Source organism: Actinoplanes sp. NPDC026619 (assembly GCF_040638295.1).
Lineage (GTDB): Bacteria > Actinomycetota > Actinomycetes > Mycobacteriales > Micromonosporaceae > Actinoplanes.
The window spans coordinates 620,481-674,877 of the sequence record NZ_JBEZYA010000002.1; the positions used below are offsets into that span (position 1 = coordinate 620,481).

Annotated in this window: 58 protein-coding genes and 2 pseudogenes (1 of these 60 running past the window's edge); 32 read left to right on the plus strand and 28 right to left on the minus strand. The window is 70.6% G+C overall.

The genetic code is table 11. The features are described 5' to 3' along the window. A protein-coding gene (locus tag AB0E90_RS08110) for an alpha/beta hydrolase (RefSeq protein ID WP_360401134.1) crosses the window boundary here: on the minus strand, positions 1-73 show its 5' end (the start). 755 nt of this gene lie to the left of the window's left edge; 73 of the gene's 828 nt are visible here — the first part of the coding sequence; it begins with the start codon at positions 71-73; its stop codon lies off the left edge, out of view. Positions 74-558: 485 nt separating this feature from the next. Continuing rightward, entirely contained in the window at positions 559-1,305 is a 747-nt protein-coding gene (locus AB0E90_RS08115; protein ID WP_360401137.1) for a hypothetical protein, read from the minus strand. A gap of 216 nt (positions 1,306-1,521) precedes the next feature. On the opposite strand from AB0E90_RS08115, the gene AB0E90_RS08120 reads away from it, so the two are divergent. Both AB0E90_RS08120 and AB0E90_RS08125 read left to right on the plus strand, forming a co-directional pair. Then, complete coding sequence (locus AB0E90_RS08120) at positions 1,522-2,058, plus strand: sigma-70 family RNA polymerase sigma factor (RefSeq protein ID WP_360401140.1); 537 nt, start codon at positions 1,522-1,524, stop codon at positions 2,056-2,058. After that, complete coding sequence (locus tag AB0E90_RS08125; RefSeq protein ID WP_360401143.1) at positions 2,055-2,771, plus strand: zf-HC2 domain-containing protein; 717 nt, start codon at positions 2,055-2,057, stop codon at positions 2,769-2,771. The genes AB0E90_RS08120 and AB0E90_RS08125 overlap by 4 nt, the downstream gene beginning before the upstream one ends. Before the next feature lie 5 nt (positions 2,772-2,776). Here AB0E90_RS08125 and AB0E90_RS08130 read toward each other — a convergent pair whose 3' ends face one another. Then, on the minus strand, positions 2,777-3,661 hold the full coding sequence (locus AB0E90_RS08130; protein ID WP_360401146.1) for an AraC family transcriptional regulator: 885 nt from the start codon (positions 3,659-3,661) through the stop codon (positions 2,777-2,779). 118 nt (positions 3,662-3,779) lie between these two features. Between AB0E90_RS08130 and AB0E90_RS08135 the strand changes: the two genes are divergently transcribed. The 3 genes from AB0E90_RS08135 (at position 3,780) to AB0E90_RS08145 (ending at position 5,282) form a co-directional block, all read left to right on the plus strand. Next, positions 3,780-4,082, plus strand: coding sequence for an antibiotic biosynthesis monooxygenase (locus tag AB0E90_RS08135; RefSeq protein WP_360401149.1), 303 nt, complete (start codon positions 3,780-3,782; stop codon positions 4,080-4,082). Further along, positions 4,079-4,618, plus strand: a complete 540-nt coding sequence (locus AB0E90_RS08140) for an alpha/beta hydrolase fold domain-containing protein (protein ID WP_360401362.1) — start codon at positions 4,079-4,081, stop codon at positions 4,616-4,618. The genes AB0E90_RS08135 and AB0E90_RS08140 overlap by 4 nt, the downstream gene beginning before the upstream one ends. Before the next feature lie 64 nt (positions 4,619-4,682). Continuing rightward, on the plus strand, positions 4,683-5,282 hold the full coding sequence (locus tag AB0E90_RS08145; protein WP_360401152.1) for a YbhB/YbcL family Raf kinase inhibitor-like protein: 600 nt from the start codon (positions 4,683-4,685) through the stop codon (positions 5,280-5,282). Here the strand turns inward: AB0E90_RS08145 and AB0E90_RS08150 are convergent. Next, the gene (locus AB0E90_RS08150) at positions 5,260-6,315 is read right to left on the minus strand and encodes an Lrp/AsnC family transcriptional regulator (RefSeq protein ID WP_360401155.1); all 1,056 of its coding nucleotides are present in this window, start codon (positions 6,313-6,315) and stop codon (positions 5,260-5,262) included. The genes AB0E90_RS08145 and AB0E90_RS08150 overlap by 23 nt on opposite strands. 57 nt (positions 6,316-6,372) lie before the next feature. On the opposite strand from AB0E90_RS08150, the gene AB0E90_RS08155 reads away from it, so the two are divergent. Continuing rightward, positions 6,373-7,074, plus strand: coding sequence for an SDR family NAD(P)-dependent oxidoreductase (locus AB0E90_RS08155; RefSeq protein WP_360401158.1), 702 nt, complete (start codon positions 6,373-6,375; stop codon positions 7,072-7,074). Between the two features lie 9 nt (positions 7,075-7,083). Here the strand turns inward: AB0E90_RS08155 and AB0E90_RS08160 are convergent, their stop codons facing one another. Continuing rightward, positions 7,084-7,698 (minus strand): NAD(P)-binding domain-containing protein, encoded by a 615-nt coding sequence (locus AB0E90_RS08160; protein WP_360401161.1) that lies wholly within the window; start codon positions 7,696-7,698, stop codon positions 7,084-7,086. 54 nt (positions 7,699-7,752) lie between these two features. Next, positions 7,753-9,051, minus strand: coding sequence for a polysaccharide lyase family 1 protein (locus AB0E90_RS08165; RefSeq protein WP_360401164.1), 1,299 nt, complete (start codon positions 9,049-9,051; stop codon positions 7,753-7,755). A gap of 215 nt (positions 9,052-9,266) precedes the next feature. On the opposite strand from AB0E90_RS08165, the gene AB0E90_RS08170 reads away from it, so the two are divergent. From AB0E90_RS08170 to AB0E90_RS08190, 5 genes are all read left to right on the plus strand, one after another. Beyond that, positions 9,267-9,917, plus strand: coding sequence for a hemerythrin domain-containing protein (locus AB0E90_RS08170; RefSeq protein ID WP_360401167.1), 651 nt, complete (start codon positions 9,267-9,269; stop codon positions 9,915-9,917). Continuing rightward, complete coding sequence (locus tag AB0E90_RS08175; protein ID WP_360401170.1) at positions 9,914-10,678, plus strand: AfsR/SARP family transcriptional regulator; 765 nt, start codon at positions 9,914-9,916, stop codon at positions 10,676-10,678. Before AB0E90_RS08170 ends, AB0E90_RS08175 begins: the two co-directional genes overlap by 4 nt. A 226-nt stretch (positions 10,679-10,904) precedes the next feature. Further along, complete coding sequence (locus AB0E90_RS08180; protein WP_360401173.1) at positions 10,905-13,682, plus strand: BTAD domain-containing putative transcriptional regulator; 2,778 nt, start codon at positions 10,905-10,907, stop codon at positions 13,680-13,682. Positions 13,683-13,716: 34 nt separating this feature from the next. Beyond that, positions 13,717-15,018 (plus strand): GH1 family beta-glucosidase, encoded by a 1,302-nt coding sequence (locus AB0E90_RS08185; RefSeq protein ID WP_360401176.1) that lies wholly within the window; start codon positions 13,717-13,719, stop codon positions 15,016-15,018. A gap of 11 nt (positions 15,019-15,029) precedes the next feature. Then, a complete protein-coding gene (locus AB0E90_RS08190) occupies positions 15,030-16,202 on the plus strand; it encodes an MFS transporter (protein ID WP_360401179.1) in 1,173 nt (390 codons plus the stop codon). Here AB0E90_RS08190 and AB0E90_RS08195 read toward each other — a convergent pair. The 9 genes from AB0E90_RS08195 to AB0E90_RS08235 form a co-directional block, all read right to left on the minus strand. Next, positions 16,199-19,396 carry a penicillin acylase family protein gene (locus tag AB0E90_RS08195; protein ID WP_360401182.1) on the minus strand — a complete coding sequence of 1,066 codons (3,198 nt, stop codon included), beginning with the start codon at positions 19,394-19,396 and terminating at the stop codon, positions 16,199-16,201. The two genes, AB0E90_RS08190 and AB0E90_RS08195, sit on opposite strands and share 4 nt — an antisense overlap. Before the next feature lie 99 nt (positions 19,397-19,495). Next, positions 19,496-20,458, minus strand: a complete 963-nt coding sequence (locus AB0E90_RS08200; RefSeq protein WP_360401185.1) for an alcohol dehydrogenase catalytic domain-containing protein — start codon at positions 20,456-20,458, stop codon at positions 19,496-19,498. Positions 20,459-20,506: 48 nt separating this feature from the next. Beyond that, positions 20,507-20,773 (minus strand): hypothetical protein, encoded by a 267-nt coding sequence (locus AB0E90_RS08205; protein ID WP_360401187.1) that lies wholly within the window; start codon positions 20,771-20,773, stop codon positions 20,507-20,509. 177 nt (positions 20,774-20,950) lie between these two features. Further along, positions 20,951-21,919: a tetratricopeptide repeat protein gene (locus tag AB0E90_RS08210; RefSeq protein WP_360401189.1), complete on the minus strand. Its 969-nt coding sequence runs from the start codon at positions 21,917-21,919 to the stop codon at positions 20,951-20,953. Between the two features lie 21 nt (positions 21,920-21,940). Beyond that, entirely contained in the window at positions 21,941-23,113 is a 1,173-nt protein-coding gene (locus tag AB0E90_RS08215; protein ID WP_360401192.1) for an NB-ARC domain-containing protein, read from the minus strand. Further along, positions 23,106-23,678, minus strand: a complete 573-nt coding sequence (locus AB0E90_RS08220; RefSeq protein ID WP_360401195.1) for a GNAT family protein — start codon at positions 23,676-23,678, stop codon at positions 23,106-23,108. Before AB0E90_RS08220 ends, AB0E90_RS08215 begins: the two co-directional genes overlap by 8 nt. A gap of 17 nt (positions 23,679-23,695) precedes the next feature. Next, positions 23,696-24,214 (minus strand): DUF6879 family protein, encoded by a 519-nt coding sequence (locus AB0E90_RS08225; RefSeq protein WP_360401198.1) that lies wholly within the window; start codon positions 24,212-24,214, stop codon positions 23,696-23,698. 1 nt (position 24,215) lies between these two features. Next, complete coding sequence (locus AB0E90_RS08230) at positions 24,216-24,419, minus strand: hypothetical protein (RefSeq protein ID WP_360401201.1); 204 nt, start codon at positions 24,417-24,419, stop codon at positions 24,216-24,218. An 808-nt stretch (positions 24,420-25,227) separates the two neighbouring features. Further along, positions 25,228-25,380, minus strand: coding sequence for a DUF6879 family protein (locus tag AB0E90_RS08235; RefSeq protein WP_360401204.1), 153 nt, complete (start codon positions 25,378-25,380; stop codon positions 25,228-25,230). 139 nt (positions 25,381-25,519) lie between these two features. Between AB0E90_RS08235 and AB0E90_RS08240 the strand changes: the two genes are divergently transcribed. Beyond that, positions 25,520-25,672 (plus strand): hypothetical protein, encoded by a 153-nt coding sequence (locus AB0E90_RS08240; protein WP_360401207.1) that lies wholly within the window; start codon positions 25,520-25,522, stop codon positions 25,670-25,672. Positions 25,673-25,724: 52 nt separating this feature from the next. On the opposite strand, the gene AB0E90_RS08245 is transcribed toward AB0E90_RS08240, so the two are convergent. Continuing rightward, positions 25,725-26,780 (minus strand): S1 family peptidase, encoded by a 1,056-nt coding sequence (locus AB0E90_RS08245; protein ID WP_360401210.1) that lies wholly within the window; start codon positions 26,778-26,780, stop codon positions 25,725-25,727. Positions 26,781-27,000: 220 nt separating this feature from the next. On the opposite strand from AB0E90_RS08245, the gene AB0E90_RS08250 reads away from it, so the two are divergent. Further along, on the plus strand, positions 27,001-27,660 hold the full coding sequence (locus tag AB0E90_RS08250; RefSeq protein WP_360401213.1) for an HAD-IA family hydrolase: 660 nt from the start codon (positions 27,001-27,003) through the stop codon (positions 27,658-27,660). Positions 27,661-27,675: 15 nt separating this feature from the next. Here AB0E90_RS08250 and AB0E90_RS08255 read toward each other — a convergent pair whose 3' ends face one another. The 3 genes and pseudogenes from AB0E90_RS08255 to AB0E90_RS08265 form a co-directional block, all read right to left on the minus strand. After that, positions 27,676-28,713: a DUF4232 domain-containing protein gene (locus AB0E90_RS08255; protein ID WP_360401216.1), complete on the minus strand. Its 1,038-nt coding sequence runs from the start codon at positions 28,711-28,713 to the stop codon at positions 27,676-27,678. Positions 28,714-28,729: 16 nt separating this feature from the next. Continuing rightward, the gene (locus tag AB0E90_RS08260) at positions 28,730-28,945 is read right to left on the minus strand and encodes a hypothetical protein (RefSeq protein WP_360401219.1); all 216 of its coding nucleotides are present in this window, start codon (positions 28,943-28,945) and stop codon (positions 28,730-28,732) included. 120 nt (positions 28,946-29,065) lie between these two features. After that, positions 29,066-29,443: pseudogene (locus tag AB0E90_RS08265) on the minus strand (MaoC family dehydratase); the annotation flags it as partial. A 219-nt stretch (positions 29,444-29,662) separates the two neighbouring features. Here AB0E90_RS08265 and AB0E90_RS08270 point away from each other — a divergent pair. Beyond that, entirely contained in the window at positions 29,663-29,968 is a 306-nt protein-coding gene (locus AB0E90_RS08270; RefSeq protein WP_360401222.1) for a hypothetical protein, read from the plus strand. Here the strand turns inward: AB0E90_RS08270 and AB0E90_RS08275 are convergent. Beyond that, on the minus strand, positions 29,946-30,773 hold the full coding sequence (locus AB0E90_RS08275; protein WP_360401225.1) for an IclR family transcriptional regulator: 828 nt from the start codon (positions 30,771-30,773) through the stop codon (positions 29,946-29,948). The two genes, AB0E90_RS08270 and AB0E90_RS08275, sit on opposite strands and share 23 nt — an antisense overlap. Before the next feature lie 313 nt (positions 30,774-31,086). Here AB0E90_RS08275 and AB0E90_RS08280 point away from each other — a divergent pair, with 313 nt between their 5' ends. From AB0E90_RS08280 to AB0E90_RS08300, 5 genes are all read left to right on the plus strand, one after another. Then, positions 31,087-31,989: an isocitrate lyase/PEP mutase family protein gene (locus AB0E90_RS08280; RefSeq protein ID WP_360401228.1), complete on the plus strand. Its 903-nt coding sequence runs from the start codon at positions 31,087-31,089 to the stop codon at positions 31,987-31,989. Positions 31,990-32,059: 70 nt separating this feature from the next. Further along, positions 32,060-33,451: an aldehyde dehydrogenase family protein gene (locus tag AB0E90_RS08285; RefSeq protein ID WP_360401231.1), complete on the plus strand. Its 1,392-nt coding sequence runs from the start codon at positions 32,060-32,062 to the stop codon at positions 33,449-33,451. A 176-nt stretch (positions 33,452-33,627) separates the two neighbouring features. Beyond that, positions 33,628-35,457, plus strand: coding sequence for a S8 family peptidase (locus AB0E90_RS08290; RefSeq protein ID WP_360401234.1), 1,830 nt, complete (start codon positions 33,628-33,630; stop codon positions 35,455-35,457). Between the two features lie 16 nt (positions 35,458-35,473). Beyond that, on the plus strand, positions 35,474-36,811 hold the full coding sequence (locus tag AB0E90_RS08295) for a hypothetical protein (RefSeq protein ID WP_360401237.1): 1,338 nt from the start codon (positions 35,474-35,476) through the stop codon (positions 36,809-36,811). Between the two features lie 91 nt (positions 36,812-36,902). After that, positions 36,903-37,883: a CARDB domain-containing protein gene (locus tag AB0E90_RS08300; protein WP_360401240.1), complete on the plus strand. Its 981-nt coding sequence runs from the start codon at positions 36,903-36,905 to the stop codon at positions 37,881-37,883. A gap of 43 nt (positions 37,884-37,926) precedes the next feature. Here AB0E90_RS08300 and AB0E90_RS08305 read toward each other — a convergent pair whose 3' ends face one another. The 3 genes and pseudogenes from AB0E90_RS08305 to AB0E90_RS08315 all read right to left on the minus strand — a co-directional run bounded on the left by AB0E90_RS08305 (position 37,927) and on the right by AB0E90_RS08315 (position 41,080). After that, positions 37,927-38,730, minus strand: a complete 804-nt coding sequence (locus AB0E90_RS08305) for a DUF4437 domain-containing protein (protein ID WP_360401365.1) — start codon at positions 38,728-38,730, stop codon at positions 37,927-37,929. Then, positions 38,663-40,120 (minus strand): annotated as a pseudogene (locus tag AB0E90_RS08310) (AMP-binding protein); the annotation flags it as partial. The pseudogene AB0E90_RS08310 and the gene AB0E90_RS08305, both read right to left, overlap by 68 nt. Positions 40,121-40,174: 54 nt before the next feature. Beyond that, positions 40,175-41,080, minus strand: a complete 906-nt coding sequence (locus tag AB0E90_RS08315) for a hydroxymethylglutaryl-CoA lyase (RefSeq protein WP_360401243.1) — start codon at positions 41,078-41,080, stop codon at positions 40,175-40,177. 80 nt (positions 41,081-41,160) lie between these two features. Here AB0E90_RS08315 and AB0E90_RS08320 point away from each other — a divergent pair, with 80 nt between their 5' ends. From AB0E90_RS08320 to AB0E90_RS08330, 3 genes are read left to right on the plus strand one after another with little or no spacing between them, the layout of a single operon-like run. Continuing rightward, the gene (locus AB0E90_RS08320) at positions 41,161-41,313 is read left to right on the plus strand and encodes a CoA transferase (RefSeq protein WP_360401246.1); all 153 of its coding nucleotides are present in this window, start codon (positions 41,161-41,163) and stop codon (positions 41,311-41,313) included. A 43-nt stretch (positions 41,314-41,356) separates the two neighbouring features. After that, on the plus strand, positions 41,357-41,494 hold the full coding sequence (locus tag AB0E90_RS08325) for a hypothetical protein (RefSeq protein ID WP_360401368.1): 138 nt from the start codon (positions 41,357-41,359) through the stop codon (positions 41,492-41,494). Positions 41,495-41,500: 6 nt separating this feature from the next. Next, entirely contained in the window at positions 41,501-42,127 is a 627-nt protein-coding gene (locus AB0E90_RS08330) for an isochorismatase family protein (RefSeq protein WP_360401249.1), read from the plus strand. 29 nt (positions 42,128-42,156) lie between these two features. Here AB0E90_RS08330 and AB0E90_RS08335 read toward each other — a convergent pair whose 3' ends face one another. Genes AB0E90_RS08335 through AB0E90_RS08345 form a run of 3 tightly spaced genes read right to left on the minus strand, consistent with a single transcriptional unit; the run spans position 42,157 to position 45,280 of the window. Continuing rightward, positions 42,157-42,663 carry a hypothetical protein gene (locus AB0E90_RS08335; protein WP_360401252.1) on the minus strand — a complete coding sequence of 169 codons (507 nt, stop codon included), beginning with the start codon at positions 42,661-42,663 and terminating at the stop codon, positions 42,157-42,159. Continuing rightward, positions 42,660-43,154, minus strand: a complete 495-nt coding sequence (locus tag AB0E90_RS08340) for a hypothetical protein (protein WP_360401255.1) — start codon at positions 43,152-43,154, stop codon at positions 42,660-42,662. The genes AB0E90_RS08335 and AB0E90_RS08340 overlap by 4 nt, the downstream gene beginning before the upstream one ends. Before the next feature lie 53 nt (positions 43,155-43,207). After that, positions 43,208-45,280 carry an MMPL family transporter gene (locus AB0E90_RS08345; RefSeq protein WP_360401258.1) on the minus strand — a complete coding sequence of 691 codons (2,073 nt, stop codon included), beginning with the start codon at positions 45,278-45,280 and terminating at the stop codon, positions 43,208-43,210. A 55-nt stretch (positions 45,281-45,335) separates the two neighbouring features. Here AB0E90_RS08345 and AB0E90_RS08350 point away from each other — a divergent pair, with 55 nt between their 5' ends. Further along, a complete protein-coding gene (locus AB0E90_RS08350) occupies positions 45,336-45,851 on the plus strand; it encodes a MarR family transcriptional regulator (RefSeq protein ID WP_360401261.1) in 516 nt (171 codons plus the stop codon). On the opposite strand, the gene AB0E90_RS08355 is transcribed toward AB0E90_RS08350, so the two are convergent. Further along, positions 45,814-46,251: a MarR family transcriptional regulator gene (locus AB0E90_RS08355; RefSeq protein WP_360401264.1), complete on the minus strand. Its 438-nt coding sequence runs from the start codon at positions 46,249-46,251 to the stop codon at positions 45,814-45,816. The genes AB0E90_RS08350 and AB0E90_RS08355 overlap by 38 nt on opposite strands. 46 nt (positions 46,252-46,297) lie before the next feature. On the opposite strand from AB0E90_RS08355, the gene AB0E90_RS08360 reads away from it, so the two are divergent. From AB0E90_RS08360 to AB0E90_RS08400, 9 genes are all read left to right on the plus strand, one after another. Beyond that, positions 46,298-47,047, plus strand: a complete 750-nt coding sequence (locus AB0E90_RS08360; RefSeq protein WP_360401267.1) for a siderophore-interacting protein — start codon at positions 46,298-46,300, stop codon at positions 47,045-47,047. A gap of 62 nt (positions 47,048-47,109) precedes the next feature. Beyond that, positions 47,110-48,351, plus strand: coding sequence for an MFS transporter (locus AB0E90_RS08365; protein ID WP_360401270.1), 1,242 nt, complete (start codon positions 47,110-47,112; stop codon positions 48,349-48,351). 63 nt (positions 48,352-48,414) lie between these two features. After that, the gene (locus tag AB0E90_RS08370) at positions 48,415-49,044 is read left to right on the plus strand and encodes a methyltransferase domain-containing protein (protein ID WP_360401273.1); all 630 of its coding nucleotides are present in this window, start codon (positions 48,415-48,417) and stop codon (positions 49,042-49,044) included. Beyond that, positions 49,020-49,175 (plus strand): hypothetical protein, encoded by a 156-nt coding sequence (locus AB0E90_RS08375; protein WP_360401276.1) that lies wholly within the window; start codon positions 49,020-49,022, stop codon positions 49,173-49,175. The genes AB0E90_RS08370 and AB0E90_RS08375 overlap by 25 nt, the downstream gene beginning before the upstream one ends. Positions 49,176-49,229: 54 nt before the next feature. Beyond that, positions 49,230-49,829, plus strand: a complete 600-nt coding sequence (locus AB0E90_RS08380) for a hypothetical protein (protein ID WP_360401279.1) — start codon at positions 49,230-49,232, stop codon at positions 49,827-49,829. A 59-nt stretch (positions 49,830-49,888) separates the two neighbouring features. Next, positions 49,889-50,845, plus strand: a complete 957-nt coding sequence (locus AB0E90_RS08385) for an RNA polymerase subunit sigma-70 (protein WP_360401282.1) — start codon at positions 49,889-49,891, stop codon at positions 50,843-50,845. Between the two features lie 29 nt (positions 50,846-50,874). After that, complete coding sequence (locus tag AB0E90_RS08390; RefSeq protein ID WP_360401285.1) at positions 50,875-52,281, plus strand: MFS transporter; 1,407 nt, start codon at positions 50,875-50,877, stop codon at positions 52,279-52,281. Then, entirely contained in the window at positions 52,278-52,961 is a 684-nt protein-coding gene (locus tag AB0E90_RS08395; RefSeq protein ID WP_360401288.1) for an SDR family oxidoreductase, read from the plus strand. The genes AB0E90_RS08390 and AB0E90_RS08395 overlap by 4 nt, the downstream gene beginning before the upstream one ends. Positions 52,962-53,018: 57 nt before the next feature. After that, positions 53,019-53,849, plus strand: a complete 831-nt coding sequence (locus AB0E90_RS08400; RefSeq protein WP_360401291.1) for a methyltransferase domain-containing protein — start codon at positions 53,019-53,021, stop codon at positions 53,847-53,849. Between the two features lie 14 nt (positions 53,850-53,863). Here the strand turns inward: AB0E90_RS08400 and AB0E90_RS08405 are convergent, their stop codons facing one another. Next, complete coding sequence (locus AB0E90_RS08405) at positions 53,864-54,319, minus strand: MarR family winged helix-turn-helix transcriptional regulator (RefSeq protein WP_360401293.1); 456 nt, start codon at positions 54,317-54,319, stop codon at positions 53,864-53,866. Positions 54,320-54,397: the final 78 nt, after the last annotated feature.

The following is a 54,397-nucleotide window of genomic DNA, read 5'->3' on the forward strand; positions in this document are numbered from 1 at the left end:
GGTCACCGTCGCCGTGGGAGTAGGTGTGCAGGTTCCGCCCGTCAGCGGTGCGAACGTCGCTCTCGATCACCACCGGAGCAGCCTACGTGAATCGACCCGGCCACACGCGCAGGCCGAAGGCGGCCGACCCAAGACCGCGCGGAACAAATCGGGCCCGCGGAACTGGGCACGGCCAGAACTCGGCACGGCCAGAACTCAGCACGGCCAGAACTCGGCACGGCCGGAACTCAGCACGGCCAGAACTCAGCACGGCCAGCACTCAGCACGGCCAGCACTCAGCACGGCCGGAACTCAGCACGGCCAGCACTCGGCACGGCCGGAACTCGGCACGGCCAGAACTGGGTGGGCACGTCGGGCCGTGGGAGGGGGTGGGGCGAGGCGGGCGGAGCCTGCGAGCCCGGAACGCCACCGGGGCCGGGCCGGTGGCGGGGTGATCGGGGTGACCAGGCGCCTGGCCGGCCGATTCGCACGGGCGCGGTGCTCGATCCCGTATCCATATGGGGTGAAAATGACCCGCCCGGCAGCAACTGAGCTGCCGGGCGGACCCCCGATGGGTGTTCAGTTCGTTGGTGTTGCCGAGGGGCTGGTCAGCGGGAAGCCGGGGATGGGCTTGGTCTTGCCGCCGGTGGGGGCGATGGCGAACCACTTGTCGTTGACGCCCTGGCCGTTGATGTCGCCGGCCTTGGCGTCTGCGATGAAGTAGTAGACCGGCCAGCCGTTGATCGTCACCTGGCAGTGGCCGTCGGCGCGCTCGACGTAGCCGATGAGCTGCGGGTCGATGCCGTCCGGGAAGATCTTGCCGGGGGATTTGATCAGCAGCGGTGGCCAGGCGGTGGCGCAGGAGCCGTTGCAGGTCGACTTCGGCGGCTTGGCGTTGTCGTTGTCGAAGCGGTAGAGCGTGCGGCCGGCGCCGTCGGTCACGTAGGTGCCGATCTGGGCGTTCTCGGTGGCGTTCAGCTCGACCGTGTTGCTGCCCTTGGCCTTGTCCGCGTTGGGCTTGATGTCCTTTTCGGACGGGCCGCTGAAGATCTTCACCCACTTCTGGGTCTTCGCTACCGTGGGCCTGTCCGCGCCGCCCTGACCGGAAGCCGAAGCCGACGGTGACGCCGATGCGGACGGCTCGTTGACACCGGCCAGTCCACCCGTCTCGGTGGTGGGGGACGGCGCGACCGACCTGGTCTCGGCTACCGGGAGCTGCTTGGCGATCACGCTGTCGGGTGACTCCGCCTTGCTGCCGCACGCTGCCAGGCAAGCCAGTCCGGCCAGCGCGACCACTACCTTCGTCGTCCTGCTCTGCGTCGTCATGGCTTCCTCCTCGTCGGTGGTGATATCCACACGACGAGTGCGCAAGAGCGGTTCACCCGGCCGTGCCACTTTGCCAAGATCTTTGATCCGAGTGGGCTACCTGCACGTATCTCAAGTAGCTGCGGCACAGTACGTTCGTCGATGTCGCCTTCGGCTCGGGCGACAGACCCGGACCGGAGCGGTTTTCCACGAATGCCGCGGACAAAGAGAGACGCGATGCCGTCGAACAGGAGCAGACCACGCCGGGAGGTGGCCGATGAGGCACTGGTCAGATCGTTGTTCCAGGAGCACGGACGGGCCATGCTGGCGTACGCGACGCAGCTGACCCGGGACCGTGCCGCCGCCGAGGACGTGGTGCAGGAAGCGCTCGTGCGTGCCTGGCGGCACCCGGACAGCCTGGACAGCGGCAAGGGATCGGTGCGCGGCTGGCTGCTCACGGTCGTCCGCAACATCGTGCTCGACCAGATCCGGGCGCGCAACCGCAGGCCGCCGGAGGTGCGTGAGTCGCCGCCGGACGCCGCGACGGTCGACGATCATGCCGATCGGGTGGTGAACTCGATGGTGGTGGTCGACGTGCTCAGCACTCTCTCCGACGAACATCGCGCCGTGCTCGAGCAGGTCTACCTGCGTGGCAGCACGGTCTCCGAGGCAGCCGAGGTGCTCGGCATCCCGCCGGGAACGGTGAAGTCCCGGTCCTACTACGCATTGCGGGCCCTTCGTGAGGCCGGCGGCAGAGAACGGTTGGCATCATGAGCACGCCCGAGAGCACGAACCCGACCAACGACCACGTCGACATGGCCGGCTACCTGATGGAGATGCTCACCCCCGAGGAACGCCGCCGGGCGGACGGGCATCTGACCGGCTGCGCCGCCTGCCGCGAGGAGATCGAGTCGCTGCAGGAGTGGTCGACGGCGCTGCGCGACATCCCTGACGAGATGCTGCTCGACGGCCCGCCCGAGGACGCCGATCTGCTGCTCCAGCGCACCCTGCGCCAGGTCCGCCAGGAGGCCAGCGGCGGACGCAATCGCCGATTCGCCCTGGTGGCGGCGGCCGCGGCGGCCATCGTCGTGGTTGCGGTCGGCGGCGGTGTCATTCTCGGCCGCGGCACCGCACCATCCGGTACGCCGCAGGCACAGGCCACCGCCTCCTCGGTTCCGGCCGGCACCAGGGTGCTCACCGCGATCGACCCGCAGACCGGCGCCCACCTCAACTCGACGGTGACACCGGCGGCCGGCTGGGTGCGGGTGAGCGCCACCGTCACCGGCATCCCGGCCGGCGAACGCTGCCGGCTCGAGGTGGTCGGCCGGGACGGCGAACCGGTGCTGGCCGGCAGCTGGCTGGTCTCCCCCGCCGGCGAGGCCAACGGCACGACGCTGAACGGGAGCGCCCTGATCGACCCGTCCCAGGTGGCCGCCGTGCGGGTGGTCAACATGGCCGGGAAGCAGTACGTCTCCGCCTCGGTCTGAGCCGGTTACAGCAGGGCCGGCTCCGGGGTGCGGAGCCGGCTCACGTCCTGGCTCGGTGGCACACCGAACTGGCGGCTGTACTCCCGGCTGAACTGCGACGGGCTGTCGTAACCGACACTGCGGCTGACGCCGGTCACATCCTTGGGCCGGGTGGCGAGCAGCAGCCGGGCCTGCTGGAGCCGGATCTGCTTCTGGAACTGCAGCGGGCTGGTCGCCGTGACGCCCTGGAAATTGCGGTAGAAGGCCGAGACGCTCATCCCGGCCAGCTGCGCGAGGTCCTCGACCCGGAACGGCTCGTTGTAGTGGTCGCGGATCCAGTGCACCACCCGGGCGATGTGGGTGAGGCTGCTGTCGGCAAGACCCAGCTGGCGTACGGGTGCGCCCTGCTCGCCGGTGAGGATGCGCCACAGGATCTCGCGCTTGATCAGCGGCGCGAGCACGGCCCGGTCGCGAGGCTGCTCGATCAGCCGGACCAGCCGGATCACCGCGTCGAGCAGCTCGGCGGGCGCGTCGCTGACGACCAGGCCGGACGGCGCCGCTTTCGGGTCTGGAGAGGCCGGCGCCTGCAGCATCAGCTCGGCGATCGCGGCCGGGCGCAGCAGCAGACCGAAGCCGAGCGCCGGCCGGTCCGCGCTGGCCTGCAGGAACTCACCGGTCACCGGCAGGTCGACCGAGGCGATCAGGTATTGGCCGGCGCCGTACTCGTAGACGCGGTCGCCCAGCGCTATCCGCTTCGCGCCCTGAGCGATGACGGCCAGCACCGCTCCGGACATCGACGGCGCGGGCGGGGTGGTGTGGCCGACCTTGGAGATGAGCACGTCGTCGATGGGCGTGCTCTGGTCGGGCCGGGCGTGGCGGTCGAGCAGAGTGCGTAACTCGTCGAGGCTCATGCGACCGATTCTCGCTCTGCGGGGAGGATCGGGCAAGACACCGCCTCGATCGGTCTAACCTCTGTGCTGCTGGCGCTGGTTGACTTTCCTCATCGAACTCCTCGGAAGGAAAGTCACCATGAGAATCAGCCAGGGTTTCCACGCCACCATGACGGCGCGGCCGGGCCTCGGCGACCGGGTGGTCGCGCTGCTGCTCGACGCGCCGTCGCTGTCGCACCCGGACTGCGCCGTCTTCCTCGTCGGCCGCTCGGCCGCCGACCCCGACGTCGTGCACGTCACCGAGGGCTGGACCACGCCCGAGGCGCACTCCGCGTTCTTCGCGACCGCGCCGGCGCAGGCCCTGGTCGCCGCGCTGCAGCCGTTGCTGGACGGCGAATCGCAGTACACCGATGAGGTTCCCGTCGGCGGAAGGGCGTTCTGAGATGCCGGCCCGGCCCGCCCTCGACGACGACCTGCAGACCCGGCTCGCCGGCATGCCCGCGATGCGCCGGCGGTGGCCTCGCCGCCGGGGTCACGCTCATGGCCCGCGACCGCGGCGCCCTGCCGATCGCCGCCCAGGTGCTGATCGGGCCGATGCTCGACCACCGCAACCACAGCGCCTCGAGCCGTCAGTTCGCCGGCGTGCCGGCCGTGTGGACCCGGGAGATGAACGAGTTCGGCTGGCGCAGCGTGCTGGCCGGCCTGGACGGGCCGGTTCCCGCATACGCCTCCCCCGCGCTGGCCGAGGATCTTTCCGGGCTGCCCGCCACCTACATCGACGCCGGCTCGGCCGAGGTCTTCCGGGACGAGGCCGTCGACTACGCGACCCGCATCTGGGCCGCGGGCGGCCACGCTGACCTGCACATCTGGGCCGGCGGGTGCCATGGCTTCGACGCTCTGTTCCCGACTGCCCCGCTCTCGGCCGGCGCGCGCCGGACCCGTACCGACTGGCTGGCCCGCCTGCTCGACCGTCGCTGAGGGGCAGCGGAAGGTCGCCGCGCGTAGCAGAATCTCGTCACTTGCTGATTCAAGGGGGCCGATCATGCATCGCATCAGTCGTCGTCTTGCCGTGGTGCTCGCCATGGTGCTCGTCTTCGTCGGAGCGGCCGCCGGCGGATCCGCGGCGGTCGCCCTGCACTTCGGATACAAGAAGGTCCGCACCGGGCTGCCGAGCGGCATCGGGCACTTCTCGCTCACCAGCACCGACGTGCGCGCCGGCCGGCCGATCCCGGCGCGGTTCTGGGGCTGCGAGGACAACGGCATCTCACCCCAGCTGACCTGGCGGGGCGCGCCGGCCGGCACGCAGAGCTTCGCGGTCACTCTGTTCGACCCGGACGCGCCCACCGGCAGCGGGTTCTGGCACTGGTCCGCCTGGGACATCCCGGCCACGACGACGTCGCTGCCGACGGCGGCCGTCCTCCCGGCGGGCGCGGTCAGCGGCCGCAACGACGGCGGCAGCACCGGCTACACCGGCCCGTGCCCGCCGACCGGCGACGTCACCCACCACTACGTGTTCACGGTCGTCGCACTGAGCATCCCGAGCCTGGAGCTGACCGCGGACACGCCGCTGGCCGTGGTCGGCTACGTGGTGGGCCACAACGCGCTGGCGTCGGCGACGCTCACCGCAACCGCCCAGCAATAGGGGCCGGTTTCACCAGGCGGTCGCCGGTAAGGAGGGTGCCGGCCTGTTTGACGTGCCGCAGGACCGGGGACACCTCCAGGCTCTGCAGGCCGGGCAGGGCGCCGATGCGGTCCGTCGTGAGGTCGAACAGGGCGTTCAGGTCCCGGCAGAGCGCCACGGCGTGGATGTTGTGCGGGCCGGAGATGGCGGCGGCGAAGGCGATCTCCGGCTCCTGGGCCAGCGCTCGCCCGATGCTCTTGACCGCGGACGGGTGCGCGCGGAGCCACAGGTTGGCGCGGGCGTGGAAGCCGAGCGCCGCCGGGACGATCTCGACGTCGATGTGCACCACGCGGCGCTGGATCAGGGTGTCGAGGCGGCGGGACGCCTGGCCGGGGGTCAGCGAAGCCGCAGCGGCCAGGTCGACCAGGCTCGCACGGCCGTCCGCGGCCAGCAGCTCCAGCATCTTCTCCTCAGGCCCGGTCAGCCGCACCGGGTCGGCGGCGACGGCCGGGGCCTCCGGGAACGGGACGCCGTCGCTGCCGAGCATCCGCTCCTGCTCGGCGGTGAGCGTGCCGTCCAGCGCCGCCCAGTAATGACCGCGGCCGCCGACGAACTGGCGCAGGATCGCGGCCGCGTTGATGTCGATCACCGCCGCGGTGCGCGGGAGCCGCCGGCCCAGCAGGTCGTCGCGCTGCTCCCGGCTCCGCGATCGGACCGCGCAGGTGATCTCGGAGCCGGCCGCGCCCAGTGCGACCCAGCTCACGTCTTCGCGCTCGGCCAGGGCATCGGCGATCGCGGCGACACTGCCGGGGCGGCAGCGCAGCCGCACCATCCAGCGGCTCTGCCCCAGCGCGCCCGGGTCGACCACACCGGCGACGCGGATGAGGCCGGCCGTGCGCAGCCGGCGGTACCGGCGGCTCACGGCGCTCTCGGTCAGGCCGAGCACCACCGCGATCAAGGCGAAGGACGCCCGCGGATCGATCTGGAGCGCGCGGATGATTCGCACATCGTCGGGCTGCAGATCGCCGGATTCGCCCATCCCCATCGCCTGCATCGGGGCAATCCTACGATATGGCCCGGTGCCGCGACGGGCGCGCGGAAAGCTGGACGCATGGACGACAACACACCTACCGCCTTTATCGCCGGGGCTTCGCGAGGCCTCGGGCAGGCCTTGGCCGCCGAGCTGTTCGGGCGTGGCTGGAACGTCATCGGCACGGTTCGCGACACGACCGCCCGCTCGCCACTGCACGACCTGGCCGAACGCTCCGGCGGGCGGGTGACCGTCGAGCATCTCGACATCAACCGGCCCGAGCACCTGCCGCCGTTGCACGACCGTCTCGCGTACCGGCGCATTGATCTGCTCTTCGTCAACGCCGGAACCACGAACAACGAGGACACGCCGATCGGCGCCGTGCCGACCGCCGACTTCGTCGAGGTGATGGTGACCAACGCGCTCAGCCCGATGCGGGTGATCGAGGCGCTCGAGGACCTCGTGCCGGCCGACGGCCTGATCGGGGCGATGTCCTCCGGGCAGGGCAGCATCACCAACAACACGGCCGGGTCGCGCGAGGTCTACCGGGCGAGCAAGGCCGCGCTGAACATGCTCATGCGCAGCTTCGCGGCCCGGCCGGCCCAGGCGAAGCGGGCGATGGTGCTGATGGCACCGGGCTGGATCCGCACCGCGCTCGGCGGATCGGGCGCGCCGTTCACGATCGAGGAAAACATCCCCCGGGTCGTGGACGTGCTGCTCTCGCGGCGAGGCAACGCCGGACTCGAATACCTGGACTACCGCGGCGAGACGGTGCCGTGGTGACCGGCCGGGCTACGCGTCGGCGCTCAGGGCGTGGGCCAGGATGTCCTTGGCGTCGATGACGTTGCACTCGGTCAGCTGGAGTGGGCCGCCGGTTTCGGTCAGGCGGGCTGCCTCGGCGTTGCCGGCGTAGTACGGGGCGAAGCCCAGTTCGCGGATCAGGCGGGCGGCGGTCAGGCGGGCCAGTGGCTTGTCGGTGCAGACGAACTCGGCCAGCAGTGGGTCGTGGCCGCGGCGGCGGGCGAGCACGCTGGTGGGCAGGGTGTTGAAGGCCTTGGCCCAGTGAGCCTCGGGGGCCCACTCCATCAGGGTCTCCAGGCCGCTGCGGCCGTCCGGGGTCGCCTCGGGCGGGTTTGTCGCGTCGATCACGACCTTGCCGGACAGGGCGCCCGCGGCCAGGTCGATCGCCTCGTGGGCGGACTCCCACGGGGGCGCGAAGAGGACGGCGTCCGCGTACGCCGCGGCGTCCGCCACCGGCATCGCGGTCACGTGGTCGCCGAGGCGGCCGGCCAGGGCGGCCAGCTGTTCCGGGTGGCGTGACGTGACCGCCACCTCGTGGCCGCTCTGGGCGCACCACCCGGCCAGGGTCGCGCCGAGCTGTCCTGCTCCGATCACGCCGATGTGCATGCTCTCAGCGTGCCAATTCGCCCACCCGGCGGGTGGGCGAACGGCGAACTTCCGTTAACTGCCCAGATGCCGGATTCCGGCGTTGGCGGCGACCACCGACGGAACCGAGGCGGTGGGGTCGACCTTGGTGCGCAGGGCCGGGGTCCAGCCGGCGTCGGGCGCCAGGTCGGGGTCGTAGGCCGCGTTGTAGGCGGCGACCAGGTCGACCGGGATGGCGCGGCGGCTTCCATACTGGACGAGCGTGCCGATCGCGGTGATCTTCGTGCCCTTCCAGTAGTGGATGATGTCGCCGGTCGGGACGTCGAAGCTCAGCTTGAAGTAGTTGTTCTCGGCGTAGATGGCCGACTCGATGCCGGCGCCCAGCGTGTACTGATAGAGCTCGTCGGTCGCCGTGTACAGGTTGTTGTAGACGTCGACCTGGCCGAAACGCACCCGCGGCGCCCGCTGCAGCACGTTGCCGAAACGGTTGTGGTGCACCGTGACCCGCAGCTTGCCGACATCGACGCCGGCCGTGTCGGTGGAGCCGATCAGCATCGTCTTGTCGTGGTCGTAGTAGTCGTTGTAGGACACCGTCACCAGGTCGGAGCCCTTGATGATGTCGGACGCGCCGTCGTGCACCTGGTAGGGCCGGCCGAAGTAGAGCGGCTGGTCCTCGTCGAGGTTGTTGCCGTCGGAGAACGTGTTGTGGTCGATCCACACATTCGTGGCGCCGGACAGCGAGACCAGGTCGTAGAGCGAGTTCCAGTTGCCGGTCGTGCCGTCGGTCGGGTCCCACGCCGGGAAGCAGTCGGCGGCGTCGACGATCTCGAGGTTGCGCACGATCACGTTGCTGACGCCGGTGAGCACGAGGCTGCCGTGGCTGATCCGGCCGTTGTTGATGCCGATGATCGTGGTGTTGCTGCCGACGATCGCCTTGATCTGGTCGCCCTGGGCCTTCGCCGAGCGGACCCGCGCCTCTTCCAGGGCGCCGGTCGGCTTGGCCGCAGTGCCCCAGACGGCCGGGTCATAAGCGGCAAGAAAACCATCGAGGGTGTACGCCGGGTCGGCGAAGTCCGTGCACGACTTCCCGGCGAGCATGTCGATCCGGCCACTGACGTACACAATCTTGGGTGCGTCCCCCGCGACGGCCGCGACCAGCTCGTCGCGATTGTGGACCACCGAGACGGTGGTGGCGGCCGCGCCGCCGGTCGTGCCGGCGCCGGACGCGGCCCAGCCGTCGTTGAGCGGAAGGGTCTGGTGGCCTAAAGCCAAGGCCCCGGCGGACACTGCGGAAGCGTCCGCCGGGGCGGCGCCAGCCACTCCTAGCGCGGCGACAGCGACGAGGACGACGGCGGCGGAAAAAGTCTTGGGCATGGCGGAAACTCCCTGGAACGGCCGGTGGAAGGCCAGGAAAGCGCTTGCCTGGCTACGGTCACATGGAGATCGCGGCGAGTCAATGGATGCAACAACGCAGATTTTTTGCAGTGAGCCCCCGGATGAGCCCCGGATGCAAGTCGCGATCAAGTGGGCTCCGTCAGACTCCCCGGCGTCCTGACACGACTGCGACCAGGGGGAGTCCTGTGCACGTCATGACCAAGCCGTACACACACGAGATGGTGATCATCCACCGCGTGTTCCGTCGCGAGGCCGCTCTGCTGCCGCGCCTGGCCGGTGGGGTCCGGCCCGGCGACATCCAGCGCGCCGGCCGGATCGCCGCGGCCATCCGCGAGTACGCCGGTGGCCTGCACCATCATCACGGCCTCGAGGACGAGCTGATCTGGCCGAAGCTGCACGCCCGCGCCCGCCTCTACGACGAGCTCGTGACCCGGATGCAGGAGCAGCACCACCGGCTGGACGCCACGCTGCGGCGCATCAACCAGATCGCGCCGCGCTGGGAGATCGCCGCCACCGACTACACCCGGGAAGCCCTCGTCGTCGCCCTGCAGGAGCACCTCGACGTCCTCACCGAGCACCTCGACGACGAGGAGGAGCACATCCTGCCGCTGATCGCCGAGCACCTCTCCGTCGCCGAGTGGGACGAGGTGGGCCGCCGCGGCCTGGAGACGATCCCGAAGAGCAAGGTGATGCTCGCCCTCGGCGCGATCCTGGAGGACGCCACCGAGGCCGAGCAGCGCTATTTCATGAGCAAGGTGCCGGCGCCCGGTCGTCTGCTGTGGCGTCTGGCCGGCCGCCGGCAGTACCAGCGCTTCACCGACGAGCTGCGCGGCGCCACCGTATGAGTGGCCTCGCCTTTTCCCTACTCGGGCCGGTGCGGGCCTGGTGGGACGGCACCGAGCTGCAACTGGGCAGCCCGCAGCAGCGCACCATCCTGGCCGTCCTGCTGCTGCGTGGCAGCCGGATCGCCACGACCGAGGACCTGGTCGACGCCCTCTGGCCGGACGCTCCCCCGGAGACCGCGATCGGCACGGTCCGCACGTACCTCTCCCGGTTGCGCCGGCTGTTCAGCGCCAGCGCGGAGATCGAGTGGATCGCCGGCGGCTACCAGTTCGACGTGCCGGCCGAGAGCGTCGACGTGTGGCGGTTCCGCCGGGACACCGCCGCGGCCGCCGAGGCGCTGCGGGCCGGCGATCGCCCGGTCGCGGCCGGCCTGCTCACTGACGCGCTCGCCCTGCACCGGGGCACGCCGCTGGCCGGCACGACCGGCTTCTACCTGGCCGGGCAGCGCGCCCGGCTGGCCGAGCTGTGCCGGGCCGCGACCGCCGACCTGGCCGCGGTGACGATCGAGCTGGGCCGGCCGGCCGAGGCGGTGGCCCGGCTGCGCGGCCTGATCGCCGAATCCCCGATCTCCGAGACCTACCACGGTCTGCTCATGACGGCCCTGTGCCGGGCCGGGCGCCCGGCCGACGCGCTCGCCCACTACGACCAGGTGCGCCGCGTCCTTGCCGACCAGCTCGGGGTGCGGCCGTCGGCCGAACTGCGTGAGCTGCACCGGCGGATCCTGACCGGCGAACGCATCCCCGAGCTCTGCGGCGCCGTCTGACCGACCGGCGCCGTCTGACCGACCGGCGCACCTCTGATCGACCGGCGTCGTCGGCTGCCCCCAAGCCCGGCGGCGCCGGTCCAAAGGCCTACTACGGCTCGGGCCGGGTGGGCGTTCACCGCATCCCGTGTCGGCTTTCCGCCTCGTCCGCGACGGGCAAAACCGCTGGTTAACCGGTTAACATCGGCCACTACTGACGGCTCGAACCGGTGTGGTGTCTCTCGCGATGATCGAGGTGTGCGTTCTCGGGCCCGTCGAGGTGCGGGCCGAGGAGGCCGGGACACCGGGCGGGTATCAACAACAGGCGGTGCTCGCCATGCTTGTCGCGGCGGGCGGCCGGGTGGTGCCCGCCGACCGGATCGTCGACCAGATCTGGGGCGGCGAACCACCGGCGAGTGCCACGGCCACGCTCCAGGCGTACATCAGCAGGCTTCGTCGTCTGCTGGAACCGGACCGCCGGCCGCGCACCGCGCCGCAGATCCTGGTCTCCGAGGCCGCCGGTTATGCGCTGCGGCTGCCGCCGGAGCAGGTCGACGCGTGGCGGTTCGAGCGGGACGTGACCGGCTCGCCCGACCTGCCGGCGGCCGAGGCGGTGGCGGTGCTCGGCGAGGCGCTGGCGCTGTGGCGCGGGGTGCCGTACGAGCAGTTCGCCGACGAGCCGTGGGCGCGCCCGGAGATCGCGCGGCTGTCCGAGCTGCGGTGCGCGGCCCAGGAGCGGGCGATCGCGGCGATGCTGCGGGTCGGCCGGATCGCCGAGGCGGTGCCGGCCGCGCAGGCGCTCGCCGACGCGGAACCGCTGCGAGGCGAGGCGTGGCGGCTGCTCGCGCTCGGCCTGTGGGCGGCGCACCGGTCGGCCGAGGCGCTCGAAGCCCTCCGCCGGCACCGGGAGCACCTCGCCGACGAGCTCGGCCTCGATCCGGAGCCGGCGCTCGCCCGGCTGGAGCAGGCGATCCTCTCGCAGCGCGGCGAGGTCCTGCACGAGGCGGTCGGCGCCCCGCACCTGCGGCCGGCACAACTCCCCCGGTCGGCGAGCGGGTTCTCGGCCCGGGTGGCCGAACTCGGCGCGCTGACCCGCCTGGCCGGCGAAAGCCTGGTGGTGATCAGTGGGGCCGGCGGCGTCGGCAAGACGACCCTCGCGGTGCGGTGGGCGCACGCGGTCGCCGGCCGTTACCCGGACGGCCAGCTCTACGCCGACCTGCGCGGGTTCGGCCCGGAGGAGACCCCGGCCGGCCCGGCCGACGTGCTGTTCGGGTTCCTGATCGCGCTCGGGCTGCCCGACCACCGCATCCCGCCGGCGCTGGACGAGCGGGTGTCGCTGTTCCGCAGCGTGCTCGCCGGCCGGCGGATGCTGCTGGTGCTCGACAACGCCGCCGATGCCGACCAGGTGCGGCCGCTGCTGCCCGGCGCGCGCGGCTGCGCGGTCGTGGTGACCAGCCGCAGCGTGCTCGGCGGGCTGGTGGTCGCGGAGGGCGCGCACACGCTGCGGCTGGACGCGTTCGACGACGAGGAGGCCCGCAACTACCTGCGCGGGCGGCTCGGCGCGGCCCGGGTCGACGCCGAGCCCGCGGCCCGGGACGAGATCGTCGCCCGGTGCGGAGGGCTGCCGCTCGCCCTCGCGGTGGTCTGCGCGCGGGCCGCCACCCGCAGCGCGTTCTCGTTGACCGCCATCGCCGCCGAGCTGACCGACGAGGAGGGGCTCGACGCGTTCACGGTGGCCGGGTTCAAGCACGATCTGCGGGCGGTGTTCTCCTGGTCGTACCGGCAGTTGCCGGCCGGCGCCGCCGCCCTCTTCCGGCACCTCGCCCTGCATCCGGGCACCGACGTCAGCCGGGCCGCAGCGATCAGCGTGGCCGGCGACGGGGCCCGCGCCCAGCTGCGGCTGCTGTGCGACGCGCACCTGCTCGACGAGCGCAGCCCCGGCCGGTACGTCTATCACGACCTGGTACGCAGTTACGCGCTGGAACTTCAGGAGCCGTCGCCGGATATCCAGCGACGGTTCGTCGAGCACTACCTGTTCACCGCGGCCAACGCCGACGAGGCCTGCTTTCCCTACCGGCAGCCGCGCCGGGTACCGCCGGTGCCCGACGGCATCCGGGCCGAGACGTTCGCCGACGAGAAGGAGGCGTACGCCTGGCAGGACGCCGAGTACGACACGCTCCTGGCGCTCACCGAGGTCTGCGGGGACGCGTACCTCAAGATCTTCTTCTGGGTGTTGTGCTGTTATCAGCAGGACGTGCGGTTCCATGTGCAGGACTCGATCGCGCTGGCCCGCCGGGCCCTCGCGGTCGCCGAGCGCGACGGCGACCGATGGTGGATCGGCTTCCTGCAGTACGCCATCGGCCGCGCCTACCTGCGCCTCAACCAGATCGAGCTGTCCGTGCCGCCGCTCGAGGCGGCCATCGCGGTCGGCCGCGAGACCAATGATCCGATCCGGCTCGCGCACGGCCTGCTCGCCCTCGCCACCGGCATCTGCGGCGTGCACGAGGTGCCCACCCGGGAACAGACGATCATGGCTTATCCGTACGCGGTGGAGGCGCTCGCCGCCTATCGCAAGATGGGTGGCACCTTCGGCCGGGTCGAGGAGGCGAACGCGCTGCACCCGATCGCCTGGTACCACTTCTACCGGCCGGACGGGCGCGAGCAGGCGCGGGCGCTGCTGCAGGAGAGCGTCGACATCCACGTGCGCTGCGCGAACGCCCACGGCGCGGCGGCCAGCTGGATGCATCTGGCCCGCTTCCACGCCGTCAGCGGCGATCCGGCGCGGGCGGTGACCGCCTTCGAGGAGGCCCTCGGGCTCTACGGCGACATGCAGGACCTGCGGATCGAACCGCTGATCGGCCTCTACACCGCGCATCTGGCGGCCGGCGACGAGCAGGCCGCGAACCGGGCCCGCGGCGAGGCGATGAGCCTGCTCGAGACGGCCCGCTACCCGGACATCGAGCGGCTCGAGGCGATCCTCGGCCCGCGCTCCGGAGGCCTTTCGCCGGGTGGGTTCGGTCACTAACCTGAGCTGAATTCGCCTTTGGCTGGAGGATGGCTTGGGATCGCTGACCGGTTTTCCCGACGGGTTCGAGGTGGGCGTGTCCACCGCCGCCTACCAGATCGAAGGCGCCGCCGCCGAGGACGGGCGCGGGCCCTCGATCTGGGACACGTTCGCGCACACGCCCGGCAAGACGCTCGGCGGCGACACCGGCGACGTGGCCTGCGATCACTACCACCGGATGGGCGAGGACCTCGGCCTGATGGCGGGGCTCGGCGTCGCGGCGTACCGCTTCTCGATCGCCTGGCCGCGCATCCAGCCGGACGGCTCCGGCGAGCCCCACCGCCTGGGCCTCGATTTCTACGACCGCCTGGTCGACGGGCTGCTGGAACGCGGCATCGCCGCGGTGCCCACCCTCTTCCACTGGGATCTGCCGCAGGCCCTCGAGGACCAGGGCGGGTGGCTGAGCCGGGAGACTTCCTTCCGATTCGCCGAGTACGCCGGGATCGTCGCCGATCGTCTCGGTGATCGCGTGTCGCGGTGGATCACCCTGAACGAGCCGATCGTGCACATGGCCCAGGGGTACGCGTTCGGGTCGCACGCGCCGGGCCAGGCCCTCGGTTTCGAGGCGCTGCCGGTCGCCCACCACCAGTTGCTCGGGCACGGGCTGGCGGTGGCCGCCCTCCGCGCGCACGGCGCCGCCCAGGTGATGATCACCAACAACTGCACGCCGGTGTGGCCCGCGTCCGGCGACGAGGCCGACCAGGCCGCCGCCATGATCTACGACGGGTTCCACAACCGGCTCTTCAACGATCCGGTGCTTCTCGGGAAATATCCGGACTTCCTGGGCGCGATGCTGGAGCCGGTCGTCCACGACGGCGATCTGGCGATAATCCGGACACCGATCGACGCGCTGGGCGTCAACTACTACAACCCGACGCGGGTCGGCGCGCCGACGCAGGAGGATCTGCCGTTCGACATGCGGGCGATCGACGAGTTCCCGCTGACCGCCTTCGGCTGGCCGGTCGTGCCGGACGGGCTGCACGAGCTGCTGACCGGGCTGAAGGCCACTTATGGCGACGACCTGCCGCCGGTCTACATCACCGAGAACGGGTGCTCGACCGACGAGGGCACGAAAGATCAGTTCCGGATCGACTACCTCGACAAGCACCTCGGCGCGGTCAAGCGGGCCATCGCCGACGGCGTCGACGTGCGGGGCTACTACGTCTGGTCGCTGCTCGACAACTTCGAGTGGGCCGAGGGCTACAGCCAGCGGTTCGGGCTGGTGCACGTCGACTTCGAGACGCAGGAGCGCACGCCGAAGGACTCGTACCACTGGCTCGCCGCGGCCCTGCGATGATCACGACCGAGATGCCCCGCGTCGGTAGCCGCTGGATCGGCCTGCTCTCGCTGGCCAACCTCGGCCTCTGGATGGGCTACTTCGGCCCGCTCCAGGTGCTGCTGCCCAACCAGATCGAGGACATCGATCCGGCCGGCAAGAACACCGCGCTCGGCATCGTGACCGGCCTCGGCGCGCTCGTCGCCGTCATCGTCGGCCCGGTCGCCGGCGCGCTGTCCGACGCGACCACCGCCCGCACCGGCCGCCGGCACACCTGGATCATCGCCGGCGCGCTGATCGGCGCGGCCGGCCTGGTCGCGCTGACCGGCGTGCACAGCATCACCGGCGTCGCGCTGGGCTGGTGCCTGGCCCAGACCGGCCTCAACGTGCTGCAGGCCGGCCTCAACGCGGCCGTGCCCGACCGCACGCCGGTCGGCCAGCGCGGCCTGGTCTCCGGCTGGATCGGCCTGACCCAGTCGGTCGGCGTGGTGGCGGGCGTCCTGCTGGTCACGGTCGCGGGCGGCGGCTACGTCGCGATCGCCGTCGTGGTCCTCGTCCTCGCGCTGCCGTTCGTGCTGGCTACACCCGATCCGCTGCCGGCGGTGCGGTCGCGTTTCGCGCTCAAGGGCACGTTGACCTGGCACGGCGGCGACTTCGCGTGGGCGTTCGGCACCCGGTTCCTGGTGCAGCTCGGCAACGCGATGGCCACGCTCTACCTGCTCTACTTCCTGCGCGACAAGGTGCACTACGCCGACGCCGAGGACGGCCTGACCATCCTGATCGTCGTCTACACGATCGCCACCGTGCTGACCGTCGTCGTCGGCGGGGTGATCTCCGACCGCACCGGCAAGCGCAAGCCGTCGGTGATCGCGTCCGGTCTCGTGATGGCGGTGTCGATGGTGCTGCTCGCGGTCTGGCCGACCTGGCCGGGCGCGCTCACCGCAGCGGTGATCCTCGGGCTCGGCTTCGGCGTCTATCTCTCGGTCGACCAGGCGCTGATCACGCAGGTGCTGCCGACGGCCGAGGACCGGGCCCGTGACCTGGGGGTCATCAACATCGCCAATTCGGCGCCCCAGGTGCTGGGCCCGGCCCTCGCCTTCCCGATCGTCACCTACCTAGGTGGATATCCGGTGCTCTACCTGTCGGTCGCGGTGATCACCATCCTGGGTTCGGTGCTGGTGACCCGCATCCGGTCGGTGGCCTAGTGGGCGTACACCTCTAATTCGTAGATCGAAAAACCGTAGCTGGTCGCCCGGGTCTGGCCGGTCAGGCGCAGATACCGGGCGGTCGCCGCGGGGAAGGTCACGGTGTCGAGGCCACCGTTCCCTCCGGTCACGGCCACCCGCTGGGTCCAGGTGGTGCCATCGGCCGAGCTCTCGATTTTGTACGCCGTGGCATACGCGCTCTCCCAGCGGACTATCGCCCGCGCGACCGTCTTCGCCGAACCCAGGTCCACCGTGATCGACTGGTTGTCGGCATACGAGCTGGCCCAGCGGGTGGCCGACTTGCCGTCGACCGCGTTCGCGGCGGGATATCCGCTCTGCGTGCTCGACGCGGTGACGGTCTTGCCGGCCGCCAGGTTGCTGATGTCGTCGCCGGCCTTCGCCGGGAACGACACCGCCTGCTGGTAGGTCGGCCGGTTCTGCCAGGCGATCAGGCCGTGGTTGACACCGCCGAGCGGGCTCTGCAGGATCGCGTCGGCACACCACTGGTCGCCGGCCGAGCAGTGCGTGTCACCCGGGTAGGTGGTCGCGGCCGGCTCGTTGAGCGCGGTGGTCAGGCTGCTCAGCAGGGCGCTGCGGCAGGTGCTGACGGCGCCGCCGCCACAGTACTTCTGCGACCAGCCGGGCACGCTGTCGCCGAGGGTGGCCCGCAGGTCCTTGTCGACGAAGCCCCACCAGCCGAACTGGAACGACGAGCCCTTGTGCGCCTGGGCCTCGTTCGCTCCCACCGGCAACGACGTGACCGGGCCGGTCTGCGCGCCCGACGGCGACTCGTTGATCTGCAGGGTGTCGACCAGCGACTGGAACAGCGGGTCGCCGAGCCCGGATTGGAACGCCGCCACGACCAGCTTCGGCCACCAGGCGTCGAAGATCCGGATCGCGTCGGCGTCCGCGTACACCTTGGAACCGGCCGCCGTCTCCTGCCGGTGTGCGCCGGCCGCCAGCCAGGCGCGCAGCTTGGTCAGCGCCGCGGCCTGCGCCGAGTCGGTGACCGTGGCGGTGTCGATCACCCGCAGCAGAACCGGGAGCACCTCGGTGCCGCGCAGGTCGGTGGTGGCCGCCGACTCGACGAGCTTCACCAGCGACGCCCGGTCGTACTTCGTGCCGGCCGTGATGCCCGCCTTCAGCGGCTTCTCCAGCAGGTCGACGCGGTGCACCGAGCCGAAGCTGAAGTTGCCGTCGGCCGCGCCGTAGTCCTTCGCCTGCTTGTTGTTCCAGCTGACGAAGTAGTCCTGGTTGACGGCCTGCGGGTGGGCGGACGCGGCCTGGTAGGTGGCCACGTTGGTGTCCGGGTTCCAGCCGGTCCACTCGTACGCCGCCTCGGCCCTGGTCGGCAGGTTCGGGTCGGCGCCGGCCGGCCGCACCGGCTGGCTGCCCGAGGTGAACATGGCCGAATCGGTGGAGTTCACGTAGAACCAGTTGAAGGCGAACGGGATGTTCGACGCCGAGTTCTGGAACGCGGCGGCCGTGCCCATCTGGTCGGGCTCGTTGAACATCTGGAAGCCGATCGCCGAGTCGGCCTCGTGCCGGTAGGTCGAGCGCAGCGCGGTGAACGCGGTCGGCACCCCGGCGACCAGGCCACGCCAGGTGACGATGCCGTATTTGGTGCGCTGCATGGTCAGCCGGTAGGAGCCGGCCGCGGTCGAGTCGGCGGTGGTCGGCTGCCACGCGTTCGTCTTGGTCAGCGCCTCCATCGGCAGGCAGGCGCCGTGGTAGACGTAGCCGGTCGAGGCGAGGGTGGCGGCGCTGCCGTCGGTGTTGCACAGCTTCGCGGCGTACGTGTCGGTGATGTCCTGGATCGACGACGTCGCGCTCCAGGCGTAGTCGGGGCCGCGCCCGATCAGCGTGTAGAGGTTGAGGCCGCTGAACGCGATGCCGCGGCTGCTGATCCCCGGGCCCTGCAGCTCCTGCACCATCAGCAGTTGCGGGGCGAAGTAGCCGGTCTGCGGGCCGAACACGGCGACCGGGTGGCCGGTGGCCGAGTTGGCGGCGCTCACCACGGCCGCGTTCGACATGCCGCGGTGGGCGCTGCCGATCGTCAGCGTGCTCATCGAATCGGCGATCGCGCTGGTCCCGCTCGCTGCCGCGCTGGTCGCCGAACCGGTCTTGTCGAAGACGGTCGGCTCGGGAACGGCGCTGCCCGCATCGGGAAGCGCGACCCCGGCCGCATTGGGATTCCCCGACGAGTACGGGAACGACTGTCCGTTGTGCAGCGTCAGCGTCGTCTCCGGATCATTCTGCTCGCGGAACTGCTGCCACACCTGGTCGCCGGCCGTGGTGCCGTACTTGGCGCGGGCCGCGATCCGGACCAGGGCGGACTGCATCTCGGTGCCGCCGCCCCCGCCGAACAGGCCACCGATCACGCCGGCGATGGCGACCAGGTCGGTGAGCTGGAAGGCCTCCGGACCACCGGCGTTGGTGATCGCGTCCAGGTGGCCGGTCAGGACGTACTCCCCCGGGCAGTCGCGGGCGGCCATGCAGTCGGCGATGTACTTGTTGATGCCGTCGATGTAGTTCTGCACGTCGGTGTAGAGCTGCGCGCCACGCGTACCGGAAGCCTTCAAGGTGTTGATCTGGGTTTGCAGATCGGCCTCGGTGTACGGCGAGTTGCGCCAGACGCTCTGCTCGAGCTCGCGGTTGCCCTCGGCGCCACCGGCGAACGGGGTGAGGCTGCCGCGGGCGACGTGCCGCATCAGGTCCATCACGAACAGGCGGTCCTGGGCGCCGGCGTAACCGGCGCCGTACATCGTGCCGGCCCTGGTGGTGCCGGTGACGTGCGGGATGCCGAGCTGCTTGTCACGGACGATCGTCACGTCCGAGCGCGGCGACTTGGTGCTCTCCACGTCGGCGGCGGCCACGCCGTACGAGCTGTCGTTGAAAAAGGTGTTGATCTGCTCGCCGGTGAGGCCGGTGTAGTTGTAGGCGAGGTTGCCATATTTGGCGAGCTGGTCGTCGGCGTGCGGCGGGAACGTGCCGAACGCCTGGTTGGCGAGGACCTGGACGAGATCCGCGTCGCCGTTCTGCCCCGGCGGGAGGATGTCGGAGCACTCGCCGAGGCAATAGTCGTTGACCGCGTAGGCGGCTTGGGCGGGGGTAGCGGTGCTGGGGAGGATCGCCGCGGCGGTGATCGTAGCCGCGATGACCAGGACATTCAGGAGGGGACGGCGGTGACGCATTCGGGGATTCCCTTCGGGGAACGCAAACGCGAAAGAAGTTCATAGATGTTAAAACTTCGATGCGTCGCCGCGCCAGGGCTTCCCTACCAACGGGTAACGTCACTCTTGTGGATGGACCACCACTTTGAGGCCCTCCCGGGCGGCGGCGGTGGCCAGCGCGGCCCCCACCTCGGCCAGCGGGAAGGCCTGCGAGACCAGCGGCGGCAGGTCGACCAGGCGGCGGGCGGCGAGGTCGATCGCGCGCGGGTAGACCTCACCCATCCGGCGCGACATGACCAGGGTGAGGCCCTTGCGGCGGGCGTGCGAGGCGGTGAAGGTGGTGGTGTCGCCGTCCGGGATGCCGACCAGGATGACGCGGGCGCCGGGCTTGGCTGTTTGTAGCGCGGCATCGACGGCGGCGCTCGACCCGGACACCTCGAAGACCAGGTCCGCTTGTTTTGTCTCGGTCTCCGCGCCCAGTTTCGCGGCCGCCTCGAGCCGGTGCGGCAGCGGGTCGGCGGCGAAGATCCGGGTTGCGCCGGCCAGCCGCGCCAGTTGGATCAGCATCAGGCCGATCGGGCCGCAGCCGATCACCGCGACGGTCTGGCCGATCTTCGGGTGCGCCAGATCGTAGGCGTGCAGGGCGACACCGAGCGGTTCGAGCAGGGCGCCCTCGTCGTCGGAGATCTGGTCGGGGATCGTGTGCAGGCGGTGCGTGGGCCAGGTCATGAACTGCCGGAGCGAGCCGTCGCAGCCGCCGTGCCCGGAGAAAATAATGTTGAGGCAGAGGTTGGGATCGCCGTCGAGGCAGGGCCCGCAGGCGCCACACGGGATCGCCGGATCGATGGCGACGCGGGCGCCGTCCTGGGGGCCGCCACGGATGACGCCGGCCATCTCATGCCCGAGAACGAGCGGCCGCGACAGAACGGCGTCGCCGATCGCTCCTTCGGTGAACCAGTGCAGGTCCGACCCGCAGATCCCGACGCTGCGCACCTCGACCAGAGACTCCCCCGCCCGCGGAACCGGGGCCTCCTCATCGAGCAGCCGAACATCCCGCGCACCGAACAAACGAGCAACCCGCATGGCCGCCTCCTCACCCGCTGTGAACGATAACAGCGCAGGTCGGAGCCCTTAGTCGAAGTCGTAGACGGTCACCGGCACGTCTTGCGCACAGAGCGCCGCGATGATCAGGGGCTCGATGCGCTCCCAACGCCCACCGGCCAGCCCGCAACCGATCCGGGGCATGTGGACGGACGCTTCGAGGGCTTTCGCATGGACGGCCACGGCGGCCAGGCCGCGTTCGACCGCTTCGTAGCGGATGGGCGGGCCTTTGCTCCCGGTACGCATGCCGTGCTGGCCGATCACGTTGGCGACCCAGACGTCCGGGCGGACCTGCACCAGCTGCGTCGCACCGAGCCCGAAGTCGTTGCGCGCTCTTTACTTCCAGCAGAGTGGACAGCATTCAAGACGGCGAGTTCGACCTCTGAATTTGTTGATGCGATGAGAGAGGCCGACTCGCACTTGACCTCTTGCCGGTTCAAGATCTCAGCCGCCAGGATCCAACCTCTCCGGAGTTCAGGCGGGCAGCGCTGCGATCTTCGCGGCAAGCAGCCCGCCTTCAGGGTCATCCAGGCTCGTGAAAAGTTCATAGGCAAGCTGCCAACTGGACCGGGCGTCGTCGAGATGGCCGGCGGCGAGGTAGGAGGACCCGATGTCACGCAACGCGAAGCTGAGGTGCCGCTCGTCTTTCAGCTCTTCGAAGACTTCAATAGCCACTTTGAAATCGTCGACCGCCAAATGGTGGTGACCCTGCGTCGCGTGAACCAGGCCGATCTGGTTCGACACCATGCCGGGAATCCAGGGGTTCGAAATTCGCCGGCACACCTCCAATGCCTCAGCGTACCTGGCAAGTGCTTCGTCCAAGCGGCCAAGACCGCTCAGGCCGTTGCCAATGCTCAGCAGGCTCATCGCCTCGCCACGTGTTTCACCGATCAGCCGGAAGACTCTCAAGGCGTCCTCGGAGAACGAAGTCGCCTCAACAAAGTTTCCCAAATCTTGTTGTACGAGACCACTGCCGCGAAGGGCGAAAGCCTCGGTCCATTTGTCGTGCGCGTCTCGAGCGGCAGCAACAGAACCCAGGTAAGTCGATAGCGCGTCCCGGTAGCGTCCACGGAACCAATACGCGTCGCCAAGCAGCATCAGCACAAATCCCTCTGCGGCTCTGTCGCGGAGGCGGCGTGTCGCAGACACTGCCTTTTCATGGCTGGCGATCCAGTCATTTTTATAGGAAAGCCGCTCCAGAAAGGCCATACAGGAAACAGCAATTTTCCAGACCAGATCGTCGAAGCCCAACTCCTCGGCCCTATTTATTGCATCCATGAGGTTCGCATGTTGACTCTCGCACCACTTGACCGTCGAGGCTTGATCAGCGAAAACGGGAAGTGTGGTCACATCACGTCCGAGCTCCACTTGGGCGAAGCGGCGCCCCTGCGGCAAAATAGCCTGATAACTCTCGTAGGCGGCAGCGAAGAACCAATCTAGCAAGCGACGGCCTGCAGCAAAGCGTTACGCCTCCGACTCCTCCTGCTCGAAGCGTTCTACAGCGTAGGCCCGAAGCAGGTCGTGAATCCTGAACCTGTCAGTTTCTGTCCGGGTCAGCATATGAATGTCGGCAAGTGCGCCGAGGCTATTACGCGCATCAGCAACCGAGATCTGGGCTAGCGCGGCGACAGCGAACGTTCCGATGTCGGGAGCGGTATGAGCGCCCAATAGCCGGAACACGCGGGCCGTTTCCCTTGTGAGCGCCTGGTAGGACCATGAGAATACCGCGCGTATCTCGGACAAGTCGTCATCCACCGTAAAGCCGTCGAGCCTTCTGCGGTGCGAAGCCAATTCATCGGCCAACTCACGTAACGTCATATCCGGTTCTGCCGTTGCCTTATCTGCGACTATGCGCAACGCAAGCGGAAGGAACGAACACTGCCCAGCAAGAGCCTTTGCACCTTCAGGATCAGCCTCGACACGGCCCTGACCAAGAATCTCACCCAGCAAGTTAACCGCCTCGTCCGGAGTAAGAGCCTCGAGAACCATTCGGCCAGCTCCCTCCCGAATGACTAACCCAGACAACCGACTACGGCTTGTGACGACCACAACGCATGACCGCGTACCGGGCAGAAGCGGACGCACCTGCTCGGCGTTGACGGCGTTATCGAGCAGCACCAGCATGCGCCGCCCATCGAGTAAGGACCGATAAAGCGCTGCCTGCTCGTCAATGTTCCCTGGGATGCGGGCGGCGGGGACATCAAGGGCCCGCAGAAAAGATTCAAGGGCCTGCTGAGGAGAAACTGGAAGGGCGGCATCATAGCCACGCAAATTAATGAACAGATCGCCGTCTGGGAATTTATCCCGCGCATGATGGGCCCAGTACACCGCGAGAGCGGTCTTTCCTACACCAGGCGGCCCGGAGAGCGCCGATATGACGACCGCGGATTCCTCCGAGCCTGCCACAAGAAGTGACTGCTCCAACGCGGCATCCAACTTCCGCAGGTCAAACTTGCGGTTGACAAAGCTGCGCACCGATGAAGGCAGTTGTCGCGGCCGCGGAAAGCCAGGTTTACGTGGTACTCGCACGTTGAAGGTGCCAGCTAGCCGACCTGCCTGAACAACGGTATCAGCCTGCCCGGAGAAGTCGTTCCTCAAAAACCCTGCAACTTCTGACCCATCGTCGAAGTCAGTCATCGGCGACCTCGCCGCCGCCAAATTTATCGCGGAATTCGGTATCGAGGATGCCCATGATAATTACGTCGCAATATCGACCTTGGAAGAACTCGTGCTCCCGCAGGCGACCTTCGTTGACAAATACCAACGCCTTATGCAGGGCAACCGACGCATAATTGAAGTAGTAGATTAAAACTGTGCACTTGCGGTGTCGCCGCTCGTCAAACATATATCGAAGCGATAAGGCCGCGGCCTCCGAACCATACCCTCGCCGCTGATGTGATCTTTCGATTTCCAGACCGTACTCAAAGCTGCCAGCCCTGTTATCGACCCTTCGAGTCGATAGTGCACCAACCAGGACGCGCTGATCGTTTCGCTCGATACCTAGTGCGAATGTGTCTCCAACTGAGTACTTCTCGGCAACCTCGACTGCCTCGCGCCGGTAATTATCGTCCGACCTTGGAAGCTCGATCCTATTCACACTACGCGAGTCCCGGGAGTTTTCATTGAAGCGCTTGTAATACTCCCAGTCTTCGCCTGACATGGCTCGCAGGGTGACCAACTCACCTGCCCAGAAAGAGGTCACCTATACCCGATTCATTGCTAGCTATCTTTGGACAGGTACGATCGGAATGAAAATGCGTGCTGCCACGCTGTGTCGCGAGCCGATACGTACGGCGCCACCTTCACCGGTTCGGTGACCGGTTCAATTCCACTAAAGCGATCGTTATCGTCAAAATTCAAGATGAGAACCGTCGTGGCATCGAACAGCCAGAAGTCTTCGCTCGGGATGTCAAGCTCCCGTGCGGCCTTTCGCGGCAGGTAGCGAATATCCTCCCCTGCCTCCAGGTTATGCGGTGTGATGGATAACTCGAAACGCAAGAAGTCGCTGGGAGGTTCGTCGATGATACGTACCCGCTCGATCCGTTTGCCGATGGAAGTCTTCTTCCGGGCACCGTCGAGCCAGTCGCTTAGCCAATCGATCCCTGGATCCCCTCCGTCAAGAAATTTCTGGAAGGCGGCATCTTCAGACAGGACACCGTACGACTTCCGGACCTCCAACCTGAAGGCGGCGATCCGGAAGTGCTCCATGAGATAGTCGAATGACGTCGTTTCTTCCACTTCACTCCTTGTAAAAGAGGCTGCTCAACAACTCTCGGGGAACGCGGACAACGCTCTCGCCTTGTGGCACGACGCCAATCTCGTCCATGGTTCCCGAGTCTTCGACGATGAACCCTTGGATCAGGAAGTCACCGGACTCAGTCTGGTAGAGGGTGGGGCAGGTTCCGCCGTTGCATCCGATGGTATTGACGATCTTCAAAGTCACGCCAGCTCCTCAGGGTAAGGCTCAGAAACCTTCGCGAATTACTCGCTACGGCACTGTGGGGGCTGGCGTCAAGGCTTCGCATCCCGTTTATGCCCACTGCTGAGATCGGACATCCGATCTCTTACTGTACCGAGTGACCACCGGAAGCTGCCCTCCGCACCGGGGTGTCAATTAGGTAGGTTGGGCGGGCGTCCCGCCGGTGGGGCCAGACGTGAAGGAGGCTTCATGGACCCGGCACTACTTGCAGCGATCACCTCCGCAGTGACTGCCACCGCCGCGGCAGCCGGCACTGACGCATGGAAGGTATTGCGCGCACTCGTTGATCGGGCGTCGGCCAACAGGCGAGATCGGCCACAACTTCTGGCACCATTCGAGGCAGAGCTCATCGAAGACTGGCCGGCGCAGGCAATTTCGGCCGCTCTGTCCGATCGAGCCGAGAGCGACCCAACGTTTCGCGCGGACCTAGCGACGTGGCTGCGTTCGGCGCCAGGCGCAGGCGACGTCCACAATGTCGTGGGCGGATCGGCACAAGTGAGTGGACCAGTAATGCAGGGTCGAGACTTCAGCGGAACGTTCAATTTCGGTCCGGCTTCGGAGCCGCGAGCTGACACAGGCCCGGATCGGGCCTAAGCCGCGCCAGGCTTCGGGGTCGCCAGCAACACGACACGTTTGGGGCGACGCCACGCGGCCACCGTCGTCGCTGGCCGGGTCGAGCACGGCGAACCTCGAGCGCTGATATCCGCTCAGCGGCTCGGACACTTTTAGCTGCGGCGATATGGCCCCGAAGGGTGAAGCACCAGTCATCGGGTCAGCTCAGGTCATCCGGTTTCTGGGCCGCCCACTTGGCCATGTGCGGATGCTCGACCTCCGTGCCGTAGGCGTCGCCCATCTCCAGGTGATCCGACGAGCCCTCGAAGTTGCGGAGCAGTCGATCGAACCCGGCCTCATCCAGTGGCGCCACGGCCTCCTCGCGGAAAGAACTGGATCATCCGGTCCAGGATCTCCGTCACGAAGCACTGCGCCAGCCAGCTCCCTCGCCCGTTCCGATAGAGGGCCGGCGAGTTCGTCCGGTTGGCGTTCGGGTCTTCGGCTACGAACCGATGGAGCTGTCCGGGACCGAGGAGGTCGTCGCGGGGCAGGTTCACCTGCACGTCACGCTGGCGGGCGAGGACGTCACGGTGGCCGGTCATCTGCACGGTGCCGTGGTCGGCGGCTTCTTCGTTCGGGCCTATCTCACTGCTGTCAGGGCATAGGACGGCCCGCCGGCCTCCGTGGCGGGAGGAGCGGCGGGCCGGGTCAAGAGGATCAGAAGACGGACAGGCCGTACGCGTTCAGGGGCTCAACCACCGGCTGGAAGTAGGTGACGCCGCCGGAGGTGCAGTTGCCGCTGCCGCCGGAGGTCAGGCCGAGGGCCGTGGTGCCGGAGTACAGCGAGCCGCCGCTGTCGCCGGACTCGGCGCAGACGGTGGTGCGGATCAGGCCGGAGACCGAGCCCTCGGAGTAGTTGACCGTGGCGTTGAGCTGGGTCACCGAGCCGGTGTGGATGCCGGTGGTGGAGCCGCGGCGGCTGACCGAGGCGCCGACCGACGGGGTGGCGGCGGAGGTGATGTCCTGCGAGCCGACCGCGCCGCTCTTGGTCACGGTGCTGCTGGTCGAGTACTTCACGATGCCGTAGTCGTTGCCGGGGAAGCTGGAGACGTAGTTGCTGCCCAGCAGGGTGGTCTTGGCGGAGTTGCTGTACCAGGTCGAGACGACCTGGGTGCAGTGGCCGGCAGTCAGGAAGTAGTACGCCCCGGCGCTGTTCTTCACGTTGAAGCCGAGCGAGCAGCGGTAGGCGCCGCCGTAGATGGCGTCGCCGCCGGAGATCTCCGGGGACAGGGTGCCGGGGACGGTCTCCAGGCTGGCCTTGTCGCCGAGCTTGGCGACGATGGCCTTCACCGCGGTCAGCTTCGCGCCGGTGACGGTGCTGTCGACGCTGACCACGACCTTGTTGGTGACCGGGTCGACGGCGAACGCGGTGCCCGGCGTCTTCAGGCTCGTCTTCAGCGCGCTGTCGGCGGCGGCCAGCTCGGTGCCGGTGTGGGTCACGTAACGCGGGGTGGCGCCGGCCGCGGTCACCGAGGCGGCGGTGGCGGCGTCGGTGACGTTGACGACCACCTTGCCGGCCGCGTCGATGTAGGAGCCGGCGTCCTTGGCGCCGAACTGGGCGTCGAGCTTGGTGGCCAGTGCGGACGACGCGAACGACGGGTCGGCGCCGGTGGGCTGGGCGGCCGACGCGGGTGACGCGGCGGCGAACGCGGAGCCGGCGAGCACGCAGGCGGCCAGGCCGACGATCGGTCGGCGCAGTTTCCGGTTGAGCATTGCTTCCTCCGGGGGTGAGGGTCCGGCGCTGGGGTGCCGGCACCTCGAAAATTATTCACGTCCGTCGATATCCCGACAAGCCCCATGAATTTCACAAAGATAAATATTAAGTAAAGTAGGGAACGATCCCGGCGGTATGGCCTATTCGGGATGACACATTCTGTCCACGACTTATTGACTCTCCGGCGATTGCCGCTACGGCGGGCGGGATACTGGCGCCGTGACGATCAAGGTGCTCATCTTCGATTTCGACGGGCTGCTCATGGACACCGAGAGCACGCTGCTGGACAGCTGGCTCTGGGAGTGGCGGCGGCACGGGCTGCGGCTCGATCCGGCCGGGTTCTTCGCCGACCACGGCGGGGACGTCAGCGAGCAGCGCTATGCGGCGCTCGCCGAGGCGGTCGGGGCGGGCTACGACCGCGAGTCCAGCCATGCGCTGCGGATGGCGTACCGCGCCGAATTGAACGCGGCCCTCCTGCCGACGCCGGGGATCGTCGGGTGGCTGGACCGGGCGGCGGAGCTCGGGCTGCGGCTCGCGGTGGCGAGCAGCTCGCCGTTGACCCACGTCGGGGCGATGCTCGATCAGGCGGGGCTGCGGGAGCGCTTCGAGGTGCTGGCCACCGGCGAGGAGGTGGCCGCGCACAAGCCCGATCCGGCCGTCTATCTGCTGGCCCTGGAGCGGCTCGGGGTGCCGGCGGCGGAGGCGGTCGCGTTCGAGGACACCGCGCACGGGGTGGCCGCGGCGCACGAGGCCGGGCTGCGCTGCGTCGCGGTGCCGAACGCGCACGCCGACCGCACCCGCTTCACCGCCGCGGAGGTGCTGCTGTCCAGCGCGGCCGACTCGTCCCTGGACGACCTGCTGGCCGAGCTGGAGAGCTAGGCAGCATCGGACAGATCAGACCACCGGGATGGTGAGTACACCGGCCAGGTGCTCGGTGGGCAGGAGCTGCGCGGTCTCCACCCGCCAGACGATCTGCACACTCCCGCCGGCGGTGGCCGTGGCAGGCACCGTGGCGACCATCTCGAACCGCAGCCCGGAGTGTGCCAGGACGGCGTCGGCCGGGCGGCAGTTCAGCCGGTACAGCTGCCAGCTCGAACCGTTCACCATTCCGCCGGCCGACGACCGTACCTCCTGCAGGAAGCCGGGGCACGGCAGCAGGGTGACCGGTGCGGCGGTGGGGTTGGTCAGCGTGACCGTGTAGGTGAGCCGGTCGCCGGGGTGGGCCTGGGCCGGCCCGGTCGCGGCCGCGGTCAGGGCCCACAGCGGCGACCGGACGGTGGTGGCCGGGTCGTTTGCGGTGATGGTGTCGAAGACGCTCGCGGACAGGTTCGACGACGGCTTGACCGGTGACTCGGGATCGCCGCTGCACGCCGGGTGGTCGCGGGGGCCGATCGGGGCGCGCAGCTCGCCGCCTTCCTGCGGCAGGCCGACCCGCAGCTCGTACGGCGGGCGGGCGGTCCCGCAGAACGGCCCGGACCAGTCGACGCGCATCGACGCGGCGCCGCCCGCCGGCACCGGCACGGCCTTCCGCTTCGCCTGGTCCGCGACGCTCGACGAGTGGTCGACCGGCACCTCGGCGCCGTTGCTGAACAAATGCACGTCGGCGGCGCCCTGCAGCACGCAGCCGGCGCCGGAGGTGTTGGTGACGATCAGCTCGCCGAGAAGGCGCCCGCCGAGCACCTTCTCCCCGCTCGGCTTCGCCCATCGGTCGAGCTTGCCGGTGAGCTGGGCCGCCGTGCAGGGCTTGCTGCCCGGGGCCACGGTCGGGGCAGCCGGGTGGGTGTAGACGCTGTCGATCGGCTCGTCGACCCACGGCACGCTGCCGTCCGCCTTCAGGGTGAGTGCTTCGGGCGGAACCGGCGCCGGGCCGCCGCACCCGGACAACACGGCCGCCGCGAGGAAAAGAACAGACAACCGAGGCGCGGAGAGCATGGCAGCATGCTGCCAGTTATGCCGGGACGCCGCCGTCCCGCAGGGTGCGGCGGGCCTCGCGGACCACGGCCAGATCGACCATCCGGCCCCGGGCGTCGAGGCAGACTCCCCCACCGGCGGCCTCGAAGCGGTCGACCAGGTCCTGGGCGGCCGCCAACTCCGCCGGGGCCGGGGTGAAGACGTCGTGGACCACCGCGATCGTGGAGGTGCCGGCGGCGATCGCGGCCGCCACCCGCGGGAGCGCTGCGGTGCAGCTCGGGGGCCCAGGCGACACCGGCGCCGGCGGCCTCGGCCTCGCGGGCCGCCTCGCCGAGCTCGGCGAGCGTTGCACCCCAGGGCTGCACGTCCAGTCTCATGCGGACGGCCCGTGGCCGTGCTTGTAGACCAGCATCGACCGCCGCCAGGTGATGACGTCGGCGCCCTCCTGGTTGAAGCCGGTGGTGTGGCAGGTGACGATCCCGGCGTACGGCCGCGACTGTGATTCTCTCTTCGAGAGCACCGTCGACCGGGCGTAGATCGTGTCGCCCACGAAGACCGGGCTGGGCATCCGGATCTCTTCCCAGCCCAGGTTCGCGAAGGCGTGCTGACTGATGTCGAGCACCGACAGCCCGGTCACGATCGCGACCGTCAAGGTCGAATTCACGAGCAGCTTCCGGTACGGCGTACCGGCCGCGTAGTCGGCGTTGAAGTGGGACTGGTTGGTGTTCATCGTCAGCAACGTGAACCAGGTGTTGTCCGCTTCGGAGACCGTGCCTGATCCTGTTCCTGCCCAACGGCCTCACCCTGATCGCGCTGGGCCCGCACGGCAGGCGCCTGCCCGGCCTCGCATGGCTGCTCGCGCCGATCTGGGCGGGCGCGCTGGTCTGGCTCCGGGTGATGTACACCGACCACCACGCGCCCGCTGGTCCGCCGCCTCGACTGGCTCATCCGGATCGCGGTGATCGCGGGCATGAGCACGGCCGGCCTCTACACGCTGATCGCGAGCGAGCCGTTCGGCGTCACCACCAATCCTCGCTGGCTGGGCGGGAAGGTCCTGCTCTACTCGCTCGCGATCGCCGCGGGCCTGGGCATCCGGCGCACGCTACGGCCGTTCGGCGCGGCCTTCGGCGCCGTCATGGCCGGCTCCGCCGGGCCGGAGACCGAGCCGGTGCTCCGGCGAAGCGTCAACGGCTGCCTGCCGTACGTCTGGGCCATCTGGCTGTCGGTGCTGCTCGCCGCGCTCCTGGGCGTGGTCAAGCCGTTCGCTGACCTGTAGCGGGCTCGTAGCCGAGCTGGGCCGAGATCCGGGCCGCCGCGGCCAGCAGGTCGTCGGCGGAACCCGACTCCGGCTTGAAGCGCAGCGCCGGCCCGGCCACGCTGACCACCGCGACCACGTGGCCGTCGTGGTCGAAGATCGGCGCGGCGATCGAGGCGGCCCCGGCCTGCCGCTCGCCGAGCGAGGTGGCGTAACCGCGCTTGCGGATGGTGGCCAGCTCCTTGCGCAGCTTCGCCGGGTCGGTGATCGTCTTGTCGGTCACCGCAGTGAGCGGGTGCCGCTGCAGGTACGCCTCGAGCTCGAAGTCGGGCAGCCAGGCCAGGAACGCCTTGGACGACCCGCCCGCGTGCAGCGCGAACGGGATGCCGAGGCTGACCTCCAGGCGCAGCTCCTGGTCGGGCACGACCTGGTCGGCGTAGAGCCGGGTGTCGCCGCGGCGCAGGGACAGCGTGGCCGTCTCCTGGGTGCGCTCGGACAGCCATTTCAGCTCGGGCGCGGTCATCGCGCGCACATCGGTGCGGGCCAGGTAGGCCCGGCCCAGCGCGACCGCCGCGTGCCCGAGCGCGTAGCGCCGGGTGGAGGTGTCGAGAGTGATCAGGTCGCGGCTGCGCAGGGCGGTGAGGATGCGGTGCACGGCGGCCTTGGTCAGCCCGAGAGCGGACGCGATCTCGGTGACCCCGAGGTCGGTCTGTTCGGTGCGGCCGAAGTAGAGCAGGACGTCCATGGCGCGCTCGACCGCGGCAACGGAGCGCGACTGGCTCTCGTCGTCGGCCGGGGCGCTCGTGGACACGGAGCGGGCAGGCACAGTGAAACTCCCCCGGAACAGATTCGGAACAAACCTGCGGGAAGCCTAGCCTGCGATTTCGCACAGCGAAACGCTGTCCCGCTGAACGATTGACAGGCGTACGGGACGATTGTTAGCTTCTTGGCAACATCGTTTCCATAGGAGAAACGGGCGCCGGGAGGGCCCGAGTGCCACATGGATCGTCGGCACCGCCGGTCATGACCATCCATCGTGGCGGCGGCTCCGAATACCCCGCGACCGGCGCGGGCGGGAGAATCGCCCACCACGACCCCGGGCAGGAGAGCCACGGGGGCTCGGCGATGGAGGCCCAGCCATGAGCGGCGACGATCTGCGAGCTCTGCTCCGCAACGGCGGTGTCACGCACGCCCCCGGGGTCTACGACCCGGTCACGGCTGCCCTCGCGGTCCGCGCCGGGCACACCGCCGTGCATCTGTCCGGGACGGCCGTGTCGGCGCTCATGCTCGGCCGGCCCGACCTCGGCTTCGTGCACGCCACCCAGATCGCCGACCGGGCCACCACGCTCGTCCCGGCGCTCGGCGGCACCCCGTTGCTTGCCGACGCGGACACCGGCTACGGCAACCCGGTGCACGCGGTGTGGACCGCGCTCGCCTACGTCCGCGCCGGCATCTCCGGCCTGCTTCTCGAGGACCAGGTCAGCCCGAAGCGCGGCGGCCATCCGGCCGGCACGGAGGTCATCGACGCCGGTCTGGCGGCCGCCAAGATCAAGGCGCTGGCGGCGGAGGCGCCGGAGATCGCGGTCATCGCACGCACCGACGCGTACGCCGTGCACGGCCTCGCCGAGGCGGTCGAGCGGTGCCGCCGGTTCGCCGAGGCGGGCGCGGACGCGGTCTTCCCGGAAGGCGTCGACGACCCGGCCGACCTGGCCGGCCTGCATGCCACGCTGCCCGGCGTGCCGATCGTGATCAGCCGCTCGGAAGCCGGCGGCAGCCGCCCGCCGGCCTCCGACGCCGAGCTGGCCGAGGTCGGCGTCCGGATGGTCCTGCACCCGGTCGCCGCGTTGCTGGCCGCATTGCGGGCGGCGTCGCTGGTCTACCGCGCCATCGCCGACACCGGCAGTGCCGCGGCCGTGGACCGCATGCCCTGGGCGGCCTTCACCGACCTGGTCGGCCGGCCCGACGCCCTCGAGCTGGACGCCCGCTACGCCACCGCACTCACCCTGAGCGCACCCGACATAGCCGGGAGGTTGGATACGTGAGCCACATGGTTCTGGACCGGGCGGCGCCGCCGGGGAGCGCGATGATCGCCTCGCTGCCGCCGGTCGCCCCGTGATCACCAGGGAGAATCCGGCGCGGTTCGCCGAGATCGTCGGGTCGGTCGCCGAGACGTCGCCCAACGAGGTGGACGCGATCGTCTGGTCCGCGGAGGCCGCCTACCGCCGGTGGTCGGTGACGCCGATCGACGAGCGCCTGGCGCTGCTCACCGCCGGCGCCGAGGCGATCGAGGACGCGCTCGGCGAACTGTCGGTGCTGCTGTCCCGGGAGACCGGCAAGGTGCTCGGGGAATGCCGCGGCGAGATCGGCTTCGCGGTCCGCTACCTGCGGTGGGTGGTCACGCACGCGACCGCCGCCTACGCCGATCAGACGCTCGACGACGAGCTCGGGCTGCTGATCCAGCAGCGGAAGCCGTACGGGGTGGTGGCCGCGATCACCCCGTGGAACGCGCCCGTGATCCTGTCCATGCTGAAGATCGCCCCGGCCCTCGCGGCCGGCAACGCCGTCGTGGTGAAGCCGTCGCCGCTGGCCCCGCTCACCCTCGACCGGATCGCGCGGCTGATCGGCGGTCCGCTGCGGATCGTGCACGGCGGGGCCGAGGCCGGCGCCGCGTTGGTCGGCCACGACCTGGTGCGCAAGGTGGCCTTCACGGGCGGCGTGGCCGGTGGGCGGGCGGTGGCGGCCCTGGCCGGCGACCGGCTCACGCCCAGCGTTCTGGAGCTCGGCGGCAACGACCCGGCCGTGTTGCTCGACGACGCGCCGTTCGACGATGCCGCCATGGATCGCCTGGTCATGGCCACGTTCGCGAGCAGCGGGCAGGTCTGCACAGCGGCCAAACGGCTGTACGTGCCGGTGGCGCGGCTCGGCGACTTCGTCGACGCCTACCGGGCGGCCGCGGACCGCGTGCTCGTCACCGGCGATCCGCTGGCCGACGGCGTCACGATGGGCCCGGTGATCTCCGCCGCGGCGCAGGAGGCCGGTGCGGCGCTGCGCCGCGGCCGCTTCCACGACCTGGGGATCTTCGACGCCGACGAGAAGACCGGCTACTTCGTCCGGCCGGCCCTGGTCGTGTCGCCCTCGACGCGGGATCCACTGGTGACGGCGGAGCAGTTCGCGCCGGTGGCGCCGGTGCTCGGCTACACGTCCGAGAGCGCGGTGCTGGCTTCGGTCAACGCCGGCGAGCTGGGGCTGGGCGCCTCGGTGTGGAGCGCGGACGAGCAGCGGGCGGTTGCTTTCGCCCGGCGCGTCGAGGCCGGGTTCTGCTTCGTCAACACGCACAACCGCACCGGAATGAGCCTGCGAGCGCCGTTCGGCGGGGTCAAGCACTCGGGCTGGGGCCGCGAGTACGCGCACGAGGGCCTCACGGAATACGCGCAGACCTGCGTCATCCACGCGCCCGCCGGTTACCGGCCGGCCGCGACCTCCCCGGCGGGCAACCCGATGTAGCCGGCGACGGCCAACCGTTTTGCGCGGCCGGATCGCGTACGCCATTGGGCGCGCGACCGGAACGCCGAGCGGGAGCTACGTCGCCCGTCAGGGCGGGCAGTCGGGTAACCGATTGTGATCGAGGATTAGCGAGCGCCATCCTGACCAGCGTCTTAATCCGACGCTGGAGGTGGCACATGGCCACTCCGACCATCTGGCAGGACCGCACGCTCGTCGCGATCGACCACCTGCCGCACCACGACACGCACCTCGCCCGGCACGTCGCGGTCGAGGTGGCGCTGCGGTTCGCCGACCGGTTCGAGGAGGACGACCGCGGTTACACCGGCCTGGCCACCAAGCCGCTGTGGCAGCGGCGGGTGGACCGCGCGCTGAAAGACCTCGGCGAAGCCGGGCTGGTGGACACACCGAGCCCGGACACCTTCGCCATCACCGCTGCCGGCATCGACGCCGTCGCGGCGGCCCGGCAGCGAACGGACGCCGCGCCGCGGGCGGCGGACGATGGCGCCGTAGTGGCGGCCGAGCCCCCGCCGGCCGGCGTGATCGCCGCCCCGCTGCGCGACCCGGCCGTCCGGGCCCGCCTCGGCTTCGACGCCGGTGACCCGGCGATCCCGGTCATGGTCGAGGTCAACCTTCAGTACCGGGCCGGCCCGCCGGACGCCTTCGGCCGGCTACTGGCGCTGTGGGCCGCGGTGGCCGCGGAGGGCGATCCGGCCCCGATCGAGGTGGCCGGGCGCTACCTCGCCGGCAAGCTCACGATGGACCAGGTGAAACGCCTCGTCGCCGCGGACGCGGTGCCGATCGTCTGGCCCGAGCGCAGCATCTTCCACATCTGGCCGGACTTCCCGATGCGCCCGCAGATCGACACCTCGTGCGTGACGATCAAGGCGGACGCGGCGCGCAAGTCGTTCGAGGCCGACGGGCACGGCATCGTCTGGGCGGTCATCGACACCGGCATCGCGGAGCATCCGCACTTCGCGGGCCACCACACCCTCGACGACCCCGCGGTCGCGGACCTGCACCGCTACTTCCCGCTCTACGGCCCGCACACCCCGGACGGGGCCCTGGTCGACACCGTCGGGCACGGCACGCACGTCGCCGGGATCATCGCGGGCGCCATCGAACCGTGGATCAAGGACGGCCGGCGCCGCGAGATCTACGCCACCGAGACCCGCTACAACGCGGAGAGCGAGACCGCGCCGCTGCGGGTGCCCCGCACCATCGAACCGGCGGCGATGGCCGGGATGGCGCCGCTGGCGAAACTCGTCAGCCTGCGGGCCGTCGGGGGTGGCTCCGGCACCCCGCGCGCCCAGGTCAACCGGGTCATGCGCGCCCTCGCGTACGTGCGGGAGGTCAACAAGGGCAGCGTCGACGCGATGCGGATCCACGGCGTCAACCTCAGCCTCGGCTATCCGTTCGAGCCGGAGTGGTTCGCGTGCGGCTACAGCCCGCTGTGCCAGGAGGTCGACCGGCTCGTCCGCTCCGGCGTGGTCGTCGTGGTGGCGGCCGGCAACTCCGGTTACGGCACGCTCAACGTGGACAGCGAGGCGCCCGGCAAGTTCGGCTTCGCGATGAGCGTCAACGACCCGGGCAACGCCGAGCTGGCCATCACGGTCGGCTCCACCCACCGCACCTCACCCCACCTGTACGGGGTGTCGCACTTCTCCTCCAAGGGCCCCACCGGCGACGGCCGCGACAAGCCCGACCTGCTCGCGCCGGGTGAACGGATCACCTCCTGCGCGGCCGGCTCCAACCTCGACGCCGTGGTCGGCGCGGGGAAACAGCCACCGGCCGGCCGGGCGGTCTACGTCGAGGAGAGCGGCACCAGCATGGCCGCGCCGCACGTCTCCGGGGCGGTGGCGGCCCTGCTGTCGGTGCGGCGCGAATTCATCGGAGAACCGACCCGGGTCAAGCGGATCTTCATGGACTCCGCGATCGACCTCGGCCGCCGGCGCGATTTCCAGGGCGCCGGCCTGCTCGACCTGATGCGCGCACTCCAAATCGTCTGAATGATCGGAGCTCGACATGACCGACTCGATCGCCGGCTTACCGTTCTGGGACGTCACCTTCGACGCCGAGGGCGACCCGGACACCCGGACCACCGACGCCCTGCTCGCCGAGACCGGCAACCTCACCGACCTGTACGTCTTCACCCACGGCTGGAACAACGAGCGCCGCACCGCCCGCCGGCTCTACGACGCGTTCTTCGAGCTGCTGGCCCGGCAGCTGGCGGCCGATCCGCGGGGGACCGCCGGTTTCGCCGGTGTCTACTGGCCGTCCCAGCAGTGGTCCGACGATCCGATCCCGGACTTCACCGCGGCCACTGCGGGCGGCGGCGGGGTCGCGGCGTTCGCCCCGGCCGACCGGGAGACCTTCGTCGCCGACCCGGCTCTCGACGACCGCACCCTGGCCGACCTGCTCGACACCTTCCCGGACGCCAAGGCGCCGCTGGAGCAGATGGCCGCGCTGCTGCGCGAGGAGCAACCCACCCAGCACACCCTGGACGACTTCTTCGCCGCCCTCAAGGACTTCTCGGCCCAGGCCGCGGCGGGCGAGGACGACGGCGAGGGCGCGTCCGGCCGCCCGCGCATGCTCGAGGACAACGCCAACGACGTCTTCGGCCGGTACGCCGACGCGCTGGTCGACAGCGGCGCGCAGATCCCGGGCGGCGACGGCACGGCCGGGATCGGTGACCGGCTGCGCCGCCTGCGCAACGGCGCGAAGGAGGCACTGCGCGGCGCGACGTACTGGGAGATGAAGGGCCGGGCCGGGGTGGTCGGGCGCAAGGGGCTCGGACCGCTGCTCGGTCGTCTGGCCGCCGCGCGACCTGGTCTGCGGATCCACCTGATCGGCCACAGCTTCGGCGCACGCCTGGTCTCGTACGCCCTGGACGGCCTCCCCGCCGGCGCCTCGCCGGTGAAGTCGGTGACGCTGCTGCAGGGAGCGTTCTCGCACTTCGCGTTCTGCCGACCGCTGCCGTTCGACGCCGGCCGCAACGGCGCCCTCGCCACCCGCGAACAGCGGGTCGACGGTCCGCTGACGGTCTGCTTCTCCAGCCACGACGGCGCGGTCGGGCGGTTCTACCCGCTGGCCTCGCTGGCCGCCCGCGACGACATCGCGGGCGTGCGCGACCTGCTGTACCGCTGGGGCGGCATGGGCGCGGACGGCGCGCAGAACGCCGACGCGGTGCTCGACGGCATCCAGCCGGCCGGCCCGGGCGCCGTCTACCGCTTCGCCAAGAACCGCATCCTCAACGTCGACTGCAGCGAGATCGTCCGCAACGGCGGCTCGCCCAGCGGCGCGCACAGCGACATCGTGCATCCCGAGGTCACCTGGATCGTGCTCGCGGCGAGCCGGACCTGACCACGCAATACGGTCGACATCACAGAGAGTTGTCATCCGTCGTTCCCTAAGCTAGGATTCCGTTACTCTCGGTTTAGGGAAGGTGACCGCCATGCGCCTGCTGCCACCCCTGCTCATGACCCTGGTGGCGCTCGCCGTCCCGGCCACCCCGGCCTGGGCGGCGGCGCCCCAGGTCGCGATCGCGGCGCCTCAGGTGGTGACCGCCCTGGAGGGGCACACCCAGGCGGTCACGGCCACCGTCACCAACACCGGGACGTCGACGGCCAAGGATCTGGTGGTGAGCTTCTCCGGGGTCAGCGCCGGTCTCCGGCTCAGAGCCGACTCCGACGTGCCCGACCTGGCGCCCGGCGAAAGCAGGAAATACCAGTTCTCGGTCACTCCCGCCGCAGCGACCACGGCCGCCGGCGTGGCGTCCTCGTTCAAGATCACGGTCGGCACCGACACCGCCGAGGTCACCGTCGTGCGCGCCGCCGGCACGGAGCTGGCGGTCGCCGGCCTCGACGAGGTGAGCGTCGACCACGGCAACTACGCGAACGTGGGCGTCACTTTCCGTAATATCAGCAAAGGCACTTACCGTCACCCTGCCGTCGTGCTGGTGACCGAGGCGGGCATCGCGCCGGTCGCCGGCTACGCCAACTGCGAGTACGACCGCACCGACGTGGATTTCACCACCGTCACCTGCCTGGCTGATCAGGAGCTGGCGCCCGGGGCGACGCTCAGCACGCCGGCCTCGACCAACCCGCTGATGCTCGAGGTGCCGGAACATGCTGCCGGCCCGCACACGTACGCCGCGAGCGTGGCCGTGGTCGACCTCAGCGACGCGGTGGCCGCCTCGCTGGCCACGAACTCCGGCCCGCGGATGGCCATGACGGCCACGGCCACGGCCGCCCACGCCGGCAGCGGCAACGTCACCACCTTCGGCGTCAAGGTCGGCGCACCACCGGCCGGCTCGGCCGCGATCGCCGCACCACGGGCCACCGGCATCGGGACCGGCTGGGTCGCGCTCGGCGGGGCGGTGCTGATCGGCGCGGGCGCGCTGAGCCGGCGGCGGCGGGTCGCCGCGCGGGTGTGACCGGAGGCCGGCGGCACCGACCGCCGCCGGCCTCCGGGGCTTCTCACATGCCGTCGCCGGACCACTCGCCCCGCGAACGGGACCGGACCGGCAGGGTCGAGATGACCGGCTGGTGGCTGTGGTTGTGCTCGTCGTAGTTCTCGGCGTGGCCGCCCCACTTGACGAACTCGGCGGTGGTGTACCAGTTGGTCAGCTCACCGTCGGACCGGATGATCCAGTCGATGTCGGTCTCGGCGATGAAGTGGCCGTGCTTCACCCCGGCCGGGCGGAAGCAGTAGGTGCCCTCGTCGATGTCGCCGAAGTTGTAGGCCACCTTCCCGCCGAGTGTGTAGAACTCCTCGTAACACGGGTGGTGGGCCAGCCGGTGGTCGGTCCAGCCCTTCTTCGCGCGGATCAGCCGGGTGTAGAAGCCGGTCTTCGGGTCGCGGTGCAGCAGCTTGATGTAGAGCGGGGTGAGCGGCCCGACCGACGTCGCCTCGGTCCACTCCATCGTGCCGGCGTCGATGACGGTGACGGCCTCGGCCGGCGGGTCGGCCTTGGCGGAGGCCTCGGCCAGATCGGTGTACGGGTCGAAGCCGCAATCGCCGTACTCGCGCCAGTGCAGGATGCGCGAGCCCTCCCGGATCTTCAGCCAGTCCATCGGCACACCCTTGGGGACCTGCACGTAACCGCCCGCGCCGAGCTCCCGGCCGCCGTAGGTCAGCGAGCCCTCGACCACGTAGAACTCGGTGTCGGCGTGGGCGATGCCGGCGCCGCGGCCCCAGTCGGCCGGCGGCGTTGCGAGGCAGCGCCGCGATGACCTTGAATTCCTTCGGCACCTTGTATCCGGCCAGCCGCGCCCGCAGATGCGCGTCCAGCACGGCCGCCTCGACCGATTCCCGGCAGACCAGGTAGGCCACCACCCGCTCGCCCCACCGCTCGTCGGGCTCGCCGACGACCGCGGCCTCCAGCACGGCGGAATGGGTCAGCAGGACCTCCTCGACGTCGCGGGGGTAGACGTTCACCCCGCCCGTGATGATCAGATCCTTGACCCGGTCGACGATGGCGAGGAAGCCCTCCTCGTCGGCGATCACGATGTCGCCCGACGTCAGGAAGCCGTCCTCGGTGGTGCACGCGGCGGTCGCGGCCGGATTGTCGTGATAGCCGTTCATCAGGTACGGCGAGCGGCTGTACAGCTCCCCCGGCTCCTCCGGCCCGACCGGCCGGCCGTCGCGGCCGACGATGCGCACCTCGGTGGCGAACCACGGGTGGCCGACCGTGCCGGCCTTGCGGCGGGCGTCCGGCGGCCGCAGGTTGCTGATCACACCGGCCTCGGTGGAGCCGTAGAGCTCGTGCACGCCGGCCCCGGGAAACGCCTCGAACACCCACTCCTTGAGCACCCGGGGCAGGGCGGCGGCGTTGAAGTACAGGGTGTCCAGTGACGGCAGCGGCGGCACCTCGTCGAGCGCGGCGCGGATCAGCTGCGCGTGCGTCGGGACCAGGAACACCGACTGGGCCCGCTCGCGCCGGATCATGTCGAGCAGCCGGTGCGGATCGAAGCTCCGCAGCATGCTCACGGTGGCGCCGCAGTAGACGGCCGCGTACGCGAAGGCGAAGCCGGCCCCGTGATACATCGGCGCGACCGCGATCGTCCGCCGCCCCGGCCCGAGCCCCCACTCGAGCGCGGTGGCGAAGAAGGTCAGGCAGCGCGACCGATGCGAGATCAGCACGCCCTTCGGATCACCGGTGGTCCCGGCCGTGTAGGCGATGCAGAACGGCTCCCGCTCGTCGACCGCCACCCACGGATCAGCAGCCGGCGCCGCCCCGATCCACGCCTCGTAGGACGGGCCGAGCGAAAAGCCATCGCCCAGTCCGATGACAGTTCCGTCGAACGGCGGCACGAAGTCGGCGAGTGCCTCGTCGGCGACCAGCAGGCGCGCGCCCGAGTGCCGCAGGATGAAGTCGACCTCCGGCGCGGTGAGCCGCGGGTTGACCGGCACCAGCACCAGCCCGGCCTTGGCGATGCCGGCCGCGATCTCCGGGTATTCCAGGCGGTTTCCGCAGAGCAGCGCGACCCGGTCCCCGGTCGCGAGGCCGGTCGCCAGCAGCGCGTTGGCCAGCCGCGACGACCGCTCGTCGAGCGCCGCATAGGTCAGCGATCGGTCGCCGTCGCGCACCGCAACGGTCGCCGGGGTGGCCCGGCCGAACTCCCGAATGCCACCCGCGATCGTCAGATCGGCACCGCCGGACCGCAACATGGGAGAATGGAAACACCGTTTCCATTCCGACGCAAAGGTTGCCCGCTGTGACCCTCAGCGTGCGAGATCGCCCGGGAAGTCGCCCGCCCGGCCGAGCTGCGCCGGCACCTTGTCCAGGCCCAGCTCCTGGCCGATCCACTCGCCGATGGCGGCCGCCTCCGGCACGGCGACGCCCGTTGCCAGGCCCGAGCGGTTGAGCAGGTAGGCCAGGTCCTCGGTGGCGATGTTGCCGGTGGCGGCCGGCGCGAACGGGCAGCCGCCGATCCCGCCCAGGCTCGCGTCGAGGGCGGCGAAACCGAGCTGGGCGGCGGTGATCGCGTTGGCGTAGCCGGTATTGCGGGTGTTGTGGAAGTGCGCGCGCAACGGCACCCCGGGCGCGGCTTCCCGGGCCGCCGCCGCGAGTTCGACCACCTGCGCGGGCACGCCGACGCCGATCGTGTCGGCGAGGCAGAGCTCGTCCATCGGCCCGGCGCCGGCGACCACCTCGCGGACCCGATCGGCCTTGACCTCGCCGGTGAACGGGCAGCCGAAGGCGGCTGCCACCGTGAGCGTCACGCCCAGCCCGGCCGCCGCGGCCCGCGAGGCAACGGCGCGGAACCCCTCGAGCGAGGTCATCGTGTCCATGCCCTGGTTGCGCCGGGCGAACTCGTCGGTCGCGACGACCACGTAGTTGATCTCGTGCGGCCGCACGGACGGGTCGAGCGCCAGGATGCGGTCGAGGCCGCGGCCGTTGAGCACCAGCGCGATGTAACGGACCCCGGCGGGACGCGGGACGCCGCGCAGGACGTCCTCGGCGTCGGCCATCTGCGGCACCCGGTCCGGCCGGGCGAACGCGGCCACCTCGAGACGGCGCAGCCCGGCGGCGACGGCGCGGGTGACGTACGCAATCTTCGTCTCGGTAGGCAGGACGCGCTTCTCATTCTGCAGACCGTCACGCGGCCCGACCTCGACGATCTCCATGCGCATCCTCTCGTTCTGGCCGAAGCTCCGGTCGATGTTCCGTCTGGCGAAACAACGTTTCCCGCGGTTAGGGTAACCGCGTGACAGCACCGCTGAGCGACATCCGGGTCATCGAAACCGGCACCCTCCCGGCCGGCCCGTTCTGCGGACAGCTGCTCGGCGATTTCGTCGCCGAGGTGATCAAATGGGGCCTCTCCTTCGACGAGCTGAGCCGGATCAACCCCAGGCGGTGACTCGCTCGCCGCCACCTACGCCGCGTTCGGCACGCTCGCCGCCCTGCATGCCCGCGAGAGCACCGGTTGCGGGCAGGTCGTCGACTCGGCAATCTACGAGGCGCGAGCAACGATGAGGTGTACGGCGATCTGCTCGGCCTCTCCGTCCCGGAACGGGAAGCCCTCCGCGCACAAGGGGTGATCTGATTTGTCGGATCTCGATCGTGACTATGCGGCGGCCGGGTTCGCCCGGCGGCTCGGGTGGGGCGTGCGCCCGGCGGTGCTTCTGGTCGACCCCGCGTTGGCGTACACCGCCGAGGATTCGCCTTTGTTCTTGAAGTCGGGTCAGGCCGCGGCAGGTGCGATGGCACTACTGGCCGGAAAAGCCCGGGAAAAGGAGATCCCGGTGGTGTGGACGAGCGTGCGCTACGCCGACGAGTCGTGCTCCGAGGCGCCGCTGTTCGCCGCGAAGGTGCCCGCGCTGAAGGTCTTCGCGGCGGGCAACCCGCTCGGCGGCTTCGCTCCCCCACTGTCGCCCGCGCCCGGCGAGCTGGTCGTGGTCAAGCACTACGCGAGCGCGTTCGCCGGCACCTCGCTGGCCGCCTGGCTCGCCTCGCACTCGATCGACACCCTGGTCATCGGGGGTTATTCGACCAGCGGCTGCGTGCGCGCGTCGGCGCTGGACGCGTTGCAGCACGGCTTCCGCCCGATCGTGGTGCGCGACGCCTGCGCCGACCGCGAGGGTGGCCCGCACGAGAACAACCTGTTCGACCTCGACGCCAAGTACGCCGACGTGATCAGCCTGGCCGAGGCACTACCCGCCCTCGGGACCTGAAGGCGGGCAGTGCTTCATCCCCGTGGAACTCAGCTCGCGCTGAGGGTCTGGATGGTGTTCGCGGTGAGCAGGCCCTGGTAGTACGTGCCGCCCGGGTAGTAGGTGGCGGTCGTGGTGCCGGCCACCGCGTCGGCCGCCCAGTTCACCGCGAAGGTCTGCAGCGCGGTGACGTTCTTCGCCTTGGACGAGCCGCCGAGCAGCGTGCACAGGAAGTTGGTGCTCGCGCCCTCGGCGTCGCAGTGCGAGCCGCTGGTCAGCCGTACTCCCAGGAAGGCCCGGTCGAGGCCCGCGGTGAGCGCGACCGTTCCGCTGGCCTGGCTGTTCGCGAGGTACGGCGGGGAGGAGATCGCGTAGATCGGCGTGCTGGTGGTCGCCAGCCCGGCGAGGGCGGTCGGCATGTTGGTGCCGCTGGGCGAGGTCACCGGGTCGAGCAGCTGCACGAACTTCACCTTCGCGAACGCGGCCGGGAAGCTCGTGCGCAGCCGGTTCGCGACGTAGGTGACCGCCTCGCCGCCGGCCGAGTGCCCGGCGATCACGTAACTCGCCGGCAGCGCCTGCCCGGTGCGCCCGGCCAGCCGGCCGCGGTGGTGTAGCTCTTGGCCAGGTTACTGGTGGCGGTGGTCAGCTCGCCGAGCCAGGCGGCCACGTTGTTGAGGAACGCGGTGTTGTCGCCGGTGTTGTTGACCGCGCAGTTGTTGCCGGCGGTGGACGACGGCAGGGTCGGCGCGAAGACCAGGAAGCCGGCGTCGGCGTACTTTCCGGCCAGGTCTTCCAGGTTGGCGTTGGACCGGGAGAAGCCGTGCTGGAGGTAGACGAGCGCCTTCGGCGCGGTGCTCGCCGGGAAGTACCAGTTCGCCGGCTGCGAGAGGGTCGAGCTCCCGCAGGCCACGGCGACTGTGGTGGCGGCCTTGGTCCAGGTCGCCGCCGCCGCGTGGCCGGCCGCAGGGGTGGCGGCCAGCACGACGGCGGACAGAAGTAGGGGTGTCAGGATGCGGCGCAGTGACACGAGGACCCCCCAAAAGGTCATCTGTAACACTCTCCGAAACGGTGTTTCCATTCACCCCAATCGATAGATGCATGTCAATCGATTCGCACCGGCTCCTTCGCTCCCGCCGACGGCTTCGCGTCCGCTCCGCCCTGGACCGGCCGCGCCGGCCACCAGAACCGCTCGCCCAGCAGCAGTGCCAGCGCCGGCACCACCACGGTCCGCACCAGCAGCGTGTCGACCAGCACGCCCACCCCGACCACGACGCCGATCTGGGTGAGCACGATGACCGGCAGCACCCCGAGGACGGCGAAGACCGCGGCGAGCAGGATGCCGGCCGACGTGATCACGCCGCCGGTGGCGGCGAGCCCGCGCAGCATGCCGGCCCGGGTGTCCCCGCGCGAGACCGCTTCGTCGCGGGCCCGGGTGACCAGGAAAATGTTGTAGTCGACGCCCAGTGCCACCAGGAACAGGAAGCTCAGCAGCGGCACGCTCGAATCCAGCGACGGCATGCCGAAGCCGGCCCGCAGCAGCGCCGTCGCCGCGCCGAGGCTGGCCGCATAGCTGATCACCACCGTGACCAGCAGCAGGACCGGGGCGACGAGCGAGCGCAGCAGCGCGAGCAGCACGATCAGCACCACCGCCAGGACCAGCGGCACGATCACCCGGTCGTCGCGCAGGTTCGCGTCGCGCTTGTCGAGGTCGGCGGCCGGGGCGCCGCCGACCTGCGCCTCCGGCAGGGCGGCACGCAACCTCGTGACCGTGCGATCGGCGGCGGTCGTCCCGGAGTCGTCGGTGAGCTGCACCGCGAACTGGGTCAATGCCCCGTCGATGGACTTCTCCGGCGGCAGCACCGCCGCGACCCCAGCGGTCTTGCGCAGGACCGCGCCGGCCTGGTCGGCCTGCGCCGTGTCGACGATCACCTGAGCGGGCTGGGCGGCGCCGGCCGGGAAGTGCCGGGCCAGCGCCTCCTGCGCGACGATCGACTCCACCTTGGTGCGGAACTGCTCGCTCTGCGACAGCCCGACATCCAGCTTGAGCAGGCCGCCCGAGAAGATCACCAGGACGCCGAGGGCGACCGCCAGGACGGTGCCGGGCCGCTTGCCGACGCCTCGCGCCACCTTCGACCACCAGCCGGTCTCGGTCGGGTCGGCGCTGCCCACCTTGGGCACCTTCGGCCAGAACACGCCGCGCGGCAGCGCCACCACCGCGGCCGGGAGCACGAACAGCCCGAACAGCAGCGCGACGAGCACGCCGACGGCGGCCGAGACGCCCAGCGTCCGGTTCGAGGTGAGCACCGCGACCAGCAGCGTGAGCAGGGCGAGCACGACCGTGCCGGCGCTCGCGGTGATCGCCGGGGCGGCCGCCCGCCAGGCCCGGGTCATCGCCTCGCGGCGCGACTCGGTGCGGCGCAGCTCCTCCCGGTAGCGGGAGATGAGCAGCAGCGCGTAGTCGGTGCCGGCGCCGAAGACCAGCACCGAGACGATGCCGGAGACCGAGGCGTCGGTGCGCTCCCCGACGATCCGGGCGACCCACGGCAGCAGCTTCGCGACGACCTGGTCGGCCAGGCCGATGACGGTGAGCGGGACGATCCACAGGATCGGGCTGCGGTAGGTGATCAGCAGCAGGATCGCGACGACCGCGGCGGTGGCGATCAGCAGGGTGACGTCGGCGCCGTCGAACGCGGCCGAGATGTCCCGGCCGATCGCGGCGCCGCCGGTGACCTGGACGGTGAGCCCGGCCGGCAGCGGCGAGGCGTGCAGCGCTGCCCGGATCTGGTCCACCACGGCGTGCTGCGCGTCGGAGTCAAGGCCGTCGGCCAGCTCCACGACGACCAGGGCGGCGCGGCCGTCCGCCGAGGTCACCGGCTTGGCCACGGCGCCGAGCCCGGTCAGCCGGCCGGTCGTCGCCGCCAGGTCGGCCCCGGTCAGCGCCGCGTCCGTCCGCTCCAGCACGACGACGGCGCTCTCCGAGCGGCCGCTGTCGAAACGGTCGGCCAGCTCGGTCACCCGGGTGGACTGGGCACCGGCGGGCAGACCGTCGGCCGGACCGGCCGCGGGCTGCTCCGGGGAGAACGCGAACGCCAGGCCCGAGAGGACCACGGTGGCGAACAGCACGGTGAGGACCCCGAGACGGGTGGTAAGCCAGGCGATGGGACGCTTAGGCATAGAAAAGATCCTCAATATTTCGATGGCCTAATTATTCGGTCATGGAAACGATAGGATGACGACCGTGCCGCCGCAACCGGACCCGACCCGCGAGACCGCCCTGAACGAGCTGGTCGACGCGCTGCGCACCTACAACGTCGAGAGCGACGTGTTCGTCGACGGCTTCGCGCGCGCTCACCACCTGGGCCGCAGCGACCTCAACGCGATCATGTGGATCAGCCTCGGCACCGTCTCCGGCGACCCGATCAGCGTCGGTGACCTCGCCCACCGGCTGCGACTCAGCCCCGCCGCCACCACCGCGCTGGTCGACCGCCTGGAAAACGTGGGTCACGTGCGCCGTTACCGCGACCCCGGCGACCGGCGCCGGGTCACGGTGCAGATGAGCGACACCGCGATGCAGGTGGCCAGCGCGTTCTTCGTGCCGCTCGGCGGGCGGATGCGGGTGGCCGCCGAGGAGTTCACCGCCGAGGAGCTGGCCCGCACGGCGCTGATCGTGCGCAAGATGACCGGCGCGGTCACGGCGGCCGGCTCGCCTACCCCTGCGCGCGAATCCGGTCGAGCAGCAGGCTGAGCGACGGCAGCGCGGCGGCGATCCGCTCCTGGTCCTCGGCCGGCAGCCCGGCGACCGCCCGGGCCATCACGTCGGAGCGCCCGCGCCGGAAGGCGTTGAGCACGCCCTCGGCCCGCTCGGTCGGCACGAGCAGCACCGACCGCCCGTCGGCCGCCGACGGGCGCCGCTCGACCAGCGCGTCGGCGGTGAGATCGCGCACCAGATTGCTGACCGTCGGCCGGGCCAGCTGGAGATCGTCGGCGAGCTGCGCCGGGGTCCGCCCACCCGAGTGGGAGAGCACCCGCAACGCCATGACCTGCGATTCCGGCAGCGGCGGCGAGTGACCGGCGCGCCGGGTAGCCTGCACCAGGGCCCGCCCGAAGCCGCGGATCAGCCACACCAGCCGGTCCGGCAGCTCCATGTCACTTTCCTTGCGACCATGCATCAGACCATGACACCATAGTTTTGTGACAAAACCATCTCTCCTCCGCCGCGAGCCTCGCACCCCGCGCCGCCGCGTGCTCCAGGTGACCCGCGTCGAAGAACTCAGCCCCACCATGCGCCGCATCTGGCTGGGCGGCGACGACCTCGAGGCCGACTTCCCGTTCAGCGCGCTCGGCGCCACCGACCACATCAAGCTGGTCCCGCCCGACCCGGCGACCGGCCGGGTCGAGCTGCCCCCGCCCGGCGGCCCCCGCCCCGACATGCGCGACTACACGATCCGCCGCTTCGACCCGGCCACCAAGGAGCTGGCGCTCGACTTCGTGCTGCACTCGCACGGCCCGGCCGGCCGCTGGGCCATCGCCGCGTCACCGGGCGCGGAGGTCGGCGTGCTCGGCCCGCGCGGCTCCCAGATCTACCCGGCCGACTGCTCCGACTACCTCCTGGTCGCCGACGAGACCGGCCTGCCGGCGCTCGAGCGCTTCCTCGAGGAGCTGCCCCCGGCGGTGGCCACCCACGTGATCGTCCTGGGCGCGGCCGAGCGCGACCTCGGCGCCGGCGCCGGCGTCACCTGGCTGCCCGATGCGTCGTCGCTGGTCGCGACGGTCGCCGCGCTGCCGCTCGGCCCGGCGAGCTTCGCCTGGGGCGCCGGCGAGTCCGGCGAGATGCGTGAGCTGCGCACCCACCTGCGCGGCCGGCTCGACGCCGAGCGCATCTCGGTGCGCGGCTACTGGAAGCAGGGCCACGTGGGAAGCGCACCCCGCGAGGACGACTGACGGCGTCACATTTCGGCGGGTGCCTGGTGCGCCGCCGCCGCGACCATGATCAGGTGAACCGCATGAGCTCCCCACCGTTGCCCCGGCGGTTTGCCGCGCTGCGCAACCCCGACTGCCGGCCCTATCTGTTCGGGGCGGCGCTGGCGATGATGGCCGACAACATCGAGCACGTCATCACCTACTGGGTGCTGTGGCAGAAGTTCCACTCCCCCGCCCTGGCCGGCTTCGAGGTGATCAGCCACTGGGTGCCGTTCCTGCTGTTCAGTGTCTACTTCGGCGGGCTCGCCGACCGGTTCGACTGCCGCCGCGTCATCCAGTGCGCGCAGGCGCTGTTCATGCTGGTCTCGGCGCTGTGGGGGGTGCTGTTCCTGACCGGCACGCTGCAGATCTGGCACGCCTGCGTGCTGCTGGTGCTGCACGGCCTGGCCGGTTCGCTGTGGGGGCCGGGCGAGCAGCTGATGCTGCACGATTTCGTCGGCGACGCCGAACTCGGCAGCGCCATCCGCCTGAACGCCACGTTCCGCAGCCTCGGCGTGCTCTTCGGCCCGGTGATCGGCTCGGCGCTGCTGCTCGGCCGCGGCCCGACGGCCGGCATCTTCGTCAACATCGCGTTCTACCTGCCGCTGACGATCTTCCTGTTCCGCACCCGCTTCACCGGCCACACCCGCGACGGCGGCGTGGTCAAGCACGAACGGGTCGGCATCTTCGACTCGCTGCGCGTGCTGCGCACGGTCCGCGCCAACCGCACCCTGGTCAGCATGATCGTGCTCGGCGGCCTGGGCTCGTTCTTCGTCGGCGCCTCGATGCAGTCGGCCATGCCGATCTTCGCCGGCGACCTCGGCACCGGCAGCGCCGGCACCGCGTACGGAATCCTGCTCTTCGCGAACGGCGCCGGCGGCGTCCTCGGCGGCATTCTTCTCGAGGTCACCGGCTGGGTTCCGGCCAGCGTCGGGGCCGCGGTCATAAGCACGCTGGTGTACGGCGTGAGCACGCTCTTCTTCGCCATGTCGACGAGTTACGCGCTGGCCCTGCTCCTGCTGGTCGTCGGCGGCGTCGCCAGCCTGGCCTCGATGTCGATCGGCCAGACGGTGGTGCAGCTGCTGGCCCCACCGGCCGACCGCGGCCGCGTGATCGGCGTCTACGGCGTCTCGGCCAGCGGCCTGCGCTTCGGCAGCGGCATCACGGTCGGCCTGTTCGGCGCGGTCGTCGGCGTGCACTGGTCCCTGGGCCTGAGCGCCGCCGCCCTCTGCATCGGCACGCTGCTGGCCGCAATCCCCGCCCTCCGCCGCCCGAGCCCGGCCTGATCCACCCAGGCATCTGCACAATTTCTCCACCGATTCCGGCGGGTCTTCCGGTTGGCTGGAGAAATGAGTCAGCCCGCCGCACCGGACCAGATCACCTATATGGACGCCGCCGCCGACACCGCGGTAGGCCGGGACTACAAGGAGCGTTCGCTGCGCGCTCTCGGTCTGTCGCCGGGGCAGCGGGTGGTCGACATCGGCTGCGGGCCGGGCACGGACCTGGGCCGACTCGCCGATGCGGTCGGCCGCACCGGTTCGGTGATCGGCGTCGACCGGGACCCGCGCATGCTAGCGGAGGCGGGTCGCCGGCTGGCGGACCGGCCCACGATCGAGCTGCTCCGGGGCGACGTGCACGACCTCCCGATCGCCGCGGGCGGCGTCGACCGGGCCCGGACGGATCGCGTCCTGCAACACGTGGACGACCCGGCGGCGGCGATCGCGCAGGCCCGGCGGGTGCTGCGACCCGGCGGCCGGTTGAGTATGGCCGAGCCGGACTGGGACTCGCTCGTGGTCGCCGAGGAGGACGTGACGACGAGCCGGCGCTTCGCGCGTTTCGTGGCCGGCCGGGTGCGCAACGCGACGATCGGCCGCGAGTTGGTGCGCCTGGCGACGACGGCCGGCTTCGAGATCAGCTCGGTGGAGGCCGTTCCCGTGGTCTTCCGGGATTCGAGGTGGCCGACCAGATCCTGGGGCTGAGCCGTAACTCGCGGCAGGCGGTGGAAGCCGGCGTGCTCGCCGAGGCGGACGCCGCGGGATGGCGTGCGCGCCTGCGGACCAGGCCGTTCCTCGCCGGATTCACCTTTTATCTCGTCACCGCCCAGGCCTGAGGCCCGGTCCTCCGCAGGCCCCGTCCGGCGTGATCGGGTGGGTAGCATCGCCGGATGCGTGGCTTACGGACTGGGCTGGTCGCGACGGCGGGGCCGTTGCTTCTGGCCGTTGGCGGCCTCGTGCATCCGGGTGGCCTCGCCGCCGCGACCGCGCATCGCTGGGTCCACCTGCACATCGTGCTCCTGCCGGTCTTCCCACTGCTTGTGCTGGGCTTCGTGGTGTTGCTGTGGGGCCGGCCGCGGTTCGATGTCACCGGGGTGGCCACCGTCGTCGCCTGGCTGGGCGCCGGTGTCTACGCGGTCGGCTACACCGGCCTCGACGCGGTGGCCGGGATCGGCGCCGGCACGGTCGCCGGGCAGGCCGGTGATCAGGCCGAGCTTCGCCGGCTGGTGCTGGCCCTCTACGACGTCGGTGACCTGCTCGGCCGCGTCGGCGTGTTCGCCCTGCTCATCGCCGTGCTGGCGGGCACGGTCGCGTTGTACGCCCGGCACGGCCCCCGGGTCCTCGCCGGCACGGTGGTGCTCGCCGGGGCAGGCTACTCGTTCCTCGACAGCCACATCTTCTGGCCGCGAGGTGTGCTGACCATGCTCGCCTTCGCGGCCGGCTTCGCCCTCTGGACGTGGGCCGCCACCAGAAACTCCCCGGCCGGATAGTTGTCCGCGGGCCGGTGAGTTTTTTGTGGCGGGCGGGTCAATCCTGTATGCAGCGACATGTGGCGGAGCAGGACGAGTTCGCGGGGCTGGCCGAACCACTGCGGCCGGAGATCCTGGCGCACTGCTACCGGATGCTCGGCTCGGCCGCCGACGCCGAGGACGCGGTGCAGGAGACGTTCCTGCGCGGGTGGCGGGCGTACGCGCGGTTCGAGGGCCGGTCGTCGTTCCGGGTGTGGCTGCATCAGATCGCCACCAACGCCTGCCTGCGCGCCGTTGAGCAGCGGGGCCGGCGGGCGTTGCCCTCCGGGATCGGCGCGCCCGACGACACCTGGCGGGACCAGCCGCTGGTGGTGGCGCCGCACGTGCGCTGGATCCAGCCGCTGCCGGTCGATCCGGCCGAGGTGATCGGGTTACGCCAGCACGTGCGGCTGGCGTTCGTCGCCGCCCTGCAGCACCTGCCGGCGCGGCAGCGGGCGGTGCTGATCCTGCGCGACGTGGCCGGGCTGCGGGCCGAGGAGGTGGCCGCCGCCCTCGACACCACCACGATCGCGGTCAACAGCGCGCTGCGCCGGGCCCGGGCCCAGCTGAGCCGGGTCGCGCCGGCCGCCGACGAGCTGGGTGAGCCGGACGACCCGGGCCGGCTGGCGCTGCTCGACCGCTACGTCGCCGCGTTCCAGCACTCCGACCTCGGCATCCTCACCTCGGTGCTGCGCGCCGACGTGACCCTGGAGATGCCGCCGCACGCCACCTGGTTCGCCGGCCGGGACGCGGTCGCCGGGTTCTTCGGCGCGTACATGTTCAGCGAGCCGGGCCGGTTCGAGGTGGTGGGTGTGCCGGCCGGGCGGCCGACCGCCAACGGGCAGCCGACGCTCGGGTTCTACCTGGCCGGGCCGGACGGCGGCCACGAGGCGCACGCCCTGCAGGTGCTCGATCTGGCGGCGGACGGCGTCGCCGGGGTGCACGTGTTCTTCGAGCCGCAGATGTTCGAGGTGTTCGGACTTCCGGCCCGCCGGTGAGTTCCGCTCGCGGCCCGGATCTCATCAGCATGACCATTACCACCGCACCTCCGGCGCCGCCGGGGCGAACCCGGTCCCGGACCGGCGTCACCCTGACTCTCGCCTCCCTCGGCAGCTTCCTCGCCGCGCTCGATGTCGTCGTCGTGGCCACCGCGCTGCCCGCGCTGCAACAGGACCTCGGCGCCGATCTGGCCGATCTCGAGTGGACGATCAACGCGTACAACCTCGTCTTTGCCTGTCTGATGTTGACCGGCGCGGTGCTCGGCGACCGGTTCGGCCGACGCAAGACGTACACCATCGGGCTTTTGATCTTCGGGTTTGCCTCGGTCGGCGCCGCGCTCGCGGACGGGCCCGGCGCCCTGATCGCCTGGCGTGCGGTGCAGGGCGCCGGCGCGGCGATTCTCATGCCGCTGACGCTCACGCTGATCGTCGAGGCGTTCCCGATCGGGCGGCGGGGCGCGGCGATCGGCATCTGGGGCGGCGTCACCGGGCTGGGCGTGGCCGCCGGGCCGGTGCTGGGCGGCGCGGTCATCGAGGGGTTCTCCTGGCAGTGGATCTTCTGGATCAACGTGCCGGTCGCGCTCGTCGTCGCGCTGCTCACCACCGTCCTGCTCAAGGAGAGCCGCGGCACGCGGACCCATCTGGATCTCCCGGGGCTGCTGCTGGCCGGGCTGGCTCTGTTCGCGCTGACCTGGGCGCCGGTGCGGGCACCGGAGCTGGGCTGGGACAGCGGCGAGGTGATCGGCGCGCTGGTCGCGGGCGTGGTGCTGATGGGCTCGTTCCTCGCCTGGGAACGCCGCACCACCCACCCGATGCTGCCGCTGGCCTACTTCCGGCGGCGCGGCTTCACCACCGCCAACGGCGTCATCTTCGCGCAGTTCATCTCGCTCATCGGCAGCCTGTTCTTCATCACCCAGCTGTTCCAGATCGGGCTCGGCTACTCCCCGTTCGAGGCCGGCGTGCGCCTGCTGGTCTGGGTGGCGATGCCGATGCTGGTCTCGCCGATCGCGGGCGTGCTGTCCGACCGGATCGGCAACAAGCCGTTCATGCTGCTCGGCCTGCTGCTGCAGGCCGCCGGCCTGGGCTGGCTCGCCCTGCGGGTCGAACCCGGCGTCGGGTACGGCGCCCTGGTCACGCCGCTGATCCTGGCCGGCGTCGGGATCGCCATGTGCTTCCCGACCACGGCCAACGCGGTCACCCTGGCGCTGCCGCCGGAGGACGTGGCCCTGGCCGCCGGCACCAACACCGCCCTGCGCGAGATCGGCGGGGTGTTCGGCGTGGCGATCCTGTCGGCGGTCTTCGCCGCCAACGGCGGCTACGGCTCGTTCTTCACCGGGCTGCGGCCGGCCCTGTTCGTCGCGGCCGCGGTCCCCCTGACCGGCCTGATCCCGGCCGCGCTCGCGCCCGGTCGCGTCCCACCGGAGGTAGCTCGATGAAGACAGCCATGATCGTCGGGGGAAGCCGGGGACTCGGTCGCGGCATCGCCCAGGCCTTCAGCGACGACGGCGCGAAGGTGATCACTGTTGCCCGGAACGGGGCCACCGAGTCCGCCGACGCCACCGATCCCGCCGTCGCCCAGCGGCTGCTCGACCGGCACCGCCCCGGCGTGCTCGTCATCGCGGCCGGCGCGGTGCCACCGATGGCCCCGCTGCACGAATACACCTGGGACGAGTTCTCGGTGCCCTGGCAGCAGGACGTGCGCATCGCGTTCACCTGGCTCGGCGCCGTCCTGCGGCGGCCGCTCGCGCCCGGCTCGGCCGTGGTGGTGCTGGCCAGCGCCGCCTCGCTGAGGGGATCGCCGCTGAGCGGCGGCTACGCGGGGGCGAAGGCGACCGTGCGGCTGATCACGGGGTACGCCCGGGGTCAGGCCCACGGCACCGGGGTCACGTTCACGGCGATCCTGCCCGGACTGGCGCCGGAGACCGCGGTGGGCGCCACGGCGGTCCACTCGTACGCGGGTCAGCAGGGAATTTCCGAGGCCGACTTCGCCGCCCGGCTGCCCGCGCCGCTGACCCCGCAGGTGGCCGGCGCGTCGGTCGTGCACCTGCTGGCCCGGCCCGCCGACCAGGTGGCAGAGGCGTATCTGCTGGACGGCGCGGGCCTGCACGAGCTGTAACCGATTTGCCGGAACGGCTCTGGTCGCCGACCCCGCGCGCAGACGAGACTGACCCGCATGGACTTGACGGAGCGGGGAGCCCGGAGCGCGCGGGTGGCGGCGGTGTTCGACCGGGTCGCGGACGTCTACGACCAGGTCGGGATCCCGTGGTTCACGCCGATCGCGCAGGAGCTCGTCCGCCTCGCGGCGCCGGCCCGGGGCGAGCGGGCTCTCGACGTCGGCTGCGGGCGCGGGGCGGCCACCGTCGCCCTGGCCGCGGCGGTCGGGAACGACGGCCAGGTCACGGCGGTCGACCTGTCGCCGCGCATGATCGAGGCGTGCGGCGCTCTCGGTCTGCCGAACGTCGAGTTTCAGGTGATGGACGCCTCCTCGCCGTCGTTGCCGCCGGCCGCGTACGACCTGGTGGTGTCGTCGCTGGTCGTGTTCTTCCTGCCTGATCCGCCGGCCGCCCTCGCCGCGTGGCGGAGCCTGCTCGTCACGCCGGGCGGCCGGCTGGCGATCTCCACGTTCGCGCACCGCGATCCGGTGTGGGATGCGGTCGACGCGACCTTCCGGCCCTACCTGCCGGCCGGCATGCTCGACGCGCGTACGACCGGCGCCGCCGGGCCGTTCAGCACCGACGCGGGTGTCGAGGAGCTGGTCCGCGCGGCCGGGTTCACCGGCGTGCGGACGGCGCACGCCGACGTCGAGGTGACTTTCGCCGACGTCGACGAGTGGCAGACCTTCAGCCGGTCACACGGCCAGCGAGCAATGTGGGACGCCATTCCCGAGGCCGACCACGACACCGTCAAGGCCACCGCCGGCGCACTCCTCGAACAGGCCCGCGGCGCCGACGGCCGACTCCACCTGACCCAGCAGGTGCGCTACACCCTGGCCGAGTCGGCCTGACGCCAGCTCCTCGGTCACTCCTCCGCCTCGGCCAGGCCGTCGGCCAGGTGGCGTAACGCCGGCAGGGCGCTGACCAGCCGGTCGGCATCGTCGCCGGGCAGGTGGGCCAGCGCTGCCGCCATCCGCTCGGCCCACGAGCGCTCGCGGCGCAGGCGCGCCTCGTGGGCCGTCGCGGTGGGGTGCAGGCGGATCACCCGGCCGTCCGCCTCGTCGCGCCGGCGGGCCAGCAGGCCGCGGGCCTCGAGCTGGGACACCGCGGTGCTCACATTGTTGGCCGCCACGCCGATCTCGGCGGCCACCTCGTTGACCGACCGGCCCGGCCGGCGGGTCAGCAGGCGCATGACCTCGAGCGCGGTCGGCGGCAGCGGCTCGGCCCGGGCGGCCTCGGCGCCGATCGTGCGGGGCAGGAGCCAGGCCAGATCGTGCAGCACGATGGCCAGCGCCTCGGCGTCGGTGCGGGTGGTGGCCACGATCTGCTCCCTTGACGGACGTTACGAGCCATCTCTACCGTACGGGATAATACCTCTGATCTCAGAGATACTTTTCCG

What these genes read in the sequence shown, in the direction of transcription:
- AB0E90_RS08115 (WP_360401137.1), bottom strand. Translation starts at nt 1,305, where the DNA reads ATGACGACGCAGAGCAGGACGACGAAGGTAGTGGTCGCGCTGGCCGGA.
- AB0E90_RS08120 (WP_360401140.1), top strand. Translation starts at nt 1,522, where the DNA reads ATGCCGTCGAACAGGAGCAGACCACGCCGGGAGGTGGCCGATGAGGCA.
- AB0E90_RS08125 (WP_360401143.1), top strand. Translation starts at nt 2,055, where the DNA reads ATGAGCACGCCCGAGAGCACGAACCCGACCAACGACCACGTCGACATG.
- AB0E90_RS08130 (WP_360401146.1), bottom strand. Translation starts at nt 3,661, where the DNA reads ATGAGCCTCGACGAGTTACGCACTCTGCTCGACCGCCACGCCCGGCCC.
- AB0E90_RS08135 (WP_360401149.1), top strand. Translation starts at nt 3,780, where the DNA reads ATGAGAATCAGCCAGGGTTTCCACGCCACCATGACGGCGCGGCCGGGC.
- AB0E90_RS08145 (WP_360401152.1), top strand. Translation starts at nt 4,683, where the DNA reads ATGCATCGCATCAGTCGTCGTCTTGCCGTGGTGCTCGCCATGGTGCTC.
- AB0E90_RS08150 (WP_360401155.1), bottom strand. Translation starts at nt 6,315, where the DNA reads ATGCAGGCGATGGGGATGGGCGAATCCGGCGATCTGCAGCCCGACGAT.
- AB0E90_RS08155 (WP_360401158.1), top strand. Translation starts at nt 6,373, where the DNA reads ATGGACGACAACACACCTACCGCCTTTATCGCCGGGGCTTCGCGAGGC.
- AB0E90_RS08160 (WP_360401161.1), bottom strand. Translation starts at nt 7,698, where the DNA reads ATGCACATCGGCGTGATCGGAGCAGGACAGCTCGGCGCGACCCTGGCC.
- AB0E90_RS08165 (WP_360401164.1), bottom strand. Translation starts at nt 9,051, where the DNA reads ATGCCCAAGACTTTTTCCGCCGCCGTCGTCCTCGTCGCTGTCGCCGCG.
- AB0E90_RS08170 (WP_360401167.1), top strand. Translation starts at nt 9,267, where the DNA reads ATGACCAAGCCGTACACACACGAGATGGTGATCATCCACCGCGTGTTC.
- AB0E90_RS08175 (WP_360401170.1), top strand. Translation starts at nt 9,914, where the DNA reads ATGAGTGGCCTCGCCTTTTCCCTACTCGGGCCGGTGCGGGCCTGGTGG.
- AB0E90_RS08180 (WP_360401173.1), top strand. Translation starts at nt 10,905, where the DNA reads ATGATCGAGGTGTGCGTTCTCGGGCCCGTCGAGGTGCGGGCCGAGGAG.
- AB0E90_RS08190 (WP_360401179.1), top strand. Translation starts at nt 15,030, where the DNA reads ATGCCCCGCGTCGGTAGCCGCTGGATCGGCCTGCTCTCGCTGGCCAAC.
- AB0E90_RS08195 (WP_360401182.1), bottom strand. Translation starts at nt 19,396, where the DNA reads ATGCGTCACCGCCGTCCCCTCCTGAATGTCCTGGTCATCGCGGCTACG.
- AB0E90_RS08200 (WP_360401185.1), bottom strand. Translation starts at nt 20,458, where the DNA reads ATGCGGGTTGCTCGTTTGTTCGGTGCGCGGGATGTTCGGCTGCTCGAT.
- AB0E90_RS08215 (WP_360401192.1), bottom strand. Translation starts at nt 23,113, where the DNA reads ATGACTGACTTCGACGATGGGTCAGAAGTTGCAGGGTTTTTGAGGAAC.
- AB0E90_RS08240 (WP_360401207.1), top strand. Translation starts at nt 25,520, where the DNA reads ATGGAGCTGTCCGGGACCGAGGAGGTCGTCGCGGGGCAGGTTCACCTG.
- AB0E90_RS08245 (WP_360401210.1), bottom strand. Translation starts at nt 26,780, where the DNA reads ATGCTCAACCGGAAACTGCGCCGACCGATCGTCGGCCTGGCCGCCTGC.
- AB0E90_RS08255 (WP_360401216.1), bottom strand. Translation starts at nt 28,713, where the DNA reads ATGCTCTCCGCGCCTCGGTTGTCTGTTCTTTTCCTCGCGGCGGCCGTG.
- AB0E90_RS08270 (WP_360401222.1), top strand. Translation starts at nt 29,663, where the DNA reads ATGAGCACGGCCGGCCTCTACACGCTGATCGCGAGCGAGCCGTTCGGC.
- AB0E90_RS08280 (WP_360401228.1), top strand. Translation starts at nt 31,087, where the DNA reads ATGAGCGGCGACGATCTGCGAGCTCTGCTCCGCAACGGCGGTGTCACG.
- AB0E90_RS08290 (WP_360401234.1), top strand. Translation starts at nt 33,628, where the DNA reads ATGGCCACTCCGACCATCTGGCAGGACCGCACGCTCGTCGCGATCGAC.
- AB0E90_RS08295 (WP_360401237.1), top strand. Translation starts at nt 35,474, where the DNA reads ATGACCGACTCGATCGCCGGCTTACCGTTCTGGGACGTCACCTTCGAC.
- AB0E90_RS08300 (WP_360401240.1), top strand. Translation starts at nt 36,903, where the DNA reads ATGCGCCTGCTGCCACCCCTGCTCATGACCCTGGTGGCGCTCGCCGTC.
- AB0E90_RS08315 (WP_360401243.1), bottom strand. Translation starts at nt 41,080, where the DNA reads ATGGAGATCGTCGAGGTCGGGCCGCGTGACGGTCTGCAGAATGAGAAG.
- AB0E90_RS08340 (WP_360401255.1), bottom strand. Translation starts at nt 43,154, where the DNA reads ATGACCTTTTGGGGGGTCCTCGTGTCACTGCGCCGCATCCTGACACCC.
- AB0E90_RS08345 (WP_360401258.1), bottom strand. Translation starts at nt 45,280, where the DNA reads ATGCCTAAGCGTCCCATCGCCTGGCTTACCACCCGTCTCGGGGTCCTC.
- AB0E90_RS08350 (WP_360401261.1), top strand. Translation starts at nt 45,336, where the DNA reads ATGACGACCGTGCCGCCGCAACCGGACCCGACCCGCGAGACCGCCCTG.
- AB0E90_RS08355 (WP_360401264.1), bottom strand. Translation starts at nt 46,251, where the DNA reads ATGGAGCTGCCGGACCGGCTGGTGTGGCTGATCCGCGGCTTCGGGCGG.
- AB0E90_RS08365 (WP_360401270.1), top strand. Translation starts at nt 47,110, where the DNA reads ATGAGCTCCCCACCGTTGCCCCGGCGGTTTGCCGCGCTGCGCAACCCC.
- AB0E90_RS08370 (WP_360401273.1), top strand. Translation starts at nt 48,415, where the DNA reads ATGAGTCAGCCCGCCGCACCGGACCAGATCACCTATATGGACGCCGCC.
- AB0E90_RS08380 (WP_360401279.1), top strand. Translation starts at nt 49,230, where the DNA reads ATGCGTGGCTTACGGACTGGGCTGGTCGCGACGGCGGGGCCGTTGCTT.
- AB0E90_RS08390 (WP_360401285.1), top strand. Translation starts at nt 50,875, where the DNA reads ATGACCATTACCACCGCACCTCCGGCGCCGCCGGGGCGAACCCGGTCC.
- AB0E90_RS08395 (WP_360401288.1), top strand. Translation starts at nt 52,278, where the DNA reads ATGAAGACAGCCATGATCGTCGGGGGAAGCCGGGGACTCGGTCGCGGC.
- AB0E90_RS08400 (WP_360401291.1), top strand. Translation starts at nt 53,019, where the DNA reads ATGGACTTGACGGAGCGGGGAGCCCGGAGCGCGCGGGTGGCGGCGGTG.